Here is a 57,671-nt window from a genome sequence, read left to right on the forward strand (position 1 = left end):
TGGCGGTTGAGGCGGGAATTGATGATGACAGCACTTTTAGCTGGGTCGTGATTGAAAACCAAAATAAACGTGGCGAAGCCCGTTCAGCAACGCTCCCACTTCCTGCCATCATTCTTGAAAAAGTACGTGCAGGCGAAGCGTTAGGGCCTGTGATGTCCGCCTATACGGGTATCGATAAAATTGGTCGTAAAGAGGGTGCGATTGGCGTATTTACCGCCGGGAAATTGACTCGCAGTAGCGTTTACCACCAGGCGGTTATTCTGGCGCTGAGCCCATTCCATAACGACGTTTATCGTTAATCTTTCGCACTCAACAACTCCTGCTCCAGCCATGCTCGCAGCGCTGGCGGAGCAGATTTCAAGCTATTTGAGCCACGGGTAATAGTCGCAATGCCCGCACCCAGCTCATTTTTAAGTTCACGCTGACTCATCTCGCCGCGCAGTAACTCTTCGACAATTCTGACACGAGTCCCAAGGGCTGTGCGTTCGTCTGGTGTCAGTAACAACATCAACAACGGCATATGTAGCTGCTTGTCGAACGATTGTTGTAGCAACTCCACAAAGCGGAGCCACTCTTGATTGCTTTGTTCGGCATGCTCTGCCGAATATTGAGAGTGCTGAGTCATGTTATGCCACCCTACTTTATACTAATTAACTAGTACGATAGCATAACATGGACACCCCAAAATCAATAACGGCGTTGCCACTCAGCATTGGTCAGCAACGGCGCTGATTTACCCATGAAGTACTGATAATACGCATCATAAGCCAGCACGTTTTTCACATATCCGCGCGTTTCTGAAAATGGAATACTCTCAACAAACGCAATTGCATCGATGCGTCCGGCACTGTTGCCAAGCCAGGTTCTGACGCGTCCAGGCCCCGCGTTATACGCAGCTGACGAGAAGATCCTGTTGTTCTCGAATTGTTGATAGACGGACTGCAAATACGTCGTACCAATATTGATATTGGTTTCAGGGTCGAGTAACTGAGAGGGGCTACTGTAGCCCGGAATGTTGAACACTTTCACGGTATGTGCAGCCGTAGCTGGCATAACTTGCATCAAGCCGCTGGCTCCAACAGGTGATTTAACTTTCGGGTTCCAGGCACTTTCCTGACGCGCAATCGCCATTGCATAGCTTTGCGAGATGTCTTTACCACTCACATAGCGAGAAAACGCCTCTTTATAAGCCAGCGGGAAACGCTCTTCGAGATGATCCCAAAGCTTCCCTGCGATCGTTGCCTGTACGCTAAGATCCCACCAGTTTTGATCAAACGCATAACGCGCTAATCCTTCTTGCTCGGGTTTGCTGCGGCTGGTGATCAAGTTTGCCCATTCGCTGCGCGCAGTGTTATCCATCTGCCAGTACATTAGCTCGCGGACTCGCGCCATTTCTGGCCCCTGCACCAGCGCCGGATTCACAGCAACTGCTTTATCGACACGCAACGGGTAGTCTTCCCCTAAACGCTGGGCTGCCACCATCGGATAAAATCCTCTTTGCTGCATAAGCGCCCTGAGGATCTCATTAGCTTCCGCATCACGGCCTCGTTCCAACAATAGATCTGCTTGCCAGTAGCGCCATTCATCTTTCTCTTTGGCTTCCATTGGTAAACGCGCAAGCCAGGTATTCAGACCAACACGATCCCCCGTTCCCAGCGCCATACGCACACGTCGCTCAACGAGGGTCGTTGATTCTGAACGCATAATGGCATCATCACGCCATGCAGCCTGTTCAGCCGTAACATCGTTGCCCATCAAGCGCCAGGCAACGGTATCTCTGAGCTCCTGAGCCTGAGAGTCATTAAGTTGCTGCGCTTGCACCAGTGATGGGATCATCATGCGCGCATTTTCTACGTCATCCCGCGCCACTCGGGTAAACGCAATCGCCGCAGCCTGGCGCGTAAAGTCTGTTGCGCCCACGGACTGGGCAAATGTCAGCACCGAATTGGGGTTGTTTTGCAGATTTATTAGCGCGCTGGAGATGGTCTGGTAATCCGCAGGCATCTGACCTGCGAGGTTATTGACCAGCGAGGTATTGCCCTCTTTCATCGCCAGGCGAATACGCTCCAGATAGGCCAACGGATCTTGTGTCCCTGAAGAGCGCCACGCCGAGAATAAACGGTCACAGCTCGACGGCAGATTTTTGCCCGTCAACCATAAATCTTTGGCTCCCGCCCATGCAGCATCCGCCTGACCGGTGTTCCATTTCGCGTAGTAATAATTACATTTAGATTCGGTCGTGCCCGGCTGTTCAGGGCTGAATGCCAGCAAGCCACGCCAGTCTTCACGACGGGCGAGTTCATTCACAAAGCGTGATTTCAAGGAGCGAGCTGGCGGTAGCGTTGGGTTTGCCTCAATAAAGCGACTAACGACAAGCGTGGGCTCATTCATTAAGTCGTCTGTAATCTGGCGATATTCGAGATAAGGATAGAGAGGATAATCCTGCAACGTGGGCATCATTTGCTGCACCACATCCATTTGCTTGCTATCCCACGCTTGTTTGATTTGTGCGTATCGGATGCGTTGCTCATCGAGCGAATCCGCACGAACTGCATGAGTTAATGCCGCAAGGCTTACAATCGCCACCAGCAATTGTCCCGCGACTTGTTTGGCTTTCCCCACAAGTTCTCCTCACATATTTACAGGCAGCATCATGCCGCCATCAGTTACTTCATGCTAACTCTGCCATTGCTGTTTCGCCACGCCAGAGCACGTTATTTTGGGTATAACACTGTCCAGGGTGTTTCGGGTAACACATCCGTCTTCCCCTGCTGGGATTACCTGCTGAAAACGGCTACACTTCGCCTTTGATACGAACCATCTTAAATCACGAAAAAGAGGCGAAGTCGCACTGTGGCTCAATTCGTTTATACCATGCATCGTGTCGGCAAAGTTGTTCCGCCGAAACGTCATATCCTGAAAAATATCTCGCTCAGTTTCTTCCCTGGCGCCAAGATCGGCGTACTGGGTCTGAACGGTGCCGGTAAATCCACGCTGCTGCGCATTATGGCCGGCATTGATACCGACATTGAAGGTGAAGCCCGTCCACAACCTGGCCTGAAAATTGGCTACTTAGAGCAGGAACCGAAGCTCAATCTGGAGCACACGGTTCGCGAATCTGTTGAAGAAGCGGTTTCTGAAGTGGTTAATGCCCTCAAAGGCCTCGACGAAGTGTATGCCAAATACGCTGAGCCGGACGCCGATTTCGACAAACTGGCTGCCCAACAGGGTAAGTTTGAAGAAATCATTCAGGCACACGACGGCCACAACCTGAACGTGCAACTTGAACGCGCCGCTGACGCACTGCGCTTGCCTGACTGGGATGCGAAAATCGCTAACCTGTCCGGTGGTGAACGTCGCCGTGTCGCCCTGTGCCGCCTGCTGCTCGAAAAACCAGACATGCTGCTGCTCGACGAACCAACGAACCACCTGGATGCTGAATCCGTGGCGTGGCTCGAGCGCTTCCTGCACGACTTCGAAGGCACTGTTGTGGCGATTACCCACGACCGTTACTTCCTCGATAACGTTGCAGGCTGGATTCTGGAACTTGACCGCGGTGAAGGTATTCCGTGGGAAGGTAACTATTCCTCCTGGCTTGAGCAGAAAGACGCACGTCTGGCTCAGGAAGCCTCAACGGAAGCGGCGCGCCGTAAATCCATTGAGAAAGAGCTGGAGTGGGTTCGTCAGGGCGCGAAAGGCCGTCAGTCTAAAGGCAAGGCCCGTCTGGCTCGCTTTGAAGAACTGAACAACACCGAATACCAGAAACGTAACGAAACCAACGAACTGTTTATTCCACCTGGCGCACGCCTGGGCGATAAAGTCGTTGAGGTTACCAATCTGCGTAAATCCTACGGCGACCGCCTGCTGATCGACGATTTGTCCTTCTCCGTACCGAAAGGCGCGATTGTGGGGATCATCGGCCCGAACGGCGCGGGTAAATCTACCCTGTTCCGTATGATGTCCGGCCAGGAACAGCCTGACAGCGGCACCATCGAACTGGGCGAAACCGTTAAACTGGCGTCTGTCGATCAGTTCCGTGACGCAATGGACAGCAGCAAAACCGTGTGGGAAGAAGTTTCCGGCGGGCAGGACATCATGCGCATCGGCAACACCGAAATGCCAAGCCGCGCCTACGTTGGCCGCTTTAACTTTAAAGGCGTTGACCAGGGTAAACGTGTTGGTGAACTGTCCGGTGGTGAGCGTGGTCGTCTGCATCTTGCGAAACTGCTGCAAGTTGGCGGCAACGTCCTGCTGCTCGATGAACCAACAAACGACCTGGATATCGAAACCCTGCGCGCGTTAGAAAACGCCCTGTTGGAATTCCCAGGCTGTGCAATGGTTATCTCGCACGACCGTTGGTTCCTTGACCGTATTGCCACGCACATTCTGGACTACCAGGATGAAGGCAAAGTGGAATTCTTCGAAGGTAACTTTACTGAGTACGAAGAGTACAAGAAACGCACCCTTGGTGCGGATGCGCTGGAACCTAAGCGTATTAAGTACAAGCGCGTAACCAAGTAATTGTTCTGAAACCCTCTCCTGCAAGGGAGAGGGTTGTTTTATCGGCGTTCGCCAATCATGTTCTTCACCAAATCAACACAGCGCAAGAAGCGAGAATCATAGTCAGGTTCTTCTACATGAACATAGCTGATGTTGTTCTCATCAAGCATCGACACCAAAAGATTCTGGAACGATTTCCTGTCGGTATCACTGCCCAGACTACGCAAGCCATCGGCTACCCACGGCGTGTTGTTCTCCAGCAAAATCACCAGATCAAAGCGGTACTCATCAATCAGCGCCTGCACAAATGGGTGTTCGCGCCCTTCATACTTTTTACAGAATGCCTGAGTCGTCACAAAGTCAGTATCGATAAAAGCAACTTTATTGGCATATTTCACTGCAAAATCAACGTACTGAGCATGCCCTATCGCAATTTTATCGTAGTCGGAATATTGCAGCGCCATCTCATCGCCACCCAGATGAGAAAAGACATAGTCACGCCCGTATTCCCAGGCGCTGGTGGTGTTGAAAATATTGGCGAGCTTATTCACCATCCACGACTTACCGCTCGATTCCCCGCCCAGAATCGCGACGGTTCGGACAAAGAACGGTTTTACTTCAGTTGGAATATATTCCCAGTAGCGGAATGGGTTTTCGCGGATCTGCCCACCGCTGATATTCATAAATGTCCGCTTCGGGTCGATAAGCACGGTCTCAATGCCGAGCTGTTCGATAAACCGTGGTGCATCATTCTCTTCAGAGGTGTAGATACAGTCAGGATTAATGCCTTTGCTTTCCATAAAAGCTTTGATGCCGCGGCTCCAGACATCCCAACCGTGTGGATATGGCTCCATCCCTTCTTCGTTAAACGAATGAATGCGAATATTTTTCTGGTACTTAAAGGTTTGAAGCAACCAGCGCAGACGGTCGCCGGTTGTCGGCTGTTGTGACATGGCACTGTCTTCAAACAGAAGACGATCTCGGGTTTCGTCATAGCCCATGATGATATGTAACTCATCAACCTGGCTTGCTGCGCGTTGAATCAGGTAGATATGGCCGGTATGCAGGGGATAAAACTTCCCGAATACAACACCAACCTTTTTCTCACGGCGGGGAAATTCCAGCCCGAGGAAACGGTGCAGGGCTTCAAGTTTTTGAGCGCTTGGGCTTTTGATTTTGGCGTTAAGTAGCTGGCTAAGATAGCCCTTGGTCATACCGCAGGATTCCGCAACTTGCTGCAGGGTAACGTTCTGCTGGCGAATAGCGGTTTTTAAATACTCAAATGACGACATGCTGCCTGCCTCCTGCAAAATTGGGCAAATATACAATTATAAGTCTTGTAAGTCGTCAAACACTGCCAGCGCATCAGCAAGTTTTTTCACCCCGAAGACCTGCATCCCTTCCGGTAGTTTTTTCGGCACGTTGGCCTGCGGAACAATCGCGCGTTTAAAGCCGTGTTTTGCCGCTTCGGAAATACGCTCCTGCCCACTTGGCACCGGACGAATTTCACCTGCCAGCCCAACTTCACCAAACACAACTAAATCCTGCGGCAAAGCCCGGTTGCGCAGGCTAGATACCATCGCCAGTAGTAAGGCGAGGTCAGCACTGGTTTCGGTAACTTTCACACCGCCAACCACGTTCACAAACACATCCTGGTCAGCCATTTGCAGCCCGCCATGGCGGTGTAAAACGGCCAACAAAATCGCCAGACGGTTTTGCTCAAGACCAACAGCAACCCGGCGTGGGTTGGACATCATAGATTGATCCACCAGCGCCTGAATCTCTACCAGCAGCGGACGCGTCCCTTCCCACACCACCATTACCGAGCTACCGGGTGTGACTTCATCACCACGGCTCAGGAAGATAGCGGAAGGGTTACTCACTTCACGCAACCCCTGCTCCGTCATGGCGAACACGCCCAGCTCATTTACTGCACCAAAACGGTTTTTGTGGCTGCGCAGTGTGCGGAAACGGGAATCGGCATCGCCATCAAGCATTACCGAGCAGTCGATACAGTGTTCGAGGACTTTTGGCCCGGCAAGTGAACCGTCTTTAGTGACGTGACCGACCATGATAATCGCCACACCACGCGTTTTGGCAAAGCGCGTCAGGTAAGCGGCAGACTCACGCACCTGCGCTACACTTCCCGGCGACGACTGCACGTCGGCCATGTGCATCACCTGAATGGAGTCGATGACCATCAGCTTCGGCGCTTCTTCTTCGGCAATCATGCAGATTTGCTCGATGCCGGTTTCCGAAAGCATATTCAGATTGTTGGTCGGCAAACCCAGGCGGTGGGCGCGCATCGCCACTTGTTGTAGCGACTCCTCACCGGTGACGTACAGCGTTTTCATTTGTTCGCTGAGTTTGCACAGCGTTTGCAGTAGCAGCGTGGATTTACCGGCCCCAGGGTTACCACCAATCAGAATGGCACTACCCGGCACGACGCCGCCGCCCAGTACGCGGTCAAACTCTTTAAAACCGGTGGAAAAACGCGGTAGCTCTTCGAGGCTGATATCGGAAAGTTTTTGTACTTTGCTGACGCCCGCACTACCGGCATAACCAGACAAACGCTCGTTACGCGCAACTGTCGGTGAGGCGGCAATACGCACCTCAGTGATAGTGTTCCACGCCTGGCAGGCGCTGCATTGCCCTTGCCAGCGAGGATAATCTGCACCACATTCGTTGCAGACAAATGCACGTTTCGGCGCTTTCGCCATTAGCGTTCTTCCTGAATAAGACTGCCTGAAAGAATACAGAATACACCCATCAAATCAGCATGACGGATGGTGATTTCTGTTTTCTCATTAACCTTCGGTTTCGCGTGATAAGCGATACCCAGCCCGGCAGACAGAATCATCGGTAAATCATTCGCGCCATCACCAATTGCAACAGTTTGCGCGACAGGGATTTCATATTTATCCGCAAGGCGTTTGAGCGTATCGGCTTTGAATTGGGCATCAACAATTTGACCAATGACCTCACCGGTCAGTTTGCCGTCGCAAATTTCCAGCTCATTTGCCACGACCGCATGCAAATGCAGTTTGTCGCGCAGATACTCTGCAAAGAAGGTGAAGCCACCGGAAGCAATCGCCACTTTCCAGCCTAACGATTCGAGCTTAAGCACCAGAGAAGTCAACCCAGGCATCAGCGGCAGCTCATCACGCACCTGGCGCAAAATAGAAGCATTTGCCCCTTTGAGGGTTGCAACGCGTTGCTTCAGGCTTGCCGCGAAGTCCAGTTCGCCACGCATCGCGCGCTCGGTGACTTCCGCTACCATTTCACCGGTACCCGCCAGTTTAGCGATTTCATCGATACATTCGATTTGGATGGCGGTGGAATCCATGTCCATCACCAGCAGGCCAGGTGTGCGTAGATGAGGGATTTTACCCAGCGGGGCAACATCTAACCCAGCCTCATGCGCAAGCTTGGTGGCTCGGGGTGTTAATGAACCTGCCAGGCGAATAACCTGATAGTCTTCAACACACCACGCGGTGACGATTACCATCGCCGCACCCAGTTTACGTTGGTAGCGATTCAGGCACTCTTTATCCAGATTCCGACCATACAGAAGCCAGCCGCTGCGGCCAGCACGGTAATCGAGTGGCATCACTTCATCACCACTTAACGATAGCGGCAACCCAGGCCAGAGAGAGACATCGGTCGGCAGGTCGCACCAGGTCAGACTATTTGGCATCACAGCTCCAGAAAAAAGATAAAGGCCAGAGTATACCGATTAACATTCGAGTTGCAGGTAGGCGGCCAGCACGACCCCCCCCTGGATCTTACTTGAGTAAGTGACCGGAGTGAGCGTCTGCAGCCAACACCCCTGCAGCTTGAAGGATGATGGGTATAAAACAACGCATGAGGCTACCTTGTCTGTGCGGCTTCTGGCAACATTAAACTGTGCAGTAAAACCGGCAATTTTTCTAAGGTGCATTATGGCTCGGGCAAAAATGAAATTCAGGCTGCATCGTGCAGTGATTGTGCTTATCTGCCTCGCACTTTTAGTCGCGCTGATGCAGGGAGCGTCGTGGTTTAGCCAGGGGCATCAACAGGCCCGTAACGTTCAGCTTGAAGAGCTAGCCAAAACCCTGGCACGCCAGGTGAGTTACAATCTGACGCCGCTGATGAAATCCGAAAACCCGGATGAGAAAAAGATTTCAGCCGTCCTCAAGTTATTGACTCAGGACAGCCGTATTCTGGATGCGGGCGTTTATGACGATAGCGGCGACCAAATCGCGCGAGCTGGTGAAGGGATTGGCGTACGCGACAGACTGGCGCTGGATGGCAAAAAAGCTGGCAGTTATTTCAATCAACAAATTGTCCAGGCTATTGAAGATAAAGACGGGCCGGTTGGCTATCTACGAATCACGCTTGATACCCACACGCTCGCTACCGAAGCCAAACAGGTGGATAACACCACGAATATTCTGCGCCTGATGATGTTGCTGGCGTTAGCAATTGGTATTGTGCTGACACGTACGCTTTTGCAGGGTAAACGCACCCGCTGGCAGCAGTCTCCTTTCCTTCTCACTGCAAATACCGAAGTGAAAGAAGATGAGGAAGAACAGGCGGCCAATAAGCCATAGATAAGAAAGGATTTCTACGATGACGACCTTACGACTGCTTATTTCTGACTCTTACGATCCCTGGTTCAACCTGGCCGTAGAAGAGTGTATTTTCCGCCAAATGCCCGCAACTCAGCGCGTGCTCTTTTTATGGCGTAACGCAGATACCGTCGTAATTGGGCGGGCGCAAAACCCGTGGAAAGAGTGCAACACCCGCCGCATGGAAGAAGATAACGTGCGCCTGGCAAGACGCAGCAGTGGCGGCGGCGCTGTTTTCCACGATTTGGGGAATACCTGTTTCACGTTTATGGCCGGGAAGCCGGAATACGACAAAAGCGTATCTACCGCTATTGTCGTTAATGCACTCAATTCACTGGGAATTAGCGCAACTGCTTCCGGGCGCAACGATCTGGAAGTTGCCACTGCTGAAGGGCCACGCAAAGTTTCAGGATCTGCATATAAAGAAACCATGGATCGTGGTTTCCACCATGGCACACTGCTGCTCAACGCCGATTTAAGCCGTCTGGCTAACTACCTGAATCCAGATGAGAAAAAACTTAAAGCCAAAGGAATAACGTCTGTGCGTGGACGCGTTGCAAACCTCAGCGATCTGTTACCAGGCTTAACCCATGAGCAAATTTGCGATGCGGTGCGCGAATCATTCTTTGCTTATTACGGCGAACGCGTTGAAGCGGAACATATCTCGCCTGACGCCCTGCCCGACCTACCCGGATTTGCGGAAACCTTTGCCCGCCAAAGCAGCTGGGAATGGAATTTCGGCCAGGCTCCAGCGTTCAGCCATTTGCTGGATCAGCGTTTTACATGGGGCGGCATTGAGCTGCATTTCGATGTTGAGAAAGGGCATATCACCCGCACACAAATTTTTACCGATAGCCTGAACCCTGCGCCTTTAGAAGCTCTGGCGGCACGTTTACAGGGATGCCTGTATCGTAGCGATATGTTGCACCAACAGTGCGAAACTCTGATTGCCGATTTCCCGGAACAAGAAGCCGAATTACGCGAGTTGAGCGCGTGGATTGCGCAGACAGTGCGCTAAGCGAGCCGCTTAACGTTTGCCTCAACGGTATCAAGTTGTAATGCCCTCTCCCTGCATAGCCCGAGAAACGCCGGGCTAATCTCCTGATTCAGGCCTGCCCTGCATCATCTAATTTGCCAGAACGGAAACTGTCTAATCTGACGCACCGGTCTGATCAGAGACTTTTGAGTTGCTCTGGCCTCTCCCGCTTTGATGACATCACTTTCAGTGTTTACCGGCCGTGAAAACCTCACCTGGCTGACACCCAAACGCTGCCGCAATGAGTTTGTAGCCCGTGTAGTAGTAAATCCGTCAGAGCGCTCATGTGAATAGATTTATGAATAGATCTGTCGCGCTATGCATTTGAAAGGTAAAAGAAGTGAGGAATGAAAGAGAGAAACTGAATAGATACTATGAAAAATAAAAGGGTGCCGAAGCACCCTTTAAAATCTTACTCTTTGTCGCCCAGTAACACAGATTCAAGAGCAATCTTGATCATGTCGTTAAAGGTCGTCTGGCGCTCTTCGGCAGTTGTCTGCTCGTGGGTACGGATATGGTCAGATACAGTACAGATAGTCAGTGCTTTAGCACCGAACTCTGCTGCCACGCCGTAGATCCCGGCCGCTTCCATTTCCACGCCCAGGATGCCGTATTTTTCCATTACGTCAAACATGGTTGGGTCTGGCGTGTAGAACAGGTCTGCGGAGAAGATGTTGCCTACGCGAGCGTCTACGCCCAGCGCTTTAGCTGCATCAACGGCATTGCGAACCATATCGAAGTCAGCGATTGCTGCAAAGTCGTGGTCTTTGAAACGCAGACGGTTCACTTTAGAGTCGGTGCAAGCACCCATGCCAATAACCACATCACGCAGCTTCACATCAGCACGTACCGCGCCGCACGAACCCACACGAATGATTTTCTTCACGCCGAAATCAGTGATCAGCTCTTTGGTGTAGATGGAGCAGGACGGGATACCCATACCATGACCCATTACGGAGATTTTGCGGCCCTTGTAAGTACCGGTGAAGCCCAACATGCCACGCACGTTGTTCACTTCACGAACATCTTCGAGGAAAGTTTCTGCAATATGCTTTGCACGCAGCGGGTCGCCAGGCATCAGTACTACGTCTGCGAAATCACCCATTTCTGCATTAATATGAGGCGTTGCCATCTTTATTATTCCTTTTGTAAGAGGTTCAGTGCGGGCGGCAATTCAACCGCCCGACAAAATCACAGCATGTTTTTGCCGTAGTCCATTGGGGACGTGCCGAAATAGCTGGCAACGGTCTGGCCGATATCCGCGAAGGTTTCACGGTGGCCGAGAGAGCCAGCTTTCACTTTCGGGCCGTAGACCAATACAGGAATGTGTTCACGAGTATGGTCAGTGCCTTGCCAGGTCGGGTCACAACCGTGGTCAGCGGTGAGGATCAGAATATCGTCCTCTTTCAGCAGTTCCATCAGTTCCGGCAGGCGGCGGTCAAACAGTTCTAATGCTGCGGCATAACCTGCAACGTCGCGGCGGTGGCCATAAGATGAGTCAAAATCAACGAAGTTGGTGAACACGATAGTCTCATCACCGGCTTCTTTCATCTCTTTGATGGTGGCATCAAACAGCGCATCCAGGCCCGTCGCTTTCACTTTTTTGGTGATACCGACTTCAGCGTAGATATCCGCAATTTTGCCCACGGAAACAACCTGACCATTTTTCTCATCAACCAGTTTTTTCAACACGGTTGGTGCTGGTGGTTCAACAGCCAGGTCATGGCGGTTACCAGTACGCTGGAAGTTACCCGCTTTATCGCCGACAAACGGACGTGCAATAACACGGCCAATGTTGTAGCCACCTTCGGTCAACTCTTCACGCGCGATTTCGCACAGCTCATAGAGTTTGTCCAGGCCGTAAGTTTCTTCGTGGCAAGCAATCTGGAACACGGAGTCAGCAGAGGTATAGAAAATCGGCTTGCCGGTTTTCATATGCTCTTCACCCAGTTCATCCAGAATCACAGTACCGGAAGAGTGGCAGTTACCGAGGTAACCAGGCAGGTTTGCACGCTTGACCAGCTTTTCCAGCAGTTCTTGCGGGAAGCTATTTTGCGTATCAGAGAAATAACCCCAGTCAAACAGTACAGGAACACCGGCGATTTCCCAGTGACCAGACGGAGTGTCTTTACCGGATGAAAGTTCATGCGCCCAGCCATATGCACCGATAACTTCTGCATTACCGTCCATACCTGCTGGAATTTTACCGGTAGAACCTTCGGCGGCTTTTACCAGCCCCAAACGCGTCAGGTTTGGCAGATGAAGCGGCCCTTTACGACCTTTGTCTGCTTCGCCTTTGGCACAAGCTTCTGCAATGTGCCCGAAAGTATCAGAGCCAACATCGCCAAATTTTGCTGCATCTTCTGTTGCGCCGATGCCGAAAGAGTCCAGCACCATAATAAATGCACGTTTCATAATTTCTCCTGCGTCGTTGCGCCTGAAACGCCCGGAGGCGTTTCAAAAAGTGATCAGATCAGTATGCCAGCAATTAGCTAATACGGCGATACACTTCTGGCGTTTGTGCTGGTGCGGTCTCGTTAACTTTAATTGCCGCTTTAACAGCACGGGCCGCTTCCTGCCATTGGGCTTCACTTGCCGCATGAATCACTGCCAACGGACGTGTGGTATCCACACTGTCGCCCAGACGAGCCATGTCGGTAAAACCAACGCTGTAGTCGATGGTGTCAGATGCCTGACGACGGCCACCGCCCATGGAAACGACAGCCATACCTAATGCACGAGTGTCCATCTGGTTTACGAAACCAGCACGGTCTGCGAATACCGGCTTGCTCAGAACTGCAGTTGGTAGGTATTTCGCGTAGTTTTCGACGAAATCTGCCGGGCCTTTCTGAGCTGCAACCATACGGCCAAAGACTTCTGCCGCTTTACCGTTATCCAGCACTGCTTGCAGTTTTGAACGCGCTTCGGCGTCGTCTTTCGCAAGGTTGCCGGAAAGTAACATTTCCACGCACAGCGCCATGGTCACTTCATGCAGACGCGGATTAACATGTTCGCCCGTCAGGAATTGTACCGCTTCACGAACTTCAACAGCATTACCCGCGCTGGATGCCAGCACCTGGTTCATATCAGTCAGCAGTGCCGTGGTTTTAACACCCGCGCCGTTTGCCACGCCAACAATCGCTTCGGCGAGTAATTCAGAAAGCTCATAGGTCGGCATAAATGCGCCACTGCCCACTTTCACGTCCATCACCAGCGCATCCAGGCCTTCGGCCAGTTTCTTCGCAAGAATCGACGCGGTAATCAGCGGGATGGAGTCTACGGTCGCGGTAATGTCACGCGTCGCGTAGAAACGTTTGTCAGCCGGAGCAAGCGAGTTAGTCTGGCCGATAATTGCCACACCGACATTTTTGATGATGTCGCGGAAACGGTTATCGTCCGGGAAAATATCAAAGCCTGGGATCGCTTCGAGTTTATCGAGCGTACCGCCAGTGTGGCCTAAACCGCGGCCAGAAATCATTGGGATATAACCACCACATGCCGCCACCATTGGGCCAAGCATTAAGGATGTCACATCACCCACGCCACCCGTGGAATGTTTATCAACAATTGGGCCGTTCAGGTTAAGGCTCTTCCAGTCCAGTACGGTTCCTGAATCTCGCATCGCCATGGTCAGTGATACGCGTTCAGGCATAGTCATGTCGTGGAAGAAGATAGTCATTGCCAGCGCGGCAATCTGCCCTTCGGAGATGGTGTTATCTCGAATACCATTAATGAAGAAACGAATCTCCTCATCACTTAGAGCATGACCATCACGTTTTTTACGAATAATTTCTTGAGCGAGGAACAAGGTAACCCCCTGAGCACATCAGGTGAAATGCGGCGGGGAAACCGCCGCGAATAAACATTACTCTAAATAATTCGAGTTGCAGGTAGGTGGCAAGGGAACGACGCCCAGGAGCTTACACGAGTAAGTGACTGGGGTGAGAGCACACAGCCAACGCACCTGCAGCTTGAAGTATGACGAGTAATTAGTAGCTGCTTGCGCTTTTACCGTCGCCATGGCCCAGAGCTTTTAACAAGCTTGCGAGCAGGCTGGAAGCGCCAAAGCGGTAGTGACGGGAATCAGCCCAGTCAGCACCAAACAGATCATCAGCAATTGACAGGAACAGCGCTGCATCTTCTGCAGTACGCACGCCACCCGCTGGTTTGAAACCAACAGTTTTTTCAACGCCCATATCACGAATAACTTCCATCATGATGCGTGCGCTTTCAGGTGTTGCGTTGACTGGCACTTTACCAGTAGAGGTTTTGATGAAATCAGCGCCTGCTTTGATGGAAATTTTAGAAGCTTTACGAATCAGTGCTTCTTCTTTCAGCTCGCCGGTTTCGATGATGACTTTCAGCAAAACGTTAGCCGCAGCACAGGCTTCTTTACAGGCTTTCACCAGTTCGAAACCAACTTGTTCGTTACCGGCGATAAGCGCGCGGTATGGGAACACCACATCAACCTCGTCTGCGCCATAGGCAATAGCAGCACGAGTTTCAGCCAGTGCGATTTCGATGTCATCGTTGCCGTGTGGGAAGTTGGTCACTGTAGCGATGCGAATATCAGGAGTGCCCTGAGCATTCAGAGTTTTACGCGCGATTGGGATGAAACGCGGGTAGATACAAATAGCTGCAGTATTGCCCACTGAAGTTTTTGCCTGATGACAAAGTGCGATCACTTTTTCGTTCGTGTCATCGTCATTCAGGGTCGTCAGGTCCATCAGTTTCAGAGCGCGCAGGCTGCTTGCAGTTAAATCGGTCATAACATTCTCCAACAAAAGATATAGAATCAGTTGCGATGTTATAATTATAACATTCACAACCCTGATGGTTTTGTGTATAGCTTCACAAAAGCCACGGTGAAATTACATAATTTGTACAGTATATGTGATTTAACAAGGAGTGATAACGGAAAAGTCGCCATCAGAAATAAAAAATGGCCGGCGCAAGCGCCAGCCATTGATTTTACAGGGGTGTTATAATTTTAACATCGCCTTTTTTATAATGACAGGAAGACCCCGGCAATTGTGGCACTCATCAGGTTTGACAATGTACCTGCTGCTACAGCCTTCAGACCTAACTGTGCAATGTCATGACGACGGTTTGGAGCCATGCTTCCAAGCCCACCAATCAAAATAGCGATAGAAGAAAGGTTAGCAAAGCCACACAGAGCGAAGGAGATAATTGCTTTGGTGTGGGAGGAGAGAACCTGCAAGCCTGCTGCCGCTACAGTCGCGTCATCTTTCAGGTATTCCCCGAAGTTCAGGTACGCAACAAATTCGTTGATGATCAACTTCTGACCGATGAATGAACCTGCAACGTTCGCTTCACTCCACGGCACACCAATAATCCATGCCAGCGGTGAGAACACCCAGCCCAGAATCAGTTCCATAGACAGTTGCGGATAGTTGAACCAACCACCAATGCCAGAGAGCATGCCGTTAAGCAACGCAATCAACGCAACAAACGCCAGCAGCATTGCGCCTACGTTCAGAGCCAGTTGCATACCAGAAGCTGCACCTGATGCCGCCGCATCCAGCACGTTTGCCGGGCGGTCTGGATCATTTTTCAAAGATTCCAGTTCAGGTGAGTCGTTTGGCGTTTCAGTCTCAGGCAAGATAATTTTGGCGAACAGCAACCCACCTGGGGCTGCCATGAATGAAGCGGCAATCAGGTATTCTAGTGGCACGCCCATTTGCGCGTAACCTGCCAGCACTGAACCTGCAACAGAAGCCAAACCACCACACATTACAGCGAACAGTTCTGAACGCGTCATAGTGGCGATATAAGGACGAACAACCAGCGGAGCTTCAGTCTGACCAACAAAGATGTTTGCTGTTGCAGAAAGAGATTCTGTACGAGAGGTTTTAAGAACCTTACGCAGGCCACCGCCAAGAATACGAATAACTAGCTGCATAATGCCAAGGTAATACAGCACAGCAATCAGTGAGGAGAAGAAGACAATAATTGGCAGAACGCGCAGTGCGAAAATAAAGCCACCGCCGCCAAAGACTTCGAACATTTTGTCTGAAACTAAGCCACCGAACAGGAAGGAAATACCCGCATTACCGTAACCAATTACGTTAGCGACCCCTTCGGACATAGCGAGCAGAACCTGGCGACCGACCGGAACATACAGGATTAGCGCCCCGATACCGACCTGAATAATCCATGCACCTAATACAGTGCGCAGATTAATTGCTTTGCGATTACTGGAAAGTAAAACGGCGATCAGCAGCAGAACGATCATGCCGATCAATCCCATGAGTAGTTGCATACAGAATCCCTGTGTATTGAATGAAAAAGGAAAGCGGGCTAAAAAACCTCAGCGAGGCGGGATTATAACGGCAGGGAGGCCAGCAAATGGAATGGCAATCACGTATTTATAGACATTCACAGAAACGTTTGTCTTATTAAGTGAGCTAAGTCACATTTTGTTACTTACTATTTCATTGCAAATAATTCATTACAGTTACTAATAATCACATTCGCGATAACTTCAGGAGGTTCTGAACGCAGTGTAGAAAGTGTCTGAAAAACATCAACAATGCGTTCCGGGCGATTCGGCTGTCCCTGCCAGCCGTTAAGCGGCATATCAGGAGCATCCGTTTCCAGAACCAGCGCGCTAAGGGGTAAGCGCGCCATAACATCGCGCGTTTTGTTGGCGCGTGGATAAGTAATCGTTCCACCCACACCAATTTTGTAACCCAGCGCCACAAAACGCTCGGCCTGTTGCAGGCTCCCCGAGAAGCCATGTACCACACCAGTGCGCGGTAAATTATGACGCTTCAAATGCGCTGCAAGTTTGTCGTGCGTGCGGCGTGAATGGAGAATGACTGGTAAATCATAACATTTTGCCAGTTTTAGCTGCGCATCCAGCATCACTTCTTGTTTATCAAAAAGCGGATTTTCCATATAAAGATCGAGCCCTATCTCACCGATAGCCACTAATTTTTCAGGCCGCTGTTTCAGGTGATGCTCGAGCAGCGCCAAAGACGCATCCTGATGCTTGTGAATCACTATCGGATGTAAACCCAGCGCGGCATACAACGCAGGGTAGTTGTCTGCCAGCGCCAGAACGGTACTAAATCGGTCTGCTTCGATGGCCGGAACAATGATTTTTGTTACGCCCGCTTGCGCCGCGAGGGCAATGCTGTTGGTTTCATCATCGCTAAACGGCGGAAAGTCGAAGTGACAGTGGGTATCGTAAAACGTCATCGTCACGCCGTATCTTCGCTATTGAAAGTGGAGTCGTTAGCTTCTGGTGTTTCAATCACCGCTTTAGACAATGGCTCAGTGACCACGGTCTGCGGAACGACAATACGCGGAAGGTGGCGTTTTATTGGTGGCTTATCCGTGAGCAATTTCCCGACGGTTGCGAGGAAGTAACGCCCGCACAAACGCCCAGTTTTATAGTCGGTATTTAGCGCGGGTAACCGACTACCCAATGCAGAGCTCATCAACGGTTTCGGTGGGTAAATCTCGAAGATACGCAGTTTACCTGGCGGCTTTTCAATAAAATTCTGAATCTCGCGGTAGCTGGCTTCATGGTGATGCACCAGGTTTAGCAACGGTTGCAGGCTGCTGTCGCCAAGCCAGCGCTCCATGCGTTTAAACCATTCAGGTGTGTAATACATTTGTGAGGGCACAGTGCGAATGACGACCAGAGTATCGGCTCCAAGACGAACAGCTTCTCTCACTGGAACCGCATCGCTTATCCCACCATCCTGGTAACCGATGCCGTCTATTTCCACCCCGGTACGGTAAAAACCAGGAATCGCGCTTGATGCTTTAAGCAAATTCAGCCAGGTGCCGCTATTTGGGGAAAAATAACCCGGCGTGTAGTCGTCACTACGACAGGCGCACATATAAAACGCTTTGCCAGATTCAAATAGCTTTTCGGCCGTCGTCATTGAAAGCGGGATTTTGGTGGCAGTGGATTCCACAAGCCAATCGAGATCAATGAGATGCCCACCACGCACAAAGCGCAGAGGATCAAAAAATTCGCGAGTCGTCGTAAAACGAGTAATCACTCTTCTGGCATAACCCGGCTGGTGACAAACGTAAGCTGAGAGGTTTTGCGCACCGGCAGAAGTGCCTAAGAAGAGGTCAAACGGGTTGAAATTAGCGCGCATAAATTCGTCCAGCACGCCAGCTGTGAATATCCCACGCTGCCCGCCGCCTTCACAAACAATGGCGAGTTTTCCGGGACGAAAAGTTTTGATCGCAAGCGGCGAAATATTGCCGAGCGTAACGGGTATTCTTTGTCCCACCCTGCTTTCCTTGGTTCTTTATCCTTCATTTTAAGTCGCAGGGGCGTTGGCTGCGCTCAATCACCCCAGTCACTGTCTTCACTAAGCTGTCAGGAATGTTCTCCCTGCCCGCCTGGCTGCAACTCGAAATCTAAAGGATATTTATTATTGGTTATTTGTTAGCCGATTAAAAACGCGAGAGCCAGTCTAAATAGACTGGCTCTCTGGTCTGTCTCTAAATGTTATAGCACGGAAATATTGCTAAGGGCGTTTTCGCCCCATAAACAGACTCACCAGGAACAGAATAATACCTACCACGAAGACAATTTTTGCTGCACCTGCCGCAGTACCCGCGAGAGTACCAAAACCCAGTGCTGCTGCAATCAACGCAATAACCAGAAAAATAATGCCCCAACGAAACATAAGCTTCTCCTTAACCATAATGAACCCGAATCGCTTCTGGATGAGTGCCTGGAACACACTCATTGGCGATATTGAGTAACGATGTTGCTGACCTACTCCCCCGGCATTACGCCGAAGGAGAAAGTTTCTATATGCCCTGTTACTTCACTTTCAGGTCGTTTTTGACGCTTTTCACGCCATCAACTGCTTTAGCTATACTCTCGGCTCGAGCAGACTGCGCATTCGATTCCACAGTACCGGATAGCTGTACAACACCTTCAGTGGTTTCCACTTTCACGTGACGTGAAGGGACAATGTCATCAGCTAAAAGCTTAGCTTTAATTTCGCTAGTGGTGGCAGTATCGCCTGCATAACCGCTGACAGATTTATCAGAGCCGTTACGCACATGTAGTTTGTCGCTCACGGAAGAAACCCCTTCCACGCCTTTCGCGACCGTGACAGCTTGTTCAGCCTGAGCCTGGCTTTCAACAAAACCACTCAACGTCACCACTTTCTTTTCAGTTTTCACTGAAATATCGGTGCTTTTGATAGTGTCGTGATCGACAAGCGCAGCTTTGACTTTTGCCGTGATTGCGCTGTCATCCATGAAATTACCGACGTCTTTTACAGAGCTATCGATTTTTTCGCCTGCTGTGTCTGCCGCCATTGCACTCCCACCAGCCAATACAGAGCCAAGAACAACAGCTAACAGAGTTTTAGAAATCTTAGTCGTAGTCGTAGTCATCGATTAATTCCTATTGTTTTGCTCACAATTCGAGCGTAAGCCTTAACGTAACGGCTTTCCTTAAGAATTGGGCTAATTGTTACAGTCCAAAAGTTTTCAGTTCAGTTTTTAATAGCGCCAGGAAAAATTAGTACGAATGAACTCGCCAGAAATCTTCATTTACGTGGCATTTTCAACCAACCAATTTGTCACTGGTTTGTTAAATATAGACAACAATCACGGAATTGCATGGCGAAAGTGGATGAACATGAAGGAAATGCGGGAAATTAAGAACAATCCGTAAGGGATTAATAAGACGGGAAAAGTAGCAGGACGCGACGGCTGCCGCGCCCTGAGAGACGATTAGTGCTCGCGGGTTTTACGGAACGAAACTTCTGGATAACGATCTTGTGTCAGGTTCAGGTTGACCATTGTTGGAGCGATATAAGCAAGGTTATCACCGCCATCAAGCGCCAACTGCATTTCGTTTTTGCGTTTGAATTCTTCAAACTTCTTAACGTCAGTGCTTTCTACCCAACGCGCCGTTGAGACGTTGACCGACTCGTAAATCGCTTCAACGTTGTACTCACTTTTCAGACGCGCCACAACCACGTCGAACTGCAGCACACCGACCGCACCAACAATCAGATCGTTGTTGGCGATTGGACGGAATACCTGTACCGCGCCCTCTTCAGAAAGCTGAACCAGACCTTTAAGCAACTGCTTCTGCTTTAATGGGTCGCGCAGACGAATACGACGGAAAAGTTCAGGTGCGAAGTTCGGAATACCGGTGAACTTCATCATTTCGCCTTGAGTGAAGGTATCACCAATCTGAATGGTGCCGTGGTTATGCAGACCGATAATATCGCCTGGATACGCCTCTTCAACGTGTGAACGGTCACCCGCCATAAAGGTCAACGCATCAGAAATCACCACATCTTTACCGGTGCGAACCTGGCGCAGTTTCATGCCTTTTTCGTACTTACCGGAAACCACACGCATAAACGCAACGCGGTCGCGGTGTTTCGGGTCCATGTTGGCCTGAATTTTAAACACAAAGCCGGTGAACTTTTCTTCCGCAGCCTGAACTTCACGGGTATCTGTTTTGCGTGGCATCGGAGCCGGAGCCCACTCAACCAGGCCATCGAGCATATGGTCAACACCAAAGTTACCCAACGCAGTACCGAAGAAGACTGGCGTCAGTTCACCTTCAAGGAACAGTTCACGGTCAAATTCGTGGGAAGCACCCTGAACCAGTTCCAGCTCGTCACGCAGCTGCGCGGCAAGATCTTCACCAACAGCAGCATCAAGCTCTGGGTTATCTAGCCCTTTGACGATGCGCACTTCCTGAATGGTGTGACCTTTACCCGTCTGATAAAGATAAGTTTCGTCTTTATAAAGGTGATAAACACCTTTGAACAGCTTGCCGCAGCCGATAGGCCAGGTGATCGGTGAACAGGCGATTTTCAGCTCGCGTTCCACTTCATCCATCACTTCCATCGGGTCGCGGATGTCGCGGTCGAGTTTGTTCATAAAGGTGAGAATTGGCGTATCACGCAGACGGGTAACTTCCATCAATTTACGGGTACGATCTTCTACACCTTTCGCGGCGTCGATAACCATCAAACAACAGTCAACCGCAGTCAGAGTACGATAAGTATCTTCGGAGAAGTCTTCGTGCCCTGGGGTATCGAGGAGGTTAACCAGGCAGTCGTGATACGGGAATTGCATGACAGATGTGGTAATCGAGATACCACGCTGCTTTTCCATTTCCATCCAGTCAGATTTAGCATGCTGGCTGGAACCACGGCCTTTTACCGTACCGGCGGTCTGAATGGCCTGTCCGAAAAGCAAAACTTTTTCAGTGATGGTCGTTTTACCGGCATCGGGGTGAGAAATGATCGCAAAAGTGCGGCGTTTCCCCACTTCTTGCAAAAAAGGAGACAAAGTCATAATGAAATCTTCTGTGTATTCCACGCAGAGTTAACGGCGCGGCAAATGAACGTTACCTGGCGGCTATTTTACCCATCAGGTCTGGTTTAACAATCAGCGTTGTACCCAAGCAATCATGAATTACACAACAGTCGCTCCAGTTCACTCAGTGAGGCCACTTCCCAGGTTGGCATAATGCCTTCCGGTAAGCTTCGTCCGTGGGCATTGAGCCAGCAGGTGGCAATTCCTGCGTTCATGCCGCCTAAAATATCTGATTCTGCGGTGTCGCCAACCATCAATACTCGGTCGCGTGGCGGCTGGCCCATTTGCTCAAAGGTGTAATCAAAAATCTTACGATCGGGTTTCGCGACACCGACCTGTTCAGAAATCACCAGCAAATCGAAATAATCACGCAAACCGGTGCGCTCCAGGCGAATTTGCTGCAACGCTGTAAAACCGTTAGTAATAATACCGATTTTTACTTTATCTTTTAATGCATTAAGTAGGGAAACCGCGCCTGGAAGCGGCACGCAAATCTCGGCCATAGCGTTAAGAAATGCCGCGTTCAGGTCGCCCGCAGGCACTGACAATCTTTCAGACCATCCCTCAAAACGCTGGTGCTGTAACTGAAGCGCGCTAATGGTGCCGTTCTGATAATCGGTCCACAAAGGTTTGTTAACCGCCTGGTAATCCTGGAAGTCTTCAGCGGTAAAGGTCACGCTATAATCGAGAAACATCCGCTGCAAGCCGCCGAAAGCGTCAAAGGTAAATAGCGTTTCGTCAGCATCAAATAAAATCCAGTCCCAGTTCATCAACACACCTTTTCGATTAATTCAGTGGTAATGCCATGATAATGGCATCTTCCCGACCCTCTTTTGTGGGGTAGTAATTGCGACGAATAGTCGCCTCGTTAAAGCCCAGGCTCTCGTAGAGTGCTATAGCCGCGTGATTAGAGGCGCGCACTTCAAGCCACAGGGTAAATACATCTCGCGCTTCCAGTTCACTGATTAAATGCTCCAGCAACTGGCGACCCAAACCCTGGCGTTGAAAATCAGGGTCAACCGCAATATTGAACAGCGTCGCTTCATCCAACACGACTTGTGTCACCGCAAATGCCGCCATTTTGCCATCAACATCAAGGCGAAAATTCAAATAACGCTCGCCTACGTTACTGGCGAAGGTCTTTTCACTCCATGGGAAAGCATGGCTGCGCTGCTCTATAGTGTAAGCCGCGCTTAAGTCATTTGTGGTGAGGGAAGAAATCGTTTTCATGTTCACAAATTTGCTGCCACAACGCCTGTCGAGCGGCGCCATTTTGATAAAGCTCGTTTAATTCGGGGGTCGCTAATTGCGCGCCAGGTATGGGAAGAGATTCACTCACTCCCAATCGCCAGCTATTACAGCGGCTATCACCTGGTAGCATCGCGGCCCGTTCTGGTGTCAGTTGCATGACCTGCTGTGAATCCAGATTCAGGCTACGCAAAACATCGTTAACTAACGGATCGCTTAAATCAGGAAGCACTTCGGCGACCATCAGTAGTCTGACATTTTCATGCAGTGAGACTGCAATTTCGCCCTGCAACACAGCCGGGCGCCGCAACTCCCACTGGGTAATGCCCAGTTGTTGTAACAACCAGTCACGTCGCAAAGGTATATGAGGCATAGCGAAACCAGATAGAGAGTGCCAATTGGGGCGCAAATATAGCAAATTCATCGAATATGCGCCATTAAAGCTCTATAATCCCGGTTCTGATTTTCCAGGAGTAATTTGATGACTGCGTTAACCCCGGCAAGTGAAGTGCTGCTGCGCCATAGCGATGATTTTACCGAAAGCCGCGTGCTGTTTGCCGGTGACTTACAAGACGACCTGCCAGCCCGTTTCGAAACGGCAGCAAGTCGCGTTCATACCCAACAATTTCACCACTGGCAGGTATTAAGCGCTCAGATGGGAGAAGATGCACAATACGGCCTGGTGGCTGACGCCAGCATCATTGGTGACTGCAATACCCTGATTTACTACTGGCCGAAGAATAAGCCAGAAGCTCAGTTCCAGTTGATGAATATTTTGTCGTTGATGCCCATTGGCAGCGATATTTTTGTTGTTGGTGAAAACCGTAGCGGTGTGCGCAGTGCTGAGCAGATGCTCGCTGAATTTTGCCCACTCAACAAAATCGATAGCGCACGCCGTTGTGGCCTCTATCACGGTCGCCTGGAAACACAGCCGCAGTTTGATGAGAACTCCTGGTGGGATGAGTACCAACACGAAAATCTGACCGTCAAAACTCTGCCTGGCGTATTTAGCCGCGATGGCCTGGATACCGGCAGTAAATTGCTGCTCTCCACCCTGACGCCACATACCAAAGGTAAAGTACTGGATGTGGGTTGTGGCGCTGGCGTGCTGGCGGTTTCACTGGCTAAGCACTCTCCTAAAGTCCGTCTGACTTTATGTGATGTTTCTGCTCCTGCCGTTGCGGCAAGCCGTGCAACACTTGCTGCAAATGAGATTGAAGGTGAAGTTATTGCCAGTAACGTCTATTCCGAAGTGAATGGTCGTTTTGACATGATTATCTCAAATCCGCCGTTCCATGACGGCCTGCAAACTAGCCTTGATGCAGCTCACCAGCTGATTCGCGGCGCAGTCCGCCATCTGAATATGGGCGGTGAATTGCGTATCGTAGCGAACGCCTTCCTCGCGTATCCGGATGTACTGGACGAAACCTTTGGTAACCACGAAGTGATCGCTCAGACAGGCCGTTTCAAAGTTTACCGCTCAGTTGTTATGCGTGGCGTGAAGAAGCGTTAATATAACGCAGTGCCGTTTTTTCCAGCGATTAGAAAAGCGGCACCAAATTAACTGTTGACGACGCGCAGAAAACATCTAGAATGCGCCTCCGTGGTTACAATACTTCGGTGTTGTGGGTATGCGAAGGTGGCGGAATTGGTAGACGCGCTAGCTTCAGGTGTTAGTGTTCTTACGGACGTGAGGGTTCAAGTCCCTCTCTTCGCACCATTAACCACGCAAGATATCGTTCGCACTGCGCGAAGGTGGCGGAATTGGTAGACGCGCTAGCTTCAGGTGTTAGTGTTCTTACGGACGTGAGGGTTCAAGTCCCTCTCTTCGCACCAATGCGAAGGCGGTATCTTAGATAAGACTTGATTTGCGAAGGTGGCGGAATTGGTAGACGCGCTAGCTTCAGGTGTTAGTGCTCTAACGGGCGTGAGGGTTCAAGTCCCTCTCTTCGCACCAATTCTTATCAACTTCTAAGCAACACTCTGTTTTTCCTCGAGCTTGTCCCGCTATCTCATCGTTCCCAAATTCATCATCACCAGCGCAAGCCCACTGGCAAATGCAACGCATGATGGTATTAACACAAAATGACGTAACCGTTTATGGTACAGCATGGCCGTGGTCACCAATAATCCCAATACAATCAACACTCGCCACTGACTAAAAGAAAGATCAAGATACAGTAACGCGGCGACGATGCCTCCCGGTATTAGCACACCCCATGCACTTTCTAACTGACGTTGTAACATCATCGCTATCTCATCAATTGGTAATGATAACCAATATCATATGATATTATTTCTCGTTTGTCAGCGATAGCGTATCGTCAGTTTTACATTAGAAATGTTAAGCTTTCCGCATCATCAGATGACATATATTCAGTAAGGTGATAGATTGAACCATAATGTTAAATCTCTGATTAACATCTTTATACCTACATGAAGTAATCACTCTCCGGATATATTTTCCTACTTCATTCGCAGCATAATGTCGGGCATGAGTCGAAAGAACTATTTTTGATATGACAGCAACAAATTGGTCCACTTTACTCAAAGGGAAACATCAACTCTCTTTGCGTTTATTTTTATTATTGAATGCGTTTTCTGCGGGATTTAGCATGATATCCCCGGCAACTAATACGCAACATATTACAGTACCCATTGTTATGGTGCTGGTGGTAAGCCTGTCCTGTCTGCTCTGGCAACTGGTAAATAAAAAGAAATTAATTAACATTAACTTCATTTCGTTAATAATTGGCTTACTCTGGGCGGGGCATATCTATATAAAAGTCTCTGCTATGCCAAATAAAGATGTTTCTTTTTTAATTATCGCCTTGTTGGCAATATTATTTATTGGCGCAATCTCTTATATTAATAATATACAAGCATTTCTTGCCGCATGTCTGCCTGTCACCTTAACCATATTCTGGCTTGATCAAGGTGCAAACTGGCCACGCTTATTATATTCCATTGTTCTACCGGGTGTGGGGATTACCATTCAACATATCATTCATCAGCGTCATGATAACTTTACGCGTCGTTTGATGAATAAATTACTTGAAGAAAAAGAAACTCTTAACGATCTGAGCATGTTAGATCCGCTTACTGGTTTGAATAACCGCCGCGGATTCAAAAACCGTTTTGATACTCTGCTCTCAGTCGGCAGCGGCCAGCATTATATACTGCTGCTGGATATCGACCACTTTAAAGCATACAACGATAACTACGGCCATAACATGGGTGATAAAGCCCTGACCCATGTCTCTGCAGCCATTCGTGACGCTGTACGTTCACGTGATGTCGTCACGCGTTATGGCGGTGAAGAGTTTATGGTCTTACTGGTTGATGTTGATGCTGAACAAGCCTTGCAAACAGCAGAGCGCATTCGCAAACGCGTTTATGATTTAAATATTCAGCACATGTTTAACAAAAGCGTGGCGACCCACCTTACAATAAGTATTGGCCTTGCAGCACTTGAGCAGCACGATATTGAAGAAGCATTACGCAAAGCTGATGGCGCTCTTTATCGTGCCAAACGACAGGGCCGTAACAGCATCTTTGTCAGCGAAACTCTCCTTCCCGCACAAACAGAAACCGCTCATTTTTAACGGCCAAATGCCTTGAACACAAAACCACCTTGCTAAAGGCATTATCTATAGATAGGATTGGCAATCATTATCATTTGTATTAGTGGTTTTGTTTACCGATGTCGTTTCAGTCTTCACAGTTTATTAATGATTTGTCATGGCAGCCGCCATTTACGAGCCCGCAATCCCCGCTTGCAGATGAGCTACGTGCGTATTTTGCTGTGCATCGACCGTACTTCAACGACATCATCAAACTCAATGAACCTGTGCCTCACACCAGCCTGACTCTGCATCAGTGGACACAACCTACGACCTTAAACTCGCTTCTCGCCTGCTACAGTGACCACATTTACCGGAACCAGCCAAACCTTGCGCGTGAAGGGAAGCCGCTAAAATCGCTATGGGCACAATGGTATCTTGGCTTACTGGTTCCACCGCTGGTCATGGCATTGATTACCCAACCTCGCGCACTGGATATAACCCCGCAACATATTCATGTTGAGTTTCATGAAACAGGTAGAGCTGCTACTTTCTGGCTAGACGTTCAGGAAGATAAGATGGCAACGACAATGTCGTTAACCCAACGCTTTGAAAAGCTGCTGATTAAAGGGTTAATGCCCATCGTTGATGCTCTGGAAAAAAGTGGTGATATCAATGGAAAACTCATCTGGAGTAATACGGGCTATCTGCTGAACTGGTTTATTGGCGAGATCAGAGAATTGCTGGATGAATCGACAATTGCCGAGTTGCGTCATCTCTGTTTCTTTGAAAAACAGCTGAAGAATGGGCAGGATAATCCCCTCTTCCGTACCGTCATTCTCAGTGAAGGTTTGCTGGTACGTCGCACCTGCTGCCAACGTTATAAACTGCCAGATGTCCAACGCTGCGGTGACTGCACGTTAAAGTAAAACGGTGGGTTTCCCCACCGTTTTGTTTCACTTCTCGTACTATCTTTAAGCAGCCTGTTGGCTCTCTTCTCCAGATGATTTCTGTGCTTCTTCCGCTTCTTGTTCCAACAACTGCTTCTCGTACACTTTGAAGAACGGGAAGTAGATGATGGCGGAAACGACAGCCAGCAAAATCACCAGAATCGCCGCGCGGAAATCCCAGCCCAGAGCCCAGGCCGCACCGATTGGTGCCGGAGCGGTCCACGGAACAACTGAAATTACGCGACCAATCAGATCCATCTTCATCGCGCCCCATGCCAATACAGCGTTAACCATTGGTGCCAGCAGGAAAGGAATGAAGAACACTGGGTTCATAACGATTGGTGTACCGAAAATGACGGGTTCGTTAATGTTAAAACACGTTGGAACGATACTCAGACGACCAATGGAACGCAGGTGGGCTGATTTACTGCGCAGGTAGCAAATCACCAGACCCATTGTTGCACCGGAACCACCGACGACGATAAAGAACGTCCAGAACGCTTCCATAAAGATATGTGGTAACGGAGCGCCTTGAGCCAGCGCACTCTGGTTCATCCCGAGGTTAGTCAGCCAGAACATTTGCAGCATCCCGGAAACGATAGCCGCGCCATGAATCCCAGCAAACCACAACAGGTGGCCAATCAGCACCGCCAGCAGAATCGCAGGCAATGAGTCAGCAGCAGATACCAGAGGTTTAAACACTGACATAATCGCCTGTGGGATCAACATGCTGAACTCAGATTGAATAAACAAACTCAGCGGGTAAAGCGTCAGGACAACAACTAATACTGGAATCAGGAGATCAAAGGAGTTTTTGATCATCGGTGGAACCTGATCTGGAAGCTTGATCCCGATATTGTGTGCTTTGAGGAAGCGCATCATCTCGACGCAGTAAATCGCAACCAGGATCGCAGTAAAGATCCCCGTGCCGCCCAGGCTATCCATTGGCATGACACCTTTGGTTTTCGGAGCCGCCACCAGCAGGAATGCCATCAATGACAGCATCGCACACATGAATGGGTCCAGGCCGTGCGACTTCACGTAATGTTTACCGAGGTTATAGGCAATGGCCGCACAAATGTAGATAGACATGATGCCCATCGTCATATCAAACGGCGTAAGAATTTGCCCTTCAAACTGTTTCGCCATATCCAACCACGCGCGAGCAAATCCCCAGGTAGTGGTTGGCGAGAAAGGTGGGTATGCGAAGACCAATAAAAACGAACCGACAATCATAAATGGCATCGCAGAAATAAACCCATCACGGATCGCCATGACATGACGCTGTGAAGAGATTCGCCCAGCGATTGGACTAACGTAGTTTTCTACAAAACGGAAAATCAAATTAAAAGCTGCATGATTGGTAGACATATCGGAACTCCAGTCAGGCTATCAACGCGGATGTATCGGCGGAAAAAGTCTTGCCGCGCAACAGTCCGTGATTCATAGAATTCATTCCCGAAACCGGGACCTTTTTAGATACAGCTTTCGATTCGACAGCAGTGGCACAGCATAAAAAAATCGGTTTCATAGGCTGCTCTTATTATTGGGTACAGGTGTGTGACCATTTCAGTATTCATCGCTAATTCACGCGCTGCAACCGGTTACTGAAACCGGTTGCAGCGAATGTGAAGAAGATCCAGAAATCACTGAAACTTTAGCTTCTTTAAGTCATTCACATCACAACGTCACCCTTTCATTCAACACAATAATGGGCGGCTCCACTGGTTTACATATAGCACATACTTATGCCAAATTATTTGCTGACCAGAATGGGAGAAAAGCATGAGCCTGCAGTCCGTCCGGCAATTCTTTGCCGAAAACGCCCCCGATATCGATATCATTGAATTGAATAAAAGCACCGCAACCGTTGCTTTAGCTGCGGTCGCCCATAACGTCGAGCCTGGGCAAATTGCTAAGACACTGTCGTTGAAAGTGAAGGATCAAGTAGTGCTGGTTGTCGCGAAAGGTGACGCTCGGTTGGATAATAAAAAACTTAAAACAGTTTTTGGTGCAAAGGCTCGCATGCTGAGTAGCGATGAGGTTGTGACCTGGACAGGCCACCCGGTGGGAGGAGTGTGTCCTTTTGGACTGGAAAATCCGTTAACAGTTTATTGCGATATTTCGCTGAAACAGTACGAGGAGGTTTTACCTGCAGCCGGGGCCATTCATAGTGCGGTGCGCATTTCCCCTGTTCGTTTGGCAGAACTCACCGCTGCTCATTGGGTAGATGTGTGCCAATAATCAGGAGACTGAGGACGGATTTGACCTCCTCAGTCGTACCTCATTATTTTCATATCCCTTGATTATATGGTGGAATACTTAACTCCCGCTTTCCACGATCGCTGAATATCCAGGCATACATTTCAGCATCTGTTTTAAGTGCCAACCGGCGCATAGCACTTTTTTTCTGCGCACTAACGGTTTTGTAATTTTTTTCTAGTAGTGTCGCAATTTGCACCAGTTTCCAACCTTTACTAATAAGCCGTAAAACGCGGCATTCTGAAAAAGTTAAGTTCGTTTTGACCGTATCAGTAATCGATGGCTGTGATACTTGCTCCTGCAAAAGATATTTGCTGATTCTTTCAGCGTCACCAACGTTATTAAATACATGTTCGATAATACTGCTCATCGGCTCATGTAACGAAAGCAACGAAGTTTTGGCTGTCAGCAATCGTTCAACCGCGATATTCCGCAAATGCGCAGGCACAATAAATATCCATCTTACATGCCGAGATTTGCTTTTAAGATGGTTCAGATATTCACATTGTTCTATAATTTCCTGTTGAGAACTATCCAGTTCAATCATAACAACATCAACTTTATCCAGGATTTCTGAACTTAGATCTAAATAATCCGCCAATAAAATCTGCGAAGATTCTGTCGCTTTTTTTTTCATAACGACCTGTAAACCTTCTCTCATCATAGGGCGTTTACTAATAACTACCACCCGGCAATATGGGTTATGCATAAAGAGACTTTCTTTAATTTCTGACATATTAACCTCCTTATAAAAACAATGACTTCCCTGTAATCTCGCAGCTCAAAACATGGAGATCTTTATCACAATGTAATCCTAGCTTTTGCATTGCATGTCTTTTATGCGAGCTTACTGTTCTGATATCACGCCCCAAGTGCTGAGCTATTTGAGTGACGTTATGGCCTAAAAATAGCTGCTCGATTACCTGAATCTCGCACAACGTAAGTTCACAAGATAACTGTTCTTGCAGTATTTTTTTAATCATGGGGCTATGTAGGGTTATGCTACTAGATAGTGATTTTATTAACAGCTCCATGAATATTGTGGGTAATTCATATTGAGATATAATGACTCGTACCCCCAAAGATGAAAGATACTTAAGGATACTAACCTTATGATTATGAGTGTAAATAACAATATTTCTATTTGGCTGTTCCTTTCTATACCACTTAATAAACCTTATCTCATCAGCTAATTGCTTTGATGAGTTACTGATATTTAAAACAACTATGGAGCCAGGTGTTTTTAACACTTCATCATAAGCGCCATCAATATTTCTGATAATATTAATTGCCTCTTTAATTCCTGGCCCTATTTTTAGCTGGTGAATTATCCCTGCTGTCGTTAACACACAAGGCACAACAATCATTATTTGGCTTAACTCATTACTTATAGTGATAGTGTTTTTCATATCATTCCCTTGATCAATATATCAACAATAAATAAAGAAAGGATAATAGATATACATGAAAAACAACAAATAATCCCAATGAAAATAAAATTCACGCCATTATATTTATTAGAAAAAAACCAATAGAGTGATGAAAGAGAAAGCACTAATTTTATATAAATAATTACTGTCAAACAGGAAGTTAGCTTAAAGAGCCCGCACTGGATGATTACGAAAATCTTTTGGCGTGGTCCCCATATGGCGACGGAAAAAACGTGAAAAGTAGGTTGAGTCACTAAAACCGAGATAATCAGAGATTTGACTGACTGTCATGCTGGTGTAGAGCAAGCTGCGCCGGGCTTCAAGCAACAATCTTTGATGCAATACGTTTAGTGCGCTGTAGCCATAAAACTCATGACACAGATTATTTAAATGCACACTGGATAGGCCCACGACACTTGCATAATGCGTTACCGAAAGCTGTTCACGATAATGTCGTTCAACGAGTTGGTTAAAATGATGAATCACCGAACGTTTTCGCTCAACACGCGAATTACCGCTCGGGGTTGGGGTACATTGCCGATTAAGCCAAACCAGCAAGGCGCTAATGAGTGAATGCAACATCATATCGCGCGCTTCGCCCTGGCCCTCATACTCACTTTGCAGGGTGCTAAACAGCGTATTAATTTGCCTACGCGAGCCTTTCACCGGCAGACAGGTGGCTTGCGAAAGCACCTGCAAAGGGCGACCAAACTGTTGTTCAAACTGCGTTATTAAAGGCGCTGAAAAAGAGAGTGAGTAGCCCTGCGCACCTGGCGAAAATTTAAAACCATGCACGCACAAGGCCGGAACAACTTGAATACAGGCGTGCGTCACATGGTGCGTAGAGCCCTCAATGTCTATCTCCACCTGACCTTTATGTAAATAAAGCAGTTGAACCAAATCAGCATGCTGATGCGTACGAATATGCCATTCATAAAGGCTACTGCGGCTGTGGATAGACTCGCAATGCAGCAGATCCGCAGCAGGCCAGTTCCGGCTTTCACCATAAAGTTTAAATACCGGAATACTGGTGTTCAGGCTCATGACATCCTCTTTGTGCATAAACAGAATGCTATGCCGAATCAGTATATACCCAGCATACTTTGTTGATGGGTTAGTTGCTCACCTTCCCACAACTTGAATTATTTTGGGTTGGGCTTATTCAACAAGTTCGAATGGTAATCCGACATAGTTTTCGGCAATTGTTGTCAACCCTGCGCGCGAAGCCAGATAGTATTCACGGTCGGCCTGCTGCATCTTACGGTCAAACTCATCCATGCCTTCGAAATCATGAAGCAGATTGGTCATAAACCAGCTAAAACGCTCCCCTTTCCACACTCGACGCAACGCCATGGGTGAATAAGTCTCCAGTAAATCAGTTCGCCCTTCGTGATACACCTTGCTCAAAATCCGATACAGGTAATTCACATCAGATGCGGCAAGATTTAATCCTTTTGCTCCGGTCGGCGGCACAATATGAGCCGCATCACCCACCAGGAAAAGGTTGCCATATTGCATCGGCTCAACCACAAAACTACGTAATGGGGCGATACTTTTCTCAAGTGAGTGACCAGTCACTAACTTCTCCGCCAACTCTTTTGGCAAGCGCTGTTTTAGCTCATCCCAGAAGCGTTCATCTGGCCAGGATTCAACATTGTCACTAAGCGGGACCTGTAAATAGTAGCGGCTTCTGGTTAGTGAGCGCTGACTACACAACACGAATCCCCGCTCATGATGTGCATAAATAAGCTCATGGTTCACAGGTGGCGTATCGGACAACAACCCTAGCCAGCCGAATGGATAAACACGTTCGTATTCACGAGTGACTTCCGCAGGAATAGCTTTACGGGAAACACCGTGGAAGCCGTCGCAACCCGCAATGTAATCACAATCAATACGGCAGGTTTCACCCTGCTTCTCAAAAGTGACATATGGAGAATCGCTTTTGATGTCAAATAATTGCACATCGCTAACGCCGTAAAGGGAGACAGCAGCAGTTGCACGGCGCGCTTCCATCAAATCATGGGTCACTTCCGTCTGGCCATACACCATCACCGTTTTTCCGCCCGTCAGTTCTTTTAACGGAACAGGAATACGCCTGCCATCGACCAGAAACTCAACACCTTCGTGGACTAGCCCTTCCGCGTCCATTCTTTTACTGACCCCAGCCTCGCGCAATAAATCTACGGTGCCATTTTCCAGGATACCCGCACGAATACGACCTAAAACATGTTCGGGTGATTGTCGTTCAAGCACCACATTGCTGATGCCTGCGTTATGTAGTAACTGTCCCAACAACAAACCCGATGGACCAGCACCAATAATCACTACCTGAGTTTTCATAGGATACATTCTCTGATGTGCGTTATTGAAATGTTATTTTTATGTTTAACAATTGCTCGTTAATGCATTTTTAACGTCATCAGGGGGAAAAAGAAGGCCAATATCGGTCTAAAACGTGCACTTTTCGAAAGTCATGTAAAGAGTGTGGGCGAGTTCATAGTTCGCCGAAAAAGTGTGCGAAATAGGTTATTTCGTTAAATGTTGATCTGGAGCGCCTGAGTGCAGGTGGCGGCATATGCTAATAATGAGGGATGTTAAAATTTGAGCGGCTGTTGGCGCTCCGAGCTTTTATAGGACAGGTATGTCGGAAGATGTAAACACGCAGCGGGACGTGACTCGCCTTTGCATCCAGTGCGGCCTTTTTTTGCTACAACATGGTGCTGAAAGCGCACTGGCGGAAGAACTTTCCTGCCGCCTAGGTATTGCCTTAGGTATGGATAGCGTTGAAAGCTCAATTTCAGCCAATGCTATTGTGCTGAGCACCATAAAAGACAATCAGTGCCTTACCACCACGCGTAAAAACACCGACCGCGGTATCAACATGCATGTGGTGACGGAAGTTCAACACATAGTGATCATGGCCGAGCATAAGCTTCTGGATCATAAAGATGTTTTGAAACGTTTTGCGCACATAAAACCGCTGCGCTATCCACGTTGGCTAGTGGTGCTGATGGTTGGCCTCTCTTGTGGCTGCTTCTGTAAGCTAAATAAAGGCGGGTGGGATGGTGCCTTCGTCGCCTTTCTTGCCAGCTCTGTAGCGATGTATGTTCGGCTGGTGTTTACGGCACGCCATCTACACCCGCAAATTAATTTCTGCATTACGGCATTTGTTGCCACCACAATTTCTGGGTTACTCATTGCCAAAGGCCCCTTTGCCACAACATCAAACATTGCCATGGCGGCAAGTGTGCTGCTGTTGGTACCGGGCTTTCCGCTGATTAACGCCGTAGCCGATATGTTTAAAGGTCACGTCAACACGGGGCTTGCAAGATGGGCAATGGCGAGCCTACTAACGCTTGCTACCTGTATTGGTGTCGTGATGGCTATGTCACTGTGGGGTCTGCGCGGATGGGAATAATCGATTTTTTACTGGCGTTGCTACAAGACATGGTGCTTGCGGCGATTCCCGCAGTCGGCTTTGCGCTGGTGTTTAATGTCCCGCAGCGTGCTTTGCCTTACTGCGCTCTGCTCGGTGCGATTGGCCACGGTTCCCGAATGGCAATGATGGCAGCAGGTATGAACATAGAATGGAGTACGTTTATCGCCTCCCTTCTGGTAGGCACGATTGGCATACAGTGGTCGCGTTGGTACCTGGCCCATCCAAAAGTGTTCACCGTGGCCGCGGTCATTCCCATGTTCCCAGGGATTTCTGCCTACACCGCAATGATTTCTGCGGTAAAACTCAGCCACTTTGGTTATACCGAAGACCTTATGATTCAGCTGCTCACCAATTTCCTGAAGGCCTCGTTTATCCTCGGCGCATTGTCGATTGGCTTATCTATTCCTGGCCTGTGGCTTTACCGTAAACGCCCGCGAGTGTGATGTGTTTCAGGGCTTCGCTAACTCATCAGTGCTTTGCCCACGCAAACTTGTTTTAATGTCACCAGGCCAGGTCTGTTACCCGTGGCCTGATGACATTAAGGAGCCTTGCGTGGAAACCCACGAAATTTATCTTCCTGAGCGTTTTGATGACGCCAGTCTGAAAGAAAAGATTTTCTTCAGCGCCATTAGTTTGTTCGCTGAATTTGGCCTTAACGGCGCACGCATGGAACAGATTGCCGAGAAAGCCAACACGACAAAACGGATGGTGGTATATCACTTCAAAAGCAAAGAACTACTGTATGTTCAGGTGCTTGAGTATGTGTACACCCAAATTCGTAGCTGTGAGCGCAAGCTCAATCTCTCCGGCCAACCACCGGTAGAAGCAATGGTGGAACTGGTGGAATGGACGTTTGATTTCCATGCGACACACCCAGATTTTATTCGCATTATCTGTATGGAAAACATGCAGCGCGGGCGTTTTGTAAAAGAGTCCGCTTACCTGCGCGAAATTAACCGCAGCGCGTTGGAATTATTACAAGATGTTCTCACTCGCGGGCAGGAAAAACAGCTGTTCAATAAGCAGGTTTGCGCCAAAGACGTTCACCGCCTGATTAGTAGCTTTAGTTTCTACCATGTTGCTAACAGCTATACCTTTTCAAACTTCTTCGAAGATGGCGCGGAGCCGGTTGATAGCACAGCCCATTACCGTGAAATGGCAGTAAAAGTAGTATTGCGCTATATCGGGCCGTAAATAACTTTGTCATCTGGCTGCTTTAAGAACTCTCTGAAGCTCAACAGGCCCAGAGAAAGCGGTATACTCGGCGAAAATTCTCCTGCGATGCAGGTTATCGAAAAAGAGTATAAAAGATGAAAGCAAGCAACCGTGTTATAGGCGCCCTGGCGCTGGCAACATCCGTATTTACCGGCCAGGCGATGGCATCAAGCTGGCAGGATCAACTGTCCAGCGCGGCAACAGAGTTAAGCAAAACCACTACCAGCAGCGGTAGCACTGGAACAACCGGCAACTCTATGGCGTCACTGACCAGCCTGCTTGGGGGCGGCACTAAAGCCCTGAGTTCAGACAGCATGACGAATGCGGCAGGTATTTTGCAGTACTGCATGAAGAACAAGCTGGTATCAGCAACCAATCCTGAAAACATCAAAAATCAGTTGATGGATAAATTAGGTTTAGATAGTGGTACAAAGCAAGCTCCGCCAGAAGATTACACTCAGGGACTGATGGGCTTGCTTAACACCGGAAAAGGCCAGCAATTGGATCTGAAAACCATCGGCAGTTCACCGCTGGCAGAAAAAGTCAAAACTCAGGCGTGTGATTTTGTCCTGAAGCAAGGCGTAAATTACCTGTCTTAATCAGATTGCCTGCCCCTGATATTCCGGGGCAGTTTCAGGATTTCACATTTATTTCCAGCACCGCATATACACCATCACTGGGTAACGTAACGGCGACATTTTTCAAATCGACACCCGCTGCAATAATAATATCTCTAAGCTCAGGCAAAGTGCGCGGATAGAGCGTTGGCCAACCGATACAGCGCAATAAAAAGGCAAGCTGCGGGCTAGAAGTGAGCATATTGGAAATAACCAACACACCGCCGGGTTTAACCAAACGCAATGCATTGCGAATAAAACTCACCGCTTCAGATGTCGAAAAATATTCGAAAATCCCCAGAGCATCAACAAGCTCAGCTGACTGCTCACCCAGTTCCTGAACCAGCCTGTCACTGACTATCATCCGGTCGAATAAATTCCTCATTAACAGCTGAAAATGGTGCCCTTCCACCAGGCCATATTGTGTCGCAAGGCCACGCGCAAATTTCAGCGACTGCCTGTCGTGATCAACCAGCAATATAGTGAATTTCCGCGCACGCAATTTCGCACCGCGCAATGCTCTGAGCACGGGTACCGCAGCGCCACAGGCAAGGCTTATCCAGTTGCCTGTAACATTATTATTGATATACACATCAGCAATCGCCGACATCACTTTCGCTCGTGACCGAACACCTTGCGCATCATTGGCATGTATAAACCATGCCCGGCTGTTGCTATCTATTTCCCTACCGCTTATCAACCGCTCGGCAAGAGGATGCTGCACAGCCCATAGTGAAAGAGCGGTGGGAACCAACTGGCAACGCCATTCTTCAAGTGCGGGACGATTTATAAAAGCTTGTTCTGCAAGCTTGTTTCGGTAACGTAGCCGTCGCTTTCCCTGGCCATCCAGAAAAATTTCCGGGGCTTCGAGTGTTGGATCACCGACTAGCTGCTGGTTGATATCATCAATTTGCTCTAAAACCTGATCTTTCATCGGCCAGCTATCGCTGATATCACTGTAAGAGATATGTTTAATGGCCAGATCCGCAGGTACAGAGCCTGGGATCACTGAGAGAAAAGGCTGCCAGGACATGTTAAACCCCTACACACGTTTTCTTTCAGTCTAGAAAATGTAGGGTTATTTACCGTCAGCAGAAAGTTGTAATTTACTGGCACTCTCACCCTGCTTTACGCAGGATGAGAGCGGGGGAATTTAACGTAAAAATGACTCGGTCAGTTTGACCCAGTATGTCGCACCACCCGAAATACAGGCATCATTAAACTGATACAAAGGATGGTGAACCGAGTAATCATTGTTGCCGGTTGCCGTGCCAAGCCACAAATAGCAGCCAGGGACTTCTTCGAGCATGAATGAAAAGTCTTCACTGCCCATCGCACTTTTTACCTGCGAAGGATCGGCGACTTTATCGGATCCGAAAACGTCGCGTGCTATCTGCAACGCGAATTGTGTTTGTTGAGGATCATTCACCGTTACCGGGTAGCCAAAGTCCACCGCGATTGACGCCTTCACTCCAAAGCTTTCCGCCTGAGCGTGCACCAATTTATCAATGCGCTGTTTTACCGCCTCACGTACTTCAGCTTTGAAAGTACGCATATTGAGTTTCAGCACCGCACTATGGGGAATGATATTGTGCGTAGTACCGCTTTGCAGACTCCCCACCGTCACTACAGCGGAATCCTGCGGATCCACATTGCGCGACACAATGGTTTGCAGCGCCATCACGATCGAGGCACCCGCAACAGTAGGATCAATGCAATGTTCCGGCATCGATCCGTGGCCACCCTTACCTTCAAGCGTAATTGTCATGCTATCTGACGAGGCCATCAATGCACCGGGTTTGGTGGCGATCTCACCCGCAGGCAGCAATGGGAAGTTGTGCAAGCCAAATACCGCATCACAAGGGAATAGCTTAAATAAGCCATCATCAATCATGCATTTAGCGCCGCCGATGGACTCTTCCGACGGTTGGAAAATCAGATGCAGCGTGCCGTTGAACGGACGCTGCTCTGCCAGATATCGCGCCGCAGAGAGTAAAATCGCACAGTGTCCGTCGTGACCGCAGGCATGCATTTTCCCCTCGTTTACGCTCGCCCACGGCAACCCCGTTTGCTCCTGCATCGGCAGGGCATCCATGTCGGCACGAATGCCCAGACGCTTACCACCACTGCCAACCTTTAACGTCCCAACCACGCCTGTACCACCCAGGCCGCGATGCACCTCATAGCCCCACTCTGTCAGCAACTCGGCGATGCGATCGCTGGTGCGGAACTCCTCAAAACCTAATTCCGGGTGTTGGTGGAAATCACGGCGGATAGCAATCATCTCTTCTTCGTGGTCGAGAATTTCTTTAATCAGCATAGGGTTATTCCTTTTTATTCATCACAGAAAGTTTTTCGTTCATGCCAGGCCAGCAATGCGCCAAATGTCACCACCGCGCAGAACATCAAATACCAGGCCGGAGCCATAGGTTGCCCGGTGACTTTGAGCAGCCACGTCACAATCAATTGTGCGAATCCACCAAACAACGTGACACCAATGGCATAAACCATAGCCATGCCAGAAGCACGAACCGCCTTTGGGAAAGCTTCGAGGATCAACAAGAAAAAGGCTGCGGAACTGATATTAGCGAGGATCTGATCCACTGCGATCAGTGCCAGGGTAATGCCGAGCGGCGCCCCATGCAGAATAGTGGCGAAGATCGGCCAGATTAGCGCGAACGATCCTAACGCGCAGGCGATCAAGATCGGTTTACGCTGAGGTAACCTATCGGCCAGTTTGCCGCCGAAGAAGGGCACCACCAGCGTTAATGCCGCCGCCGTCAAACTCACCCACCACGACGTGCTGGCAGGCATATGCAGCGTGTTAACCATATAAGCGGGCATGTAGTAGATGATGATGTAAAACGTGGTAGTGCCTTTCATCACCAGCAAAATGCCCAGTGACAAAGCACGGCGATGTTCACGCCACAGCGTGAAAGTCGGGTTTTCTGCGCTAACAGTTGGCGTCACAGTGTGGGTTTCAGCAAGCTGACGGCGGATGTACAAGCCAATCGGCATAATCGCCAGTCCAACAATAAACGGAATACGCCAGCCCCAGTCGTAAAGCTGTTGCTCGCTAAGGGCATGGCTTAAACCCGCGCCCATCGCCGCACCAAAAAGAGCCGCACCGCCCTGACTTGTCATCTGCCAGCTGACGCGCGCGCCGCGACGAGATTTATCCCCCGCTTCCATCAACCATGAGGTCGCCGCCCCAACTTCCCCGCCCGCAGAAAAACCCTGCAGCATACGCCCGGCCACCAATACGACAGGAGCTAAGATCCCCGCCTGGTTATAGGTCGGCGCAAAAGCCACCATCATTACCCCTAAAGACATTAGCCCGAGGATCATTGTCATTGCCGATTTGCGTCCATGTTTATCGGCATAGCTCCCTAACACCATACTGCCCAATGGGCGCATTACGAATCCAACCCCAAAGGTCCCTACAGCCAGCAGTAATGAGGTGTAATCATTGGAGCTTGGGAAAAATAGATGACCAATGATCACCGAGAAAAAGCTGTAAACCGCAAAATCATAAATCTCGAGGCCATTGCCGAGAGTAACCGCCACCAACGACTTAGCGTTAGCGCGCTCCGGGACCAACGGCGCATCATACGGAAGCGAGGCTGACATCTCGGCATCCACCTGGGCATAGCTGACACGCTGTTTCATGTATACGTCCTTCTTTGTTACTCAGATGTAAACAAACTGGGGTTGTTTTAACTATCTGCATAAAAAAAGAACATTACAATCATAAAAATTAGTTATGCCTTTGGTTATCTTATTTGTATTGTTAGAGAGCAAATTTTGCACCACGATGATGATCCTGGCGGGGCTGAAAATTGAAAATCAAACTAAATCAGTTAGATATTTTGTTGGAAGTTGCCGCGCAAGGCAGCATTGGCAAAGCGGCAAAAGCGTTACATCTCACACAACCCGCCATTTCTAAAACAATTCAGGAAATGGAAGCTGAAATCGGCATGCCGATTCTGCAACGCTCATCACGCGGCGTAACGTTAAATGAGTATGGGCAAGTTTTGCTACGCCATGCCCGAGACATCGATCGCTCACTGCATCAGGCACGGGATGAAATCGACAATCTGCTTGGCAAAGCAATGCGCCAGTTACGGGTAGGTTTTACTTCTGCCGCCTCCTACGGGCCATTTACCAATACGCTAATTCAATTCCAGGCACGTTATCCCGGCGTGAAACTCATCGTAATGGAAGGTCGTCCGCAGCAAATTCACGATGCGCTGGAAAACCAACGGCTGGATATCGCGGTGATAACCACCGCCAGCAATGCGGTGCAAAACGGTATGTATTACGAAACGTTGTACGCTTTGAGCAACACGGTGATTGCCGGAAATAAGCACCCCGTAACGCACACCACCTCATTGAAACATTTAATGAATTACCCGTGGCTGGACTGGGATGAACCCGGCGAGCACTCCATTCTTGGGCAAGTTTTTCGTCGCTATAACCTGCCGTTACCGCAAAACATCATTCACTGCTCATCGCCATGGATTATGGCGCGCATGATGGAACAAACGGATGCGGTAAGCATGTGGACCTCAGTGCGTCTGCGCTTTCCGGGCTATAGCCCGAATCTGCGGCCACTGGTGCTACGCGAAGTCCTTCCGGCCAGCAGTATCTGCATTTTGTGCCCCAATATCGCCCGGCTTTCAACGGCTGGGAATACCTTTATGGAGATGCTGAGGATTAATACGCGAGACTGGTTGCAGGATAGCGATGCGCTGGAGATGGTGGTGCGGGTTTAAACATTTTTAGGCGGCCAGGCTACAAAGCCTGGCCGCATGACTCACAGGTTAGCTCAAATCAGAACCGTTACTGGCTATCACTTTCTTGTACCAGTAAAACGATTTTTTACGTGTGCGGGCGAGCGTACCGTTGCCCTGATCATCACGGTCAACGTAGATAAAGCCGTAGCGCTTACTCATTTCCCCGGTTGAAGCCGACACCAAATCAATGCAGCCCCACGAGGTGTAACCCATAACCGGGATACCGTCATCGATGGCATCAGCCATCGCTTTGATGTGCTCACGCAAATAACTGATGCGATAGTCGTCGTTGATTTCGCCCTGCTCGTTAATTTCGTCTTTCGCACCCAGTCCGTTTTCCACCAGGAACAGCGGTTTCTGGTAGCGGTCGTACATCATGTTCATGGTGATACGCAGACCCAACGGATCTATTCCCCATCCCCATTCGCTCGCTTGAATATGCGGGTTTTTCAGGGATTTCACGATGTTTGCTGCATTGCTGTTTTGATCGTTCATATCGGCCGAAGCGCAGCGCGAAGCGTAGTAACTGAATGAGACAAAATCGACGGTATTTTTAAGAATCTCGTCATCACCCGGTTGCACTTCAAGTTCAAAACCTTTCTCGCGGAACAGACGTTTGGTATAGGCCGGGTAAGCACCACGCGCCTGCACATCAATAAAGAACAGGTTTTCGCGGTCTTTTTCCAGCGCCGCCCAGACATCTTCAGGCTTGCAGGAGTATGGGTAGAAATTCCCCCCCGCTAACATACAGCCTACCTGGTTGTTCGGATTCACTTCGTGGGCGATTTTAGTTGCCAGGGCGCTTGCCAGTAGTTCATGGTGCGTCGCCTGGTATTTCACTTGTTCTTTATTATCGCCTTCTTCGAATACCAGACCTGCACCAGAGTATGGGCTATGCAGCAAAATATTGATTTCATTGAAGGTGAGCCAGTATTTCACCAGCCCATCGAACGCTTCAAAACAGGTGCGTGCATAGCGGGTGAAAAACTCAATCATTTTGCGGTTACGCCAGGAACCGTACTCCTTCACCAGATGCATTGGCACATCGAAATGGCACAGCGTGACCAGCGGTTCGATGCCATATTTTTTGCACTCCGCAAACATGTCACGGTAAAAAGCGATACCTTCCGCATTAGGTGTTAACTCGTCACCATTCGGATAAATACGGCTCCAGGCAATGGAAGTACGAAATACGGTGAAACCCATTTCGGCCATGAGCGCGATGTCTTCTTTGTAACGATGATAGAAATCGATACCGACATGGCTCGGGTAGTATTCGTCATCACGCAAGCTAAAACGCTTTTCGATACCCAGTTTTACCGACATACGGTCTTTACCATGCGGGATGGTATCAACCGTGGTTAGCCCTTTACCGCCTTCAAGATATGCACCTTCAGCCTGGTTTGCTGCTATCGCACCGCCCCATAAAAAACCATCAGGAAAAGTTGATGCTGTCATGAGATTCCTCTTCTAAATTAATTAGCGCTTGCAGATGCAATAGCGGTGTTTGGCTGTGCCTGTTCTTTTTCGTTACGTTGCTCTTGTTCAACCGGGATATCTTCAAAGCCCAGCAGCAATGTCAGGAAGAAGGAGAGCACTACAGCCAGAATCATCACGCCAAATACCCAAACGATGCTCATTGGATTTGCGGGATCAAAGAACTGTACGCTGGTGAATAAGCCTGGAGAGGCCATTGAATGACTCGCAAGACCACCGATTCCGGCAACCGCACCGCAAACAAAACCACTGATAAGTGCCGCAATCAGTGGGCGCTTCAGACGAACCGCCACACCGTAAAGTGCAGGTTCAGAAATCCCCGCCACAATCGCGGAGGCTGCCGCAGCCAGTGCCGTCTGGCGCAATTCTGGGTTTTTCGTTTTCCATGCCACGGCCAAAGATGAACCGCCGAGTGAGAGGTTGGCACCGATTTCAGATGGCATAACCATGCCCTCTTTACCCGTTTCGGCAATGGTTTGAATAATAGACGGCGTAAATACACGGTGCATCCCGGTCATCACCAGCAGTGGCCACAGTGCGCCCATAATTGCGACCGACAACCAGCCTAAATAGCTATGAATGGTGTAAACCAGTGAAGAAATACCAGTACCAATCCAGATACCCAGCGGGCCAATTAGCATGATGGCAATCGGTGCGGAGATAAGCACAATCAGCATCGGTTTCAGGAAGTTTTTCGTTACCGCCGGCGTAATGCGATCAACCCATCTTTCGATATACGAGAGAATCCAGGTCATGCACAGTGCAGGGATAACGGTGTAGGTATATTTTACCGCTGTGACTGACATCCCCATAAATTCAACATGTTGGCCTTGCGCAGCCTTTGCCATCAGGTCAACAAAATTTGGGTGAACCAAAACACCTGCTATCGCAATTGCCAGCGACATATTGGTTTTGAATTTTACTGCCGCCGATGCAGCAACCATTACCGGCAGGAAGAAGAATGCGCCATCACCAATCACATTGAGGATAACGAGTGTTGAAGAGCCTTTTTCGAAGACCCCCGTCATATCCAGAATCATGGCAAGTAGTTTCACCATCGAACCGCCAATAATGGCTGGAATCAGTGGTGACATGGTGCCAATCAACGCATCCAGAATCCCGACACCAATACGTTTGAGGGTTATTTTGCCTTTGCCTTGTGGAGGTTCGGCTGGCTGCATGCCTTCTGGCAGGAGTTTCAACACTTCAGCATAAGCCTGAGAAACCGTGTTACCGATAATGACCTGGCACTGGTTTTCACTACGCACCACACCCAGTACACCGCTAATTGTTTTGAGTTGTGCGGCATCGACGCGACTGTCGTCATTTAACACAAACCGTAAGCGTGTCATGCAGTGTGTAACTGCCTTTACGTTACCCGCACCGCCAACTGCGTCGACTATCGACCTTGATACTGCCGCATAATTCTTAGCCATGAGCTACCACTCTTTCGTATTAAAATTCATGTAGTTATGAATGTTTTATCCGGTAACACCGCGCCGACGTGTAGGGGTCTGAGAAATAGGTAACCGGTTCCACATTAGATTGACCACAGAAAACAAACAGATCAAATTCTAATTTTACATATTGTTAATTTTGTGATCATGATCGACATAAAGCCGGTACTCGATCAATCTGAAACCCTTCACGCACAGTATTTTGTCGGGCGGGAATGTGTAAAATGGGCGCATTCAAAAAAGCCAGGAAGCTCTAATGTCGACAATGCTAGAAGTGGCAAAAAAAGCCGGTGTCTCAAAAGCCACTGTTTCACGTGTTCTTTCCGGAAAGGGATACGTCAGCGAAGCCACGAAAGAGCAGGTCTATAAAGCCATTGAGGAGGCGGGGTATCGACCCAATTTACTGGCGCGTAATCTGGCGACGAATAAATCAGAATGCATTGGTTTAGTGGTAACCAATACCCTTTATCACGGCAGTTATTTCAGCGAAATACTGTCTCAGGCAGCCAAGAAATTAGAAGACAATGGTCGCCAGCTTATTCTGGTCGATGGTAAACACAGCGCACAGGAAGAAAGAGAAGCTATTCAGTTTCTACTCGATTTACGCTGCGATGCGGTAATTATTTACCCACGTTTTTTAACCATTGATGAAATGGATTTGATTATTGAGCAGCATAAAAAACCGATTATGGTGGTGAACCGAAAATTAAGAAAACACCAAAGCCACTGCGTTTTTTGTGACCATAAAGGCTCCAGTTTCCAGGCAACAAAATATCTGATTGAACGCGGGCATCGCGATATTGCCTTTATTACCGGCTCAATGGACTCCCCTACCGCCATCGAGCGTTTATCAGGCTATAAAGAAGCTTTAAATCAATATGATATTGGCGTAAACGAGGCACTTATCGCCCAAGGGAAATGGACGCCAGCCAGCGGTGTTGCGGCGGTTGAAACGTTGCTTTCGCGCAAAAACAAGATCAGCGCAATCCTCGCCAGTAATGATGAAATGGCGGTTGGCGCAATGAAAAAATTAAACGATATGGGTATTTCTGTTCCCGGTGAAATATCCATTATCGGTTTCGATAATATACCTACTGCACCTTATCTCTCACCCGCTTTAACCAGTATTAAAGATCCGGTCAGCGATATGATAAGCGAGGTGATCAACCGCTTAATATCGATGCTGGATGGTGGGTATTTGTCGAAAGAGAATGTGTTCACGTCAGATTTGTTAGCGAGAAATTCAGTGATTGACGGGCCATATAAAGGTTAATGAAACGGCGCATTCGCGCCGTTTCAACAAAAATCAACTCGCGACTTTCACTATTAATTTGCCGAAGTTCTTGCCGACCAGCAAACCACGGAATGCTTCAACGCTGTTTTCCAGCCCATCAACAATATCTTCACGGAACTGGATTTTCCCTTCCGCCAGCCACTGGCTCATCTGCTTAAAGAATTCCGGGTAACTGTCGCTGTAATCCTGTGAAATAATAAAGCCTTGCACGCGCAGGCGTTTTTTGAGGATGGTGCCCATCAGCAGCGGCAACCGGTCCTGTTCAAATGCGCTGTTCATGCCGTTGTACTGGCTGATTACGCCGCACACAGGAATTCGCGCTTTGGTATTAAGTAGCGGCAATACCGCGTCAAATACCGCCCCGCCAACGTTTTCAAAATAGACATCAATGCCACTGTTACAGGCCTTTTTCAGCTGTTCGGCAAAATCTGGCGCTTTGTGGTCAATACAGGCATCAAATTTCAACGTTTCTGTCACGTAGCGGCATTTATCAGGACCGCCCGCGATACCTACGACTTTCGCACCCAGCAGTTTTGCCACTTGCCCAACAACTGAACCCACGGCACCGCTGGCCGCCGCGACAACCACAGTTTCTCCAACTTGCGGATTACCAATATCGGTCAATCCCATATATCCGGTGAAACCAGGCATACCAAGCAAACCGAGCGCATATGATGGATGATCCATATTGGAATCGAGTTTCTGCAAATCTTCGCCGTTGGACAGCGCGTAATCCTGCCAGCCGGTATAGGCCAGAACAAGGTCACCGGCTTTGTAATCCGCATGTTCGGATTTCTCAACGCGACAAACGGTGCCCGCACCAATCACTTCACCAATCGCAAGCCCAGGCGTATAGGATTGGGCATCATCCATGCGCCCACGCATATACGGGTCGAGAGATAAATAGAGGGTTCGCAGCAGTAGCTGGCCTGCGGCAGGCTGTGGAACAGGCGCTTCTTCAAGAATGATGTCTTGATCGGTCGGCATGCCCTGCGGGCGCTTCGCCAGTACAAAGCGGCGGTTAGTTTGAGACGACTGAGTCATAATTCTCTCCATAGATTTGGGTCGTGAATAAACGGTCAATCTGTCCCAGCCTAGCTAAAAAAAACCGTTGCAGGGGTTAAAACGTGCGGTTCTGGGATTTTATTGTTAATGCAACACCGTCACGGCATCTTCCAGACGCGTTGCCCGGTGTTTCACCATCGCCGACACTTCCGCGCTTTCCTCAACTAACGCCGCATTTTTTTGCGTGATAGCGTCAAGTTCAGCCACAGCACGCGTTAAATCAGATAAGCCTTCTGCCTGTTCCGAGGTGGCGTGGCTGATTTGCCCAAGTAGTTGAGTGACGTTGCGTACTTGCTCAACAATGTCATTCATTGTGCGCCCCGCTTCGTAAACCTGAATCGTGCCGGACTGCACTTTGCTGGCGCTGGCATCAATCAGCTTGCGAATATCATTCGCCGCCGTTGCACTGCGTTGTGCCAAGTTTCGCACTTCACCGGCAACCACCGCGAACCCTTTCCCCTGCTCTCCGGCACGGGCGGCTTCAACGGCGGCGTTAAGCGCCAGAATGTTTGTCTGGAAGGCAATATCGTTGATAAGGCTGGTAATTGAACCGATACGCTGCGTACTGTCGGCAATATCATCCATGGTAGTCACAACGGTCTCCATCGCCTTGCCACCGTGGGCTGCGGCCTCGCTCGCAGAACTTGAAAGCTTATCGGCAGCTGCGGCGGTTTCTGAATTGTTCTGCACCGATACCGCCATCTGGCCCATTGTGGTGACGGTTTGCTGCACGTTGACCACCGACTGGCGCGTGCGCTCATTAAGCTCCACGTTGCCCTGAGCCAGCGTTTCGCTGCCGCTGCGCACGTTCTCAACCTGATGGCTGACATCATGAATTAGCCAGCGGCACATCAAACCTAGTTGGCCAATGGCACGCAGCGTCATACCTATTTCATCCGTTCGTGCAAGATGCTGCACTCGCTGCTGGTTTCCAGTCGCCACTTCGAGCGCCTGACGGGCGACATTTTCCAGCGGACGTGCAATTTGCCACTCCAGCAACGCACAGGCTAGCAGGCTCGCTAACGCACTGATTACAAGATACGGCACACCTTGCCCAAGCGTTACTGAAGCAGCCATCATCAACACAAACACGCAGCTCATGATCATACGAATACGGCCCCTCAGCCGTAACGCGGGTAATTTCCCCAGCCAGCCTTTACGCAAAACCAGACCTTTAAACAGGCGACGTTTGCAGCGCCCTTCTTTGAGTGCTTTATACAGCGGTTCAGCGGCTGCGATTTCCTCCGGCATCGCTTTGGTACGAATCGACATATAGCCGGTAGTTTTGCCGTTACGCACCACCGGCACGACGTTAGCCCGCACCCAGTAGTGGTCACCATTTTTACGCTGATTTTTGACGATCCCCGTCCACGGCTCTCCCTGTTGCAGGGTGAACCACATATCAGCAAAGGCGGCTTTTGGCATATCGGGATGGCGCACCAGGTTGTGGGGTTGTCCTGTGAGGTCATGAAGCTGGTAACCACTCACCTTCACAAATGCATCGTTCGCATGGGTGATTGTGCTTTTTAGATCGGTCGTAGACATCAATGTCGTGTCGTCATCAAGCAGGTATTCATGCTGTGTAGCAGCCGTGCGCGCAGTCATAGCAACTCCCTTGGCAGGTTATCCGATTGTTAATATTTTTAGTTGTATTGTTATTTCGGCGCTGCAAAATTTTACTTTAGCGGTTAAACTTGACGGCGATCACACTTTTTTAACTAAGCCATATTTTTTATAATGATTTTGGATGGAGGGCGCATTCCCCATTAATTTCATAAAGTTATTAATGAAAATGTCATAGTGACGCTAAGTGCTGGAGTTTTGACCTTCAATTTGCAATCGGCACACTACACTTAGTTCGGGGCCGTTTCGCCCCCGCAAGGAAAAAGAGGATAATAATGTTAAAAAGGAAAAAGAAAGTCAGACCTATCAAGGTCAGTGACGTCACCATCATCGACGATAGTCGTCTTAAAAAGGCAATTACTGCCGCATCGCTTGGCAATGCGATGGAATGGTTTGATTTCGGCGTATACGGCTTTGTTGCTTACGCCCTCGGTAAGGTTTTCTTCCCGGATGCCAGCCCTAGTGTGCAGATGATTGCCGCACTGGGTACCTTCTCTGTTCCCTTCCTGATTCGCCCGTTGGGTGGCCTGTTCTTCGGCATGCTGGGCGATAAGTACGGACGCCAGAAGATCCTGTCCATCACTATTATCATTATGTCATTGAGTACCTTCTGTATTGGCCTGATCCCGTCGTACGCGACTATTGGTATCTGGGCGCCAATCCTGTTGTTACTTGCGAAAATGGCGCAAGGGTTCTCAGTGGGTGGTGAATACACCGGTGCTTCGATATTTGTCGCCGAATACTCGCCAGACCGTAAACGCGGCTTTATGGGGAGTTGGCTGGACTTCGGTTCCATCGCCGGTTTTGTCTGTGGCGCGGGTGTCGTGGTGCTGATTACCGCGATTGTCGGTGAAGATAACTTCCTTGAATGGGGCTGGCGTTTGCCGTTCTTCCTGGCATTGCCACTGGGGATTATCGGCCTGTATCTGCGTCATGCGCTTGAAGAGACACCGGCGTTCCAGCAGCATATTGAAAAACTGGAACAAGGCGATAAAGAAGGCCTGACCGACGGGCCGAAAGTCTCCTTTAAAGAGATTGCGACTAAACACTGGCGCAGCCTGTTGACCTGTATCGGGATCGTTATTTCTACCAACGTGACCTACTACATGTTGCTCACGTATATGCCAAGTTATCTCTCACACAACCTGCATTATTCCGAAGAACATGGCGTACTGATCATTATCGCCATTATGATCGGGATGCTGTTTGTGCAACCGGTAATTGGTCTGTTGAGTGACCGCTTTGGCCGTCGCCCGTTTATTGTAGGCGGCAGCATCGCATTGCTGTTGCTGGCAATTCCGGCCTTTATTTTAATTAACAGTAATGTGCTGGGGCTGATATTCGCCGGGCTGCTGATTCTGGCGGTGGTTCTTAACTCCTTCACCGGCGTTATGGCCTCCACTCTTCCAGCCATGTTCCCAACGCATATTCGTTACAGTGCGCTGGCAAGTGCCTTTAATATCTCGGTATTGGTCGCGGGTCTTACGCCAACGCTTGCTGCGTGGCTAGTCGAGACGACCGAAAACCTGATGATGCCCGCCTATTATCTGATGGTGGTTGCGGTTATCGGCCTGGTGACGGGTCTGACGATGAAAGAGACAGCGAATAAGCCGTTGAAGGGGGCCACACCTGCGGCTTCTGATATTGCCGAAGCGCGCGAAATTGTTCAGGAGCACCACGATAACATCGAGCAAAAAATCGAAGATATCGACCGTGAGATTGAAGAATTACAGGCGAAACGTACCAACCTGGTGGATCAGCACCCGCGTATTAACGAGTAATTTTTAGCAGCATCAAAAACGCCGGGCCAATGCCCGGCGTTTTTATTTCGGGCTTTAATCCTCATTCCAGGAAGGAATTGGTTATGTCTAAAATTTATAAGCAAAGTATTTTTTGGACTTTGCGAATACTCATAACTCACCTAACGTAATCCAGTCCGCGAATAACAACTCATAAAGAATTCTTCTCTTTTTAAGCAGGGTGCCATATGCAAAGAAAAGCACTGCCGTTATTGCTATTAGCTGCGATCTCCGCAAGCAGCTTTGCCGCTACACCGCCAAACACTTTAATTGTTGCCCAGGGCCTGGACGATATCGTCAGTCTTGATCCTGCGGAAGCTAATGAGCTGTCGAGCATTCAAACAGTGCCAAGTCTTTATCAGCGCCTGGTGCAGGCCGACCGTGAAGACCCAGCGAAAGTGGTCGCGGTGCTGGCTGAAAGCTGGCAGGGCGATGCAGCGAATAAAAAACTGACCATTAAGCTGCGCCCGGATGCCAAATTCTCATCAGGTAACCCGCTGCGCCCGGAAGACGTTATCTTCTCTTATACCCGTGCAGTTACGCTCAATAAATCCCCGGCGTTTATTCTTAACGTGCTTGGCTGGCAGCCAGACAACATCGCCAGCCAGTTGAAGAAAATCGACGATCACACGCTGGAATTACACTGGACGGCGGATGTTAGCCCAGCGGTAGCACTGAACATTCTCTCCACGCCGATTGCTTCTATCGTCGATGAAAAAGCCGTTTCTCCGAACGCCAAAGCTGGTGATTTCGGTAATGAATGGCTGAAAATGCACTCTGCTGGCAGCGGCCCGTTCAAGATGCGCGTTTACCAGCCACATCAGGCGATTGTGTTAGACGCCAACCCAACATCACCGGGCGATGCGCCTAAAGTTAAAAACATTATTATTAAGAACGTGCCCGATCCGGCTGCTCGCCGCTTGCTGATTCAGCAAGGCGATGCAGATATCGCCCGTGATTTAGGTGCAGATCAAACCAGCGCGCTGGAAGGCAAACCTGGCGTGAAGGTGCTGAGCATCCCTTCTGCTGAGCAGAACTATATGGTGTTCAACGCGGGTAATGATGCAAATCCACTGTTGAAAAACCCTGCCCTGTGGGAAGCGTCTCGTTATCTGGTGGATTATCAAGGCATCACCAAAGACCTGTTGAAAGGCCAATATTTTATCCACCAGAGCTTCCTGCCGGTTGGTTTTGCAGGGGCGTTGGATAACAACCCATTCAAATTTGACCCGGCTAAAGCTAAAGAAATCCTCGCGAAAGCAGGTATCAAAGATGCGCATTTCACGCTGGATGTGGAAAACAAACCACCGTTTATCACCATTGCTCAGTCTATGCAGGCGAGCTTCGCGCAGGGTGGCGTGAAGATCGATCTTCTGCCCGCAGCGGGCAGCCAGGTTTACGCTCGCGTTCGTGCCAAACAGCATCAGGCCGCGATCCGCCTGTGGATCCCGGATTATTTTGACGCCCACTCTAACGCCAGCGCCTTTGCGTATAACGATGGCAAAGCAAGTACCGTTGCAGGTTTAAACGGCTGGCAAATCCCGGAGTTGAGCAAGCAAACTTTGGCCGCAGTTGCGGAAGCTGACCCGGCTAAACGTCTTGAACTGTATAAAAAAATACAGGAAGAAGTTCAGCACAATTCGCCGTACGTATTTGTTGATCAGGGCAAAACCCAGATCGTGGTACGTGAGAATGTGAAGGGCTATCAGCAAGGTTTGAATGCGGATATGGTGTATTACGATCGAGTGAGCAAATAACTGCTTTGTCTCCTTCCTCTGAGGGGGAAGGAGACAATCCGCGAAATATGTTTAAGAAGAGTTCCACATGTCAGACATCTCCACCCATTCTGCATCGAGCCGCTTAAGTCGCTCATTGTTGACGCTGCTTCAGGGGCTGTTTACCCTGGCACTCACGATTATCGGCTTACTGCTTATCACTTTTGCCCTGTCGGCACTTTCCCCAGTGGATCGCGTACTACAAATCGTTGGCGATCATGCAAGCCAGGCTACCTACGATCAGGTGCGCCACCAGCTTGGTCTGGACCAGCCCCTTCCCGTTCAGTTCTGGCATTACCTGACAAGCCTTGCTCATGGGGATCTGGGTACTGCAAGTGCCACTGGGCAACCCGTTTTACAGGATTTACTTTCCGCTTTCCCGGCAACGCTTGAACTTGCGACCCTCGCACTGGTTATTGGCAGCGTTATGGGCGTTATTTTTGGTGTGCTTTGTGCTCGATTTGCCGGCTCACCTTGGGATTTAGCGGTGCGCACATTCACACTGCTCGGCAATTCAGTCCCTATCTTCTGGTTGGGTCTACTGATGCTGGCGTTTTTCTATGCGCGGCTTCAATGGAGCGCCGGGCCGGGGCGTCTGGACGATATTTATCAGTACAGCGTGGAAGCCAAAACAGGCTTTGTGTTGGTTGATACCTGGCTATCCGGCGATCGTGATGCCTTCATGAATGCTATCAATCACCTCACATTACCCGTGTTGCTGCTGGCCTATTATTCGCTGGCAAGTATTACCCGCCTTACACGTACCGCTTGTCTGAGTGAAATGAACAAAGAGTACATCACGCTTGCGCGCGCCAAAGGCGCCGGGGAGATGGCGATTCTGGTGCGCCACGTGCTGCCCAATATTCGCGGAACGCTGTTCACCGTAATCGCGCTGGCCTATACCGGCATGCTGGAAGGTGCGGTGCTGACTGAAACAGTCTTCTCCTGGCCCGGTATTGGGCGCTATCTCACCACCGCTCTATTTGCTGGCGACACCACAGCGATTATGGGCGGCACGCTGTTGATTGGCGTGTCGTTTGTCATTATCAACAATCTGACTGACGTGCTGGTGCGTGTCACCGATCCGAGGGTGCGCTAATGCCGTCTTATCTCTTTTTACGCCGCACATTACGTTCGCCCGCGGCACTTTGTGGCCTGGTGATTATTACGTTTCTGGTGCTGGTGGCCGTTTTTGCCCCACTCATCGCCCCGTTCGATCCCAACTGGCAAGATGCCGCAGCACGTCTGCAAGCACCCAATGCTCAACACTGGTTGGGAACGGACAGCTATGGTCGCGATTTACTCTCACGTCTGATTTATGGCTCGCGCCCGGCGCTTGGTCTGGTGTTACTGGTCACAGTGATAACCCTCCCCACCGGACTGCTGATCGGCATTCTTTCAGGCTATTACGGGGGTTGGTTAGAACGGGTATTAATGCGTTTTACCGACGTAGTTATGTCGATGCCACGCCTGATTCTCGCCTTTGCTTTTGTCGCAATGCTTGGCCCAGGGCTTGTCAACGGCGCACTAGCACTGGCGCTGACTACCTGGCCTGCGTATGCGCGTCAGGCTCGTAGCGAAATTCAGCGCCTGCGCCATAGCGACTATCTCGCCGCCGCAGAAATGATGGGAATTCGTGGAACGCGCCTTTTAGCAGGCCATATTTTACCCCTGTGTTTACCTTCGGCGATTGTGCGCCTGGCGCTCGACTTAGCAGGGATTATTTTAGCCGCAGCCGGATTGGGTTTCTTAGGCCTTGGCGCCAGACCGCCGATGGCAGAATGGGGGGCGATGATCGCTGACGGTATGCAGGTTATTTTCGATCAGTGGTGGATTGCAGCCATTCCCGGGACCGCCATTTTGATTTGCAGCCTGGCGTTTAACTTACTGGGTGATGGATTACGCGACGTGCTGGAGCCTGGCCATGACTGAGAAACGTATTGAAGTCAGTGGATTAAACATTGATTACCCGGGAGCTCGGGTCGTGAATAATCTCTCATTCACGCTCGGTAACGAACGGCTGGCGCTGGTAGGCGAATCGGGATCGGGTAAATCTATGACCGCCAGAGCATTAATGGGTCTGGTGCGTAAGCCGGGTAAGGTAAGCGCAACTGAGCTCAACGTGTTGGATAACGATCTGCTCAGTATGCATAACCGTGACTGGCAGCGCCTGCGCGGCAATGAAATCGCGATGGTTTTACAAGATCCACGCTACGCACTCAACCCGGTGAAAAGCGTTGCACAGCAAATTGATGAAGCACTGCGCTTGCATCAAAATTTATCTGGCTCACAGCGCCGTGAGCGGATTCATGAAGTGATCGGCGCCGTTGGATTAGCAGAAAATGTGCTGTCGCGTTACCCGGCAGAACTCTCTGGCGGCATGGGTCAACGTGTGATGATCGCCATCGCACTGGTCAACAATCCAAAAGTGTTGATTGCCGACGAGCCTACTTCTGCACTGGATGCTCGTCTGCGCAACCAGATTCTGGAACTTCTGGTTGAACAGTGTGAACAACGCCAGATGGCAATGTTGCTGATAAGCCACGATCTGCCGCTTGTTGCCCAACACTGCCAGCGTGTACTGGTGATGTATCAGGGACAAAAAGTGGATGAGATGGCTGCCAGTCAGCTTGCTGCAGCAACACATCCTTACACCCGTACGCTCTGGACATGCCGCCCTCACGCCGCCACTTACGGCATGATGCTCCCGACTTTAGACCGCAGCCAGAATCTGCAAGGAGAACCACATGGCGATCGTTGAGGTCAGTAACTTGTGCGTGCAGTTTAGCGCGAAAGGCCAGACCAAAACCGCCGTTCGCGACGCCAGTTTCTCAGTCAATCCAGGGGAAACATTCAGTTTAATTGGCGCGTCAGGGTGTGGGAAATCTACTATTTTGCGCGTCCTCGCGGGTTTACAACGCGAGTGGCAAGGTGGAGTAAAACTGCTGGATGGGGCAATCAAACCCGGCGTGCGTTTTCAGGGTGATTTGCGCCGTAATGTGCAAATGGTGTTCCAGGACCCTTATGCCTCTTTGCATCCCAATCACACAATTTACCGCACTCTGGCCGAGCCGTTGAATATTCATGGTGAAGTGCAAATTGCTGCGCGCGTAGAAGAAGCTCTGCTTCAGGTAGGGTTGCCAACAGATGCCATGAAGCGTTATCCGCACCAGCTTTCCGGCGGGCAGCGTCAGCGTGTCGCCATTGCTCGCGCGCTGTTGCTGCGCCCTAAAATCCTACTGCTTGATGAACCGACTTCAGCACTCGATATGTCGGTACAGGCAGAGATTCTCAATCTGTTAAATCGCCTTAAACAACAGTTTGGCATGACCTATCTGCTCGTTAGCCATGATGCCGATGTGATTGCGCATATGTCAGACAGGGCTGCTTATATGGCGGGTGGTGTTATCGAACGCGAGTTCAACCGTGCAGCCCTGGTGCGAGGGGAGCACCGAATGGACGCGGCATAGGCCATAAATTATTTCACCATGGCATATCAAATCGTGCTGCTTTGCCCCGTTAAGTAGCACGACGCATGGTTATGGTGCAATAAAACCAGACATCTCACAGAAAATCCGCTTCGCTCCAGCATATTTAGCCGCAAAATGTCTCTCTGTGTGACTAATTATTACGCAGTTTGCATTCCCCCAGATCGTTTATCCTGATTTTGCTTAGGGGAAGCGAAGTGGCGTATTCCCTGCAATACTTATTTTGTGTATCGCGTGATACGTCATTCCCAGGAGCACATTTTGAACAGGTTACCTACTAGCGCTTCGGCTCTTGCCTGCACAGCGCACGCTCTCAACATCATCGAAAAGAAGTCCCTTAGTCATGAAGAGATGAAGGCGTTAAACCGCGAGGTTATCGAAAACTTCCAACAGCATGTGAATCCGGGTTTTCTTGAGTATCGCAAATCAGTGACCGCCGGCGGGGATTACGGAGCCGTAGAGTGGCAAGCGAATAGTTTAAATACGCTTGTCGACACCCAGGGTAAGGAATATTTGGATTGTCTGGGTGGGTTCGGCATTTTTAACGTGGGGCACCGTAATCCAACAGTGGTATCCGCCGTACAGCATCAGCTCGAAAAACAACCCCTGCACAGTCAGGAGCTGCTCGACCCTCTACGGGCGATGCTCGCCAAAACGCTTGCGACCCTCACTCCGGGCAAACTGAAATACAGCTTCTTTAGCAACAGCGGTACAGAATCGGTTGAAGCAGCGATTAAACTCGCCAAAGCCTACCAATCTCCACGTGGGAAATTTACCTTTATCGCAGCCTCAGGCGCGTTTCATGGCAAATCTCTCGGGGCGTTGTCAGCAACAGCAAAATCGGCATTTCGTAAGCCGTTTATGCCGTTACTTCCAGGCTTCAGGCATGTTCCATTCGGCAATATAGACGCGTTACGCACAATGCTGAGTGAATGCCGTAAAACTGGTGATGATGTCGCAGCTGTAATCCTAGAACCCATTCAGGGTGAAGGCGGCGTAATTATTCCACCAGCAGGGTATTTGCCAGCCGTTCGTAAGCTTTGTGATGAGTTTGGCGCACTGCTTATTTTTGATGAAGTGCAAACCGGTATGGGGCGTACGGGAAAAATGTTCGCCTGTGAACATGAGAACGTGCAGCCTGATATTTTATGCCTCGCCAAAGCACTCGGTGGCGGTGTAATGCCGATTGGTGCCACCGTTGCGACAGAAGAAGTATTTTCTGTGCTGTTTGATAATCCTTTCCTGCACACCACCACCTTTGGTGGCAACCCGCTGGCTTGTGCGGCAGCGCTCGCCACAATCCACGTGCTGCTTGAGCAAAATCTTCCCGCTCAGGCCGCGCAAAAAGGACAGCTTTTAGTGGATGGCTTCCAGGCTCTGAAACGCGAGTTCCCGGAACTGGTAGTCGATGCCCGCGGGCAAGGTTTGTTGATTGCCATCGAGTTTAGCGACAACGAGATTGGCTATAACTTTGCCAGTGAGATGTTCCGCCAGCAGGTGCTGGTCGCCGGGACGCTCAACAATTCGAAAACCATTCGTGTTGAGCCACCGCTGACTATCACAATTGAGCAGTGTGAACATGTGTTGGGCTGTGCGAAGAAGGCTCTTACATCACTTCAAGTCAGCACGTTAAAAACCGAGTTAGTACTGTGATGCCCCCTCCCCCGGAGCAAAAATTCCGGGGGATATTTAGCCCGCTAATGTTTTTACCTCGCTGAACGTTCTATACTTGCCGCCCTTTTCTATCCTTAAAATCTGGTCGCTTCCTCATGATCTACGACTGCTTCCTCTATTACGATGAAGATATGTTGCTCGATATTCGACTCAATGTACTTAATGACTACGTTGATAAATTTGTCATTGTTGAATCGACGCACTCCTTTACTGGGCAGCCAGTCGAGCTACATTTTGATATCAACAAATTCGCTCAATTTAAGGACAAAATTATCTATGTTGTCTTTGATGAAAAGCCGGATGCAGATAGTTGGACAAATGAGGCCAGAACGCGCAATGCCATAATGAACGGGCTGACAGCAGCGAAGGATCAAGACATCATCATCGTGTCAGATGTAGATGAAATTATCCGCCCAGATGCGCTTGCAGAGTATAAACCAAACTCCCTTTGCTCCACGCTCTACCAGAATTTCTATAACTATCAGTTTAATTTGCAGGTGTTTAATAGCGATGGAACGCCCCGCCAGTGCACGTTGCCGAGAATGACCAGTTATAAAAATCTGCGTACATTCTTTAATGGCGAGCCAGAAACATTACGTAATGTGAAACGCTCAAAAATTCGCAAAAGCTGGTTGAAGTGGCGTTGGTTTAAATTAAGAAACCATATTGTGCATAACGCCGGCTGGCATTTCTCCTGGATAATGACGGCTGAACGTATCTCAGAAAAAATGTCGACTATTTCGCACACAGAATACGATACCCCTGAGCTTAATAATCAAGAACATATAAAGAATGCAATTGAGAATGGGTTGGATATTTGGGCTCGAGAAAGAAACCTGCAAGTGGTGGATTTACAAAGTGGGGATTTTCCCGAGTATTTGAAAAAAAATGCTCAGAAGTTTGCAGAGTTTATTCGATAAAGTTTGAAACAATCCTGGCCCTAACCCTGAGAAATAGGGTTAGGGTGTAAAT

The 57,671-nt window shown here is 49.4% G+C and carries 53 protein-coding genes and 3 tRNA genes; 25 read left to right on the forward strand and 31 right to left on the reverse strand.

Annotated features, from left to right (window positions below):
- A partial coding sequence (gene yjjX, locus M979_RS14465) for an inosine/xanthosine triphosphatase (RefSeq protein ID WP_157093251.1) occupies positions 1–299 on the forward strand: 299 nt, incomplete at its 5' end.
- Here yjjX and trpR read toward each other — a convergent pair.
- Together trpR and sltY are read right to left on the reverse strand one after the other, a co-directional pair.
- Positions 296–625: a trp operon repressor gene (gene trpR / locus M979_RS14470; protein WP_034459454.1), complete on the reverse strand. Its 330-nt coding sequence runs from the start codon at positions 623–625 to the stop codon at positions 296–298. The genes yjjX and trpR overlap by 4 nt on opposite strands.
- A 62-nt stretch (positions 626–687) precedes the next feature.
- Positions 688–2,622 carry a murein transglycosylase gene (gene sltY, locus M979_RS14475; RefSeq protein ID WP_064555350.1) on the reverse strand — a complete coding sequence of 645 codons (1,935 nt, stop codon included), beginning with the start codon at positions 2,620–2,622 and terminating at the stop codon, positions 688–690.
- Between the two features lie 231 nt (positions 2,623–2,853).
- Here sltY and ettA point away from each other — a divergent pair, with 231 nt between their 5' ends.
- On the forward strand, positions 2,854–4,521 hold the full coding sequence (ettA, locus tag M979_RS14480) for an energy-dependent translational throttle protein EttA (protein WP_034459457.1): 1,668 nt from the start codon (positions 2,854–2,856) through the stop codon (positions 4,519–4,521).
- Between the two features lie 38 nt (positions 4,522–4,559).
- Here ettA and nadR read toward each other — a convergent pair whose 3' ends face one another.
- Genes nadR through serB form a run of 3 tightly spaced genes read right to left on the reverse strand, consistent with a single transcriptional unit; the run spans position 4,560 to position 8,197 of the window.
- Positions 4,560–5,792, reverse strand: coding sequence for a multifunctional transcriptional regulator/nicotinamide-nucleotide adenylyltransferase/ribosylnicotinamide kinase NadR (nadR, locus tag M979_RS14485; protein WP_034459459.1), 1,233 nt, complete (start codon positions 5,790–5,792; stop codon positions 4,560–4,562).
- 36 nt (positions 5,793–5,828) lie between these two features.
- Complete coding sequence (gene radA, locus M979_RS14490) at positions 5,829–7,220, reverse strand: DNA repair protein RadA (protein ID WP_034459460.1); 1,392 nt, start codon at positions 7,218–7,220, stop codon at positions 5,829–5,831.
- Entirely contained in the window at positions 7,220–8,197 is a 978-nt protein-coding gene (gene serB / locus M979_RS14495) for a phosphoserine phosphatase (RefSeq protein ID WP_034459462.1), read from the reverse strand. Before serB ends, radA begins: the two co-directional genes overlap by 1 nt.
- 244 nt (positions 8,198–8,441) lie before the next feature.
- On the opposite strand from serB, the gene M979_RS14500 reads away from it, so the two are divergent.
- Together M979_RS14500 and lplA are read left to right on the forward strand one after the other, a co-directional pair.
- Complete coding sequence (locus tag M979_RS14500) at positions 8,442–9,092, forward strand: YtjB family periplasmic protein (protein ID WP_034459464.1); 651 nt, start codon at positions 8,442–8,444, stop codon at positions 9,090–9,092.
- Between the two features lie 19 nt (positions 9,093–9,111).
- Complete coding sequence (lplA, locus tag M979_RS14505; protein ID WP_064555351.1) at positions 9,112–10,128, forward strand: lipoate--protein ligase; 1,017 nt, start codon at positions 9,112–9,114, stop codon at positions 10,126–10,128.
- A 430-nt stretch (positions 10,129–10,558) separates the two neighbouring features.
- On the opposite strand, the gene deoD is transcribed toward lplA, so the two are convergent.
- The 13 genes from deoD to M979_RS14570 all read right to left on the reverse strand — a co-directional run bounded on the left by deoD (position 10,559) and on the right by M979_RS14570 (position 23,125).
- Complete coding sequence (gene deoD / locus M979_RS14510; RefSeq protein WP_034459469.1) at positions 10,559–11,278, reverse strand: purine-nucleoside phosphorylase; 720 nt, start codon at positions 11,276–11,278, stop codon at positions 10,559–10,561.
- A 59-nt stretch (positions 11,279–11,337) separates the two neighbouring features.
- Positions 11,338–12,561 carry a phosphopentomutase gene (gene deoB / locus M979_RS14515; protein ID WP_034459472.1) on the reverse strand — a complete coding sequence of 408 codons (1,224 nt, stop codon included), beginning with the start codon at positions 12,559–12,561 and terminating at the stop codon, positions 11,338–11,340.
- Positions 12,562–12,634: 73 nt separating this feature from the next.
- Complete coding sequence (deoA, locus tag M979_RS14520; protein ID WP_064555352.1) at positions 12,635–13,954, reverse strand: thymidine phosphorylase; 1,320 nt, start codon at positions 13,952–13,954, stop codon at positions 12,635–12,637.
- A gap of 181 nt (positions 13,955–14,135) precedes the next feature.
- The gene (gene deoC, locus M979_RS14525; protein WP_064555353.1) at positions 14,136–14,915 is read right to left on the reverse strand and encodes a deoxyribose-phosphate aldolase; all 780 of its coding nucleotides are present in this window, start codon (positions 14,913–14,915) and stop codon (positions 14,136–14,138) included.
- A 236-nt stretch (positions 14,916–15,151) separates the two neighbouring features.
- The gene (locus M979_RS14530; protein WP_034459478.1) at positions 15,152–16,429 is read right to left on the reverse strand and encodes a NupC/NupG family nucleoside CNT transporter; all 1,278 of its coding nucleotides are present in this window, start codon (positions 16,427–16,429) and stop codon (positions 15,152–15,154) included.
- Positions 16,430–16,596: 167 nt separating this feature from the next.
- The gene (locus tag M979_RS14535) at positions 16,597–17,376 is read right to left on the reverse strand and encodes a TatD family hydrolase (protein ID WP_064555354.1); all 780 of its coding nucleotides are present in this window, start codon (positions 17,374–17,376) and stop codon (positions 16,597–16,599) included.
- Entirely contained in the window at positions 17,373–18,425 is a 1,053-nt protein-coding gene (locus M979_RS14540) for a patatin-like phospholipase family protein (protein WP_064555355.1), read from the reverse strand. The genes M979_RS14535 and M979_RS14540 overlap by 4 nt, the downstream gene beginning before the upstream one ends.
- Before the next feature lie 240 nt (positions 18,426–18,665).
- Positions 18,666–18,827, reverse strand: a complete 162-nt coding sequence (locus M979_RS14545) for a DUF1328 domain-containing protein (protein WP_064513877.1) — start codon at positions 18,825–18,827, stop codon at positions 18,666–18,668.
- A 139-nt stretch (positions 18,828–18,966) separates the two neighbouring features.
- Entirely contained in the window at positions 18,967–19,551 is a 585-nt protein-coding gene (gene osmY, locus M979_RS14550; protein ID WP_034459484.1) for a molecular chaperone OsmY, read from the reverse strand.
- Positions 19,552–19,893: 342 nt separating this feature from the next.
- Positions 19,894–21,483, reverse strand: a complete 1,590-nt coding sequence (gene prfC, locus M979_RS14555) for a peptide chain release factor 3 (RefSeq protein WP_034459486.1) — start codon at positions 21,481–21,483, stop codon at positions 19,894–19,896.
- 113 nt (positions 21,484–21,596) lie between these two features.
- A complete protein-coding gene (gene yjjG, locus M979_RS14560; RefSeq protein ID WP_064555356.1) occupies positions 21,597–22,274 on the reverse strand; it encodes a pyrimidine 5'-nucleotidase in 678 nt (225 codons plus the stop codon).
- Positions 22,275–22,290: 16 nt separating this feature from the next.
- Positions 22,291–22,734 (reverse strand): ribosomal protein S18-alanine N-acetyltransferase, encoded by a 444-nt coding sequence (gene rimI, locus M979_RS14565; RefSeq protein ID WP_064555357.1) that lies wholly within the window; start codon positions 22,732–22,734, stop codon positions 22,291–22,293.
- A complete protein-coding gene (locus M979_RS14570) occupies positions 22,703–23,125 on the reverse strand; it encodes a DNA polymerase III subunit psi (protein WP_064555358.1) in 423 nt (140 codons plus the stop codon). The genes rimI and M979_RS14570 overlap by 32 nt, the downstream gene beginning before the upstream one ends.
- A 108-nt stretch (positions 23,126–23,233) precedes the next feature.
- On the opposite strand from M979_RS14570, the gene rsmC reads away from it, so the two are divergent.
- From rsmC to M979_RS14590, 4 genes are all read left to right on the forward strand, one after another.
- A complete protein-coding gene (gene rsmC / locus M979_RS14575; RefSeq protein ID WP_064555359.1) occupies positions 23,234–24,265 on the forward strand; it encodes a 16S rRNA (guanine(1207)-N(2))-methyltransferase RsmC in 1,032 nt (343 codons plus the stop codon).
- A 120-nt stretch (positions 24,266–24,385) separates the two neighbouring features.
- Positions 24,386–24,472: transfer RNA gene (locus M979_RS14580), tRNA-Leu, on the forward strand.
- A 29-nt stretch (positions 24,473–24,501) separates the two neighbouring features.
- Positions 24,502–24,588: transfer RNA gene (locus tag M979_RS14585), tRNA-Leu, on the forward strand.
- 34 nt (positions 24,589–24,622) lie between these two features.
- Positions 24,623–24,709 (forward strand) — tRNA-Leu (locus tag M979_RS14590).
- Between the two features lie 50 nt (positions 24,710–24,759).
- Here M979_RS14590 and M979_RS14595 read toward each other — a convergent pair.
- On the reverse strand, positions 24,760–25,002 hold the full coding sequence (locus M979_RS14595; RefSeq protein WP_373977403.1) for a DUF1435 domain-containing protein: 243 nt from the start codon (positions 25,000–25,002) through the stop codon (positions 24,760–24,762).
- Between the two features lie 269 nt (positions 25,003–25,271).
- Here M979_RS14595 and M979_RS14600 point away from each other — a divergent pair, with 269 nt between their 5' ends.
- Together M979_RS14600 and fhuF are read left to right on the forward strand one after the other, a co-directional pair.
- Complete coding sequence (locus M979_RS14600) at positions 25,272–26,357, forward strand: GGDEF domain-containing protein (RefSeq protein WP_064555360.1); 1,086 nt, start codon at positions 25,272–25,274, stop codon at positions 26,355–26,357.
- Positions 26,358–26,455: 98 nt separating this feature from the next.
- Positions 26,456–27,244, forward strand: coding sequence for a siderophore-iron reductase FhuF (gene fhuF / locus M979_RS14605; RefSeq protein WP_064555361.1), 789 nt, complete (start codon positions 26,456–26,458; stop codon positions 27,242–27,244).
- Positions 27,245–27,289: 45 nt separating this feature from the next.
- On the opposite strand, the gene M979_RS14610 is transcribed toward fhuF, so the two are convergent.
- On the reverse strand, positions 27,290–28,636 hold the full coding sequence (locus M979_RS14610; protein WP_034459503.1) for a PTS sugar transporter subunit IIC: 1,347 nt from the start codon (positions 28,634–28,636) through the stop codon (positions 27,290–27,292).
- Between the two features lie 414 nt (positions 28,637–29,050).
- Between M979_RS14610 and M979_RS14615 the strand changes: the two genes are divergently transcribed.
- Complete coding sequence (locus M979_RS14615; protein WP_064555362.1) at positions 29,051–29,509, forward strand: YbaK/EbsC family protein; 459 nt, start codon at positions 29,051–29,053, stop codon at positions 29,507–29,509.
- A gap of 49 nt (positions 29,510–29,558) precedes the next feature.
- Here M979_RS14615 and M979_RS14620 read toward each other — a convergent pair whose 3' ends face one another.
- From M979_RS14620 to pobA, 4 genes are all read right to left on the reverse strand, one after another.
- Complete coding sequence (locus tag M979_RS14620) at positions 29,559–30,263, reverse strand: helix-turn-helix domain-containing protein (RefSeq protein ID WP_064555363.1); 705 nt, start codon at positions 30,261–30,263, stop codon at positions 29,559–29,561.
- Positions 30,264–30,273: 10 nt separating this feature from the next.
- On the reverse strand, positions 30,274–30,936 hold the full coding sequence (locus M979_RS14625; protein ID WP_064555364.1) for a LuxR C-terminal-related transcriptional regulator: 663 nt from the start codon (positions 30,934–30,936) through the stop codon (positions 30,274–30,276).
- Positions 30,937–31,122: 186 nt separating this feature from the next.
- Entirely contained in the window at positions 31,123–32,001 is an 879-nt protein-coding gene (locus M979_RS14630; protein ID WP_064555365.1) for a helix-turn-helix domain-containing protein, read from the reverse strand.
- Positions 32,002–32,115: 114 nt separating this feature from the next.
- Positions 32,116–33,300, reverse strand: coding sequence for a 4-hydroxybenzoate 3-monooxygenase (gene pobA / locus M979_RS14635; RefSeq protein WP_064555366.1), 1,185 nt, complete (start codon positions 33,298–33,300; stop codon positions 32,116–32,118).
- Positions 33,301–33,601: 301 nt separating this feature from the next.
- Between pobA and M979_RS14640 the strand changes: the two genes are divergently transcribed.
- From M979_RS14640 to M979_RS14655, 4 genes are all read left to right on the forward strand, one after another.
- Positions 33,602–34,378: a threonine/serine exporter family protein gene (locus M979_RS14640; RefSeq protein ID WP_064555367.1), complete on the forward strand. Its 777-nt coding sequence runs from the start codon at positions 33,602–33,604 to the stop codon at positions 34,376–34,378.
- The gene (locus tag M979_RS14645) at positions 34,369–34,842 is read left to right on the forward strand and encodes a threonine/serine exporter (RefSeq protein WP_034459515.1); all 474 of its coding nucleotides are present in this window, start codon (positions 34,369–34,371) and stop codon (positions 34,840–34,842) included. Before M979_RS14640 ends, M979_RS14645 begins: the two co-directional genes overlap by 10 nt.
- Positions 34,843–34,951: 109 nt before the next feature.
- Complete coding sequence (locus M979_RS14650) at positions 34,952–35,593, forward strand: TetR/AcrR family transcriptional regulator (protein WP_064555368.1); 642 nt, start codon at positions 34,952–34,954, stop codon at positions 35,591–35,593.
- A gap of 116 nt (positions 35,594–35,709) precedes the next feature.
- Positions 35,710–36,213, forward strand: coding sequence for a YjjA family protein (locus tag M979_RS14655; protein ID WP_034459520.1), 504 nt, complete (start codon positions 35,710–35,712; stop codon positions 36,211–36,213).
- Between the two features lie 34 nt (positions 36,214–36,247).
- On the opposite strand, the gene M979_RS14660 is transcribed toward M979_RS14655, so the two are convergent.
- From M979_RS14660 to M979_RS14670, 3 genes are all read right to left on the reverse strand, one after another.
- On the reverse strand, positions 36,248–37,264 hold the full coding sequence (locus M979_RS14660) for a class I SAM-dependent methyltransferase (RefSeq protein WP_064555369.1): 1,017 nt from the start codon (positions 37,262–37,264) through the stop codon (positions 36,248–36,250).
- 120 nt (positions 37,265–37,384) lie between these two features.
- Positions 37,385–38,551, reverse strand: a complete 1,167-nt coding sequence (locus M979_RS14665) for a M20 aminoacylase family protein (RefSeq protein ID WP_064555370.1) — start codon at positions 38,549–38,551, stop codon at positions 37,385–37,387.
- Positions 38,552–38,565: 14 nt separating this feature from the next.
- The gene (locus tag M979_RS14670) at positions 38,566–39,900 is read right to left on the reverse strand and encodes an MFS transporter (RefSeq protein WP_064555371.1); all 1,335 of its coding nucleotides are present in this window, start codon (positions 39,898–39,900) and stop codon (positions 38,566–38,568) included.
- Positions 39,901–40,070: 170 nt separating this feature from the next.
- On the opposite strand from M979_RS14670, the gene M979_RS14675 reads away from it, so the two are divergent.
- Complete coding sequence (locus M979_RS14675) at positions 40,071–41,006, forward strand: LysR family transcriptional regulator (protein ID WP_064555372.1); 936 nt, start codon at positions 40,071–40,073, stop codon at positions 41,004–41,006.
- Between the two features lie 48 nt (positions 41,007–41,054).
- Here the strand turns inward: M979_RS14675 and M979_RS14680 are convergent, their stop codons facing one another.
- Together M979_RS14680 and ascF are read right to left on the reverse strand one after the other, a co-directional pair.
- Complete coding sequence (locus M979_RS14680; protein WP_034459532.1) at positions 41,055–42,485, reverse strand: 6-phospho-beta-glucosidase; 1,431 nt, start codon at positions 42,483–42,485, stop codon at positions 41,055–41,057.
- A gap of 17 nt (positions 42,486–42,502) precedes the next feature.
- Positions 42,503–43,960, reverse strand: coding sequence for a PTS cellobiose/arbutin/salicin transporter subunit IIBC (gene ascF, locus M979_RS14685; RefSeq protein ID WP_064555373.1), 1,458 nt, complete (start codon positions 43,958–43,960; stop codon positions 42,503–42,505).
- A 277-nt stretch (positions 43,961–44,237) separates the two neighbouring features.
- Here ascF and M979_RS14690 point away from each other — a divergent pair, with 277 nt between their 5' ends.
- Positions 44,238–45,254: a LacI family DNA-binding transcriptional regulator gene (locus M979_RS14690; RefSeq protein WP_064555374.1), complete on the forward strand. Its 1,017-nt coding sequence runs from the start codon at positions 44,238–44,240 to the stop codon at positions 45,252–45,254.
- Between the two features lie 33 nt (positions 45,255–45,287).
- Here M979_RS14690 and M979_RS14695 read toward each other — a convergent pair whose 3' ends face one another.
- Together M979_RS14695 and M979_RS14700 are read right to left on the reverse strand one after the other, a co-directional pair.
- On the reverse strand, positions 45,288–46,319 hold the full coding sequence (locus M979_RS14695; RefSeq protein WP_064555375.1) for an NADP-dependent oxidoreductase: 1,032 nt from the start codon (positions 46,317–46,319) through the stop codon (positions 45,288–45,290).
- Between the two features lie 105 nt (positions 46,320–46,424).
- On the reverse strand, positions 46,425–47,945 hold the full coding sequence (locus M979_RS14700) for a methyl-accepting chemotaxis protein (RefSeq protein WP_064555376.1): 1,521 nt from the start codon (positions 47,943–47,945) through the stop codon (positions 46,425–46,427).
- Positions 47,946–48,238: 293 nt separating this feature from the next.
- On the opposite strand from M979_RS14700, the gene proP reads away from it, so the two are divergent.
- From proP to M979_RS14740, 8 genes are all read left to right on the forward strand, one after another.
- Positions 48,239–49,744 carry a glycine betaine/L-proline transporter ProP gene (proP, locus tag M979_RS14705; protein ID WP_064555377.1) on the forward strand — a complete coding sequence of 502 codons (1,506 nt, stop codon included), beginning with the start codon at positions 48,239–48,241 and terminating at the stop codon, positions 49,742–49,744.
- A 206-nt stretch (positions 49,745–49,950) separates the two neighbouring features.
- Entirely contained in the window at positions 49,951–51,519 is a 1,569-nt protein-coding gene (locus M979_RS14710; protein WP_034459546.1) for an ABC transporter substrate-binding protein, read from the forward strand.
- A 67-nt stretch (positions 51,520–51,586) separates the two neighbouring features.
- Entirely contained in the window at positions 51,587–52,636 is a 1,050-nt protein-coding gene (locus M979_RS14715) for an ABC transporter permease (RefSeq protein WP_064555378.1), read from the forward strand.
- Positions 52,636–53,469 carry an ABC transporter permease gene (locus M979_RS14720; protein WP_064555379.1) on the forward strand — a complete coding sequence of 278 codons (834 nt, stop codon included), beginning with the start codon at positions 52,636–52,638 and terminating at the stop codon, positions 53,467–53,469. Before M979_RS14715 ends, M979_RS14720 begins: the two co-directional genes overlap by 1 nt.
- Positions 53,462–54,298: an ABC transporter ATP-binding protein gene (locus tag M979_RS14725; RefSeq protein WP_034459553.1), complete on the forward strand. Its 837-nt coding sequence runs from the start codon at positions 53,462–53,464 to the stop codon at positions 54,296–54,298. The genes M979_RS14720 and M979_RS14725 overlap by 8 nt, the downstream gene beginning before the upstream one ends.
- A complete protein-coding gene (locus tag M979_RS14730; protein WP_064555380.1) occupies positions 54,285–55,007 on the forward strand; it encodes an ABC transporter ATP-binding protein in 723 nt (240 codons plus the stop codon). Before M979_RS14725 ends, M979_RS14730 begins: the two co-directional genes overlap by 14 nt.
- Before the next feature lie 279 nt (positions 55,008–55,286).
- Positions 55,287–56,678: a putrescine aminotransferase gene (gene ygjG / locus M979_RS14735; RefSeq protein WP_209439634.1), complete on the forward strand. Its 1,392-nt coding sequence runs from the start codon at positions 55,287–55,289 to the stop codon at positions 56,676–56,678.
- Positions 56,679–56,794: 116 nt separating this feature from the next.
- Positions 56,795–57,619, forward strand: a complete 825-nt coding sequence (locus tag M979_RS14740; RefSeq protein WP_064555381.1) for a glycosyltransferase family 17 protein — start codon at positions 56,795–56,797, stop codon at positions 57,617–57,619.
- Positions 57,620–57,671 lie beyond the last annotated feature (52 nt).

It is taken from the genome of Buttiauxella noackiae ATCC 51607 (assembly GCF_001654865.1).
Taxonomy (GTDB): Bacteria; Pseudomonadota; Gammaproteobacteria; order Enterobacterales; family Enterobacteriaceae; genus Buttiauxella; species Buttiauxella noackiae.

Coding starts and splice junctions, on each gene's coding strand:
- trpR (WP_034459454.1), bottom strand. CDS start 625: ATGACTCAGCACTCTCAATATTCGGCAGAGCATGCCGAACAAAGCAAT.
- nadR (WP_034459459.1), bottom strand. CDS start 5,792: ATGTCGTCATTTGAGTATTTAAAAACCGCTATTCGCCAGCAGAACGTT.
- radA (WP_034459460.1), bottom strand. CDS start 7,220: ATGGCGAAAGCGCCGAAACGTGCATTTGTCTGCAACGAATGTGGTGCA.
- serB (WP_034459462.1), bottom strand. CDS start 8,197: ATGCCAAATAGTCTGACCTGGTGCGACCTGCCGACCGATGTCTCTCTC.
- M979_RS14500 (WP_034459464.1), top strand. CDS start 8,442: ATGGCTCGGGCAAAAATGAAATTCAGGCTGCATCGTGCAGTGATTGTG.
- lplA (WP_064555351.1), top strand. CDS start 9,112: ATGACGACCTTACGACTGCTTATTTCTGACTCTTACGATCCCTGGTTC.
- deoD (WP_034459469.1), bottom strand. CDS start 11,278: ATGGCAACGCCTCATATTAATGCAGAAATGGGTGATTTCGCAGACGTA.
- deoB (WP_034459472.1), bottom strand. CDS start 12,561: ATGAAACGTGCATTTATTATGGTGCTGGACTCTTTCGGCATCGGCGCA.
- deoC (WP_064555353.1), bottom strand. CDS start 14,915: ATGACCGATTTAACTGCAAGCAGCCTGCGCGCTCTGAAACTGATGGAC.
- M979_RS14530 (WP_034459478.1), bottom strand. CDS start 16,429: ATGCAACTACTCATGGGATTGATCGGCATGATCGTTCTGCTGCTGATC.
- M979_RS14545 (WP_064513877.1), bottom strand. CDS start 18,827: ATGTTTCGTTGGGGCATTATTTTTCTGGTTATTGCGTTGATTGCAGCA.
- osmY (WP_034459484.1), bottom strand. CDS start 19,551: ATGACTACGACTACGACTAAGATTTCTAAAACTCTGTTAGCTGTTGTT.
- prfC (WP_034459486.1), bottom strand. CDS start 21,483: ATGACTTTGTCTCCTTTTTTGCAAGAAGTGGGGAAACGCCGCACTTTT.
- yjjG (WP_064555356.1), bottom strand. CDS start 22,274: ATGAACTGGGACTGGATTTTATTTGATGCTGACGAAACGCTATTTACC.
- rimI (WP_064555357.1), bottom strand. CDS start 22,734: ATGAAAACGATTTCTTCCCTCACCACAAATGACTTAAGCGCGGCTTAC.
- M979_RS14570 (WP_064555358.1), bottom strand. CDS start 23,125: ATGCCTCATATACCTTTGCGACGTGACTGGTTGTTACAACAACTGGGC.
- rsmC (WP_064555359.1), top strand. CDS start 23,234: ATGACTGCGTTAACCCCGGCAAGTGAAGTGCTGCTGCGCCATAGCGAT.
- M979_RS14595 (WP_373977403.1), bottom strand. CDS start 25,002: ATGATGTTACAACGTCAGTTAGAAAGTGCATGGGGTGTGCTAATACCG.
- M979_RS14600 (WP_064555360.1), top strand. CDS start 25,272: ATGACAGCAACAAATTGGTCCACTTTACTCAAAGGGAAACATCAACTC.
- fhuF (WP_064555361.1), top strand. CDS start 26,456: ATGTCGTTTCAGTCTTCACAGTTTATTAATGATTTGTCATGGCAGCCG.
- M979_RS14610 (WP_034459503.1), bottom strand. CDS start 28,636: ATGTCTACCAATCATGCAGCTTTTAATTTGATTTTCCGTTTTGTAGAA.
- M979_RS14615 (WP_064555362.1), top strand. CDS start 29,051: ATGAGCCTGCAGTCCGTCCGGCAATTCTTTGCCGAAAACGCCCCCGAT.
- M979_RS14620 (WP_064555363.1), bottom strand. CDS start 30,263: ATGTCAGAAATTAAAGAAAGTCTCTTTATGCATAACCCATATTGCCGG.
- M979_RS14625 (WP_064555364.1), bottom strand. CDS start 30,936: ATGAAAAACACTATCACTATAAGTAATGAGTTAAGCCAAATAATGATT.
- M979_RS14630 (WP_064555365.1), bottom strand. CDS start 32,001: ATGAGCCTGAACACCAGTATTCCGGTATTTAAACTTTATGGTGAAAGC.
- pobA (WP_064555366.1), bottom strand. CDS start 33,300: ATGAAAACTCAGGTAGTGATTATTGGTGCTGGTCCATCGGGTTTGTTG.
- M979_RS14640 (WP_064555367.1), top strand. CDS start 33,602: ATGTCGGAAGATGTAAACACGCAGCGGGACGTGACTCGCCTTTGCATC.
- M979_RS14645 (WP_034459515.1), top strand. CDS start 34,369: ATGGGAATAATCGATTTTTTACTGGCGTTGCTACAAGACATGGTGCTT.
- M979_RS14655 (WP_034459520.1), top strand. CDS start 35,710: ATGAAAGCAAGCAACCGTGTTATAGGCGCCCTGGCGCTGGCAACATCC.
- M979_RS14660 (WP_064555369.1), bottom strand. CDS start 37,264: ATGTCCTGGCAGCCTTTTCTCTCAGTGATCCCAGGCTCTGTACCTGCG.
- M979_RS14665 (WP_064555370.1), bottom strand. CDS start 38,551: ATGCTGATTAAAGAAATTCTCGACCACGAAGAAGAGATGATTGCTATC.
- M979_RS14670 (WP_064555371.1), bottom strand. CDS start 39,900: ATGAAACAGCGTGTCAGCTATGCCCAGGTGGATGCCGAGATGTCAGCC.
- M979_RS14680 (WP_034459532.1), bottom strand. CDS start 42,485: ATGACAGCATCAACTTTTCCTGATGGTTTTTTATGGGGCGGTGCGATA.
- ascF (WP_064555373.1), bottom strand. CDS start 43,960: ATGGCTAAGAATTATGCGGCAGTATCAAGGTCGATAGTCGACGCAGTT.
- M979_RS14690 (WP_064555374.1), top strand. CDS start 44,238: ATGTCGACAATGCTAGAAGTGGCAAAAAAAGCCGGTGTCTCAAAAGCC.
- M979_RS14695 (WP_064555375.1), bottom strand. CDS start 46,319: ATGACTCAGTCGTCTCAAACTAACCGCCGCTTTGTACTGGCGAAGCGC.
- M979_RS14700 (WP_064555376.1), bottom strand. CDS start 47,945: ATGACTGCGCGCACGGCTGCTACACAGCATGAATACCTGCTTGATGAC.
- proP (WP_064555377.1), top strand. CDS start 48,239: ATGTTAAAAAGGAAAAAGAAAGTCAGACCTATCAAGGTCAGTGACGTC.
- M979_RS14710 (WP_034459546.1), top strand. CDS start 49,951: ATGCAAAGAAAAGCACTGCCGTTATTGCTATTAGCTGCGATCTCCGCA.
- M979_RS14715 (WP_064555378.1), top strand. CDS start 51,587: ATGTCAGACATCTCCACCCATTCTGCATCGAGCCGCTTAAGTCGCTCA.
- M979_RS14720 (WP_064555379.1), top strand. CDS start 52,636: ATGCCGTCTTATCTCTTTTTACGCCGCACATTACGTTCGCCCGCGGCA.
- M979_RS14725 (WP_034459553.1), top strand. CDS start 53,462: ATGACTGAGAAACGTATTGAAGTCAGTGGATTAAACATTGATTACCCG.
- M979_RS14730 (WP_064555380.1), top strand. CDS start 54,285: ATGGCGATCGTTGAGGTCAGTAACTTGTGCGTGCAGTTTAGCGCGAAA.
- M979_RS14740 (WP_064555381.1), top strand. CDS start 56,795: ATGATCTACGACTGCTTCCTCTATTACGATGAAGATATGTTGCTCGAT.